Raw genomic sequence first — 56,645 nt, forward strand, 5'->3', positions numbered from 1 at the left:
GCATAATGTGGATAAATCGAGAACAAGCTGTGGGCAACGCTGACCGATTTCAGACCTAAAGCCGATGCCGGAACGGTTACACTATTCTGTAATGCCCCAGCCATGGATCTGCCCGATGCCTAATGCCCTGCACCGCAAATACGAACAACACTACGCCGACGGCAAGGCGCGCCGTCAGCAATGCTCCCGCACTCGCCAGGCGGAATGCACCCTGGCGCCGAACCGCGACGTGGTGGCGCTGGTGGAGTCGACATCCATCGGCCGCGTGCCGGCGCTGGCGCCCCTGCGCTACGCCCGCATGCATGCCTCGCCCTTCGCCTTTTTCCGCGGCATGGCGATGATCCAGGCCGCCGATCTCGCGGCCAGCCCGAATAGCGGCATCAGCCTGCAGATCTGCGGCGACGCGCATTTGATGAATTTCGGCTTCTTCGCCTCGCCGGAACGGCAGCTGGTCTTCGACATCAACGATTTCGACGAGACCCACCCCGGTCCGTGGGAATGGGATGTCAAACGGCTGGCGGTCAGCCTGGTGCTGGCCTCGCGCAGCCGCGGCTTCAGCGCCGCCACCGCGCGCGAAACCGTGCTGCGGCTGTGCGGCACCTATCGCCGCCGCCTGCACGCCTTCTCCCAGATGAGCCAGCTGGACCTGTGGTACTGCCGCGTCGGCTTCGAGCAATTGCTGGCGCAAGCATCCGACGAAGGCATGCGCCAGCAACTGATGAAAGTGGCCGACAAGGCGCGCAGCCAGACCCAGGAACGCCTGTTGCCCAAGATGACCGAGAACGAGGACGGCGTCTTGCGGCTGCGCGACAACCCGCCGGTGATCTTCCATCTGGACGACCACGACAGCCCGCTGGCCGCCTGCGACGACTGGCTGGGCGACAACAGCCTGGCCAAGGTGCAGGGCATGCTGAACCACTACATCGCCACCCTGAAGGAAGACCGCCGCGAACTGCTGCAACGCTTCCGCCTGGTGGACGTGGCATTCAAGGTCGTCGGCGTCGGCAGCGTCGGCACCCGTTGCCTGGCGCTGCTGCTGCAGGACGACTACGACCAGCCGCTGTTCCTGCAATTGAAGGAAGCGCGCGCCTCGGTGCTGGAGCCGTTCACCCAGCAATGCGTGCACGGCAACCAGGGCAAGCGCGTGGTGTTCGGTCAGCGCCTGATGCAGGCCACCAGCGATTTGTTCCTGGGCTGGACCCACAGCGCGGACGACCGCCACTTCTACATGCGCCAGCTGCGCGACATGAAGGGCGCGCCGGCGCTGGAAACCTTCGCCAACGGCGACGAACTGGCCAGCTACGGCCAAGCCTGCGCCTGGACGCTGGCGCGCGCCCATGCCAAGTCCGGCGGCTGCGCCGCCGAGATCGCCGGCTATCTGGGCGAATCCGACAAGTTCGATCAGGCCCTGGCCGACTACGCCTTGGCCTATGCCGATCAAGTGGAAAAGGACTACGCCCTGTTCGACGCCGCCATCAAGAGCGGCCGTCTGCCCTGCGCATCGGAAACGCGCTAGGCCATCGGGCCTTGGCTGCGAGGCCGTCTGCGCCGGCATCGCGGGCAGCTGGCGATGGCGCTTTGCCGCCGCCTATTTTGCGGCGGCGACATGGCTAACCATCAGGGAAAGTTCCAATGTTGATATTTGCGCTCTGAGCTAGACTGTAACAACGAAAAAGCATAATTCAGTCGCGTTCATCGCCGCCGTTTGGCGGTCGGTTCCTTTACATAGAGTATCGAATATGCAGCTGAATACCCGCCTGATCATCATCATCGTCGCCAGTCTGGTCGCGCTGCTGGGCCTTTCCACCGTCGCCCTGCTGTCTACCCGCGCCACCCTGCATCAGGAAAAGCGCGATCAGATCGTGCATCTCTTGAAAATGGCCGAAAACACCCTGAGCCATTTCCAACAGCTGGAAACCCAAGGCATGCCGCGCGCCGAGGCGCAAAAGCAGGCCATCGCCGCCCTTTCGGCGATGAAAGTCGATGACATCTATTTCTTTGGCCGCAACCAAGAACATACCGTGCTGTTCCACCCCAGCAAGGCGCGCGTCGGCAAGGTGGACATGGGCAGCAAGCTGCCGGATGGCCGCACCACGGTGCAAGCCTATGAAGACGCGATGCAGCAGGACCACTATGGCGTGCTGGTGATCCAGACCAAGCGCGGCGGCGGCAGCGAAGAGTTCCCCAAGCTGAACGGCGTGTTCCGCTTCGACCCCTGGGGCTGGACCGTCGGCACCGGCATCTTCATCGACGACATCGACCAGCTGTTCTGGAGCGAGGCGCGCCGCCTGCTGCTGGTGGCGGTGCTGTGCGTGGTGGTGCTAGGCGTGCTGGTGGGCTGGATGTCGCGCTCGATACTGCAGTCGCTGGGCGGCGAGCCGCGTTATGCCGCCGACGTGGTGAAGGCCATCTCCGACGGCGACCTCAGCGTGGACATCCAGGTCAAGGGCGATGGCGACAGCCTGCTCGGCGCCATGCGCGACATGCGCGGCAAGCTGCGCGGCATGATAGAGGAAATCGGCCGCGCCAGCGCCAGCATCAACCAGTCGTGTCACCAGCTGACGCGCGACATGGACAAGGTACATGAGGTATCCGGCATTGCCAGCTCCTCCACCACCTCCGCCGCCGCCGCCATCGAGCAGCTATCGGTCAGCATAGACCACGTCAGCGCCAGCACCCGCGACACCGAAACCGGCGCCCGCGACACCGCCGAGCTGGCGCGCCAGGGCCAGACCCTGGCCGGCGACGCCGCCGAAGGCATCCGCCGCATCGCCGACCAGGTGCATGGCGCCAGCGACATGGTGGCGCAGCTGGCCGAACGCAGCCGCAGCATCAGCAGCATCGCCGAGACCATACGCGACATCGCCAACCAGACCAATCTGCTGGCGCTGAACGCGGCCATCGAAGCGGCGCGCGCCGGCGAGATGGGACGCGGCTTCGCCGTGGTGGCCGACGAGGTGCGCAAGCTGGCCGAGCGCACCGCCAGCGCCACCGATGAGATCAGCAGCATCGTGCAGGCGGTCATCGACGAAACCGGCAATGTCTCCGGCCGCATGGACGAAATCCGCCCGGCGGTGCAGTCCGGCGTAGAGCAGGTCAAGCAGGCGGCCGACACGCTGCAAGCCATCAGCCAGCAGGCCAGCAGCGCGCTGGAAAATGTCCACAACGTGGTGGTGGCGATGGGCGAGCAGAGCCAGGCCGGCACCAATATCGCCGGCAATGTCGAGCAAGTGGCCGGCGTGGTGGAGGAAACGCAGAATTCGGTCAGCCACGCGGTGGAGGCGGTGCGCGCCATCGATCAGCAGGCCGCCAACCTGCAGCAGACCGTCGGCCGTTTCCGCCTGTAGGCAGCAAGACACTTGCCGCCGCCGTTGCGGCTGGCATAATGGTTGCGGGCAAACGCTCCATGACAGCTAGAAGAAAAACTGAGGACAGACAGGAACCCCAGCACGCTTCAGTGGAGAAAAGTATGTCTGATGCCCGCATGCCGGCAGGCCTCATCGAATGGCTGCAACAGAGCAAGGCGAGGGACGTCGAACTCGCCTTCGCCGACGTACACGGTTTCCCCCGTGGCAAGACGCTGCCCGCTCCCGCCTTCATCAAAGGGCAGCAGCTGCGCATCGCCCGCGCGGTGCCGCTGCAAAGCTGTGTCGGCGAATTCCCCGACTACAGCTTCTATGGCGAACACGATCCGGACGTCACCCTGCTGCCGGATTACGATACCCTGCGTCTGGTCCCCTGGGCCAAGACGCCGCGCGCCTTGGTGATCTGCGATTGCGTAGACCACGACGGCAGCCTGTCGCCGCTGGCGCCGCGCTCCGTGCTGAAACAGCTGCTGGCGCGCTACGCCGCCCGCGGCTGGACGCCCATCGTCGCCCCGGAGCTGGAGTTTTACCTGTTCGCCGCCCATGGCGATCCGGCCCAGCCGTTCCAGCCACCGGCGCTGCCCTGCGGCCGCCGCGAAACCGGCTTCGACGCCTTCGGCTTCTCCGCCCTGGGTGAACTGGAAGCGTTCTTCGACGACCTCTACCGCGCCTGCGAGGTATTGGGCATCGCCACCGATACCTGCGTCCACGAGATGGGCCCCAGCCAGTTCGAGATCAACCTCAAGCACGGCGACGCGCTGCAGCTGGCCGACCACACCTTCCTGTTCAAGACCGCGCTGAAGGAAACCGCCCATCGCCACGGCCTGAGCGCGGTATGCATGGCCAAACCCCTGTCCGGCCAGCCCGGCAGCTCCATGCACCTGCACCAGAGCGTGGTGGACCGCCGCGGCGCCAACGTATTCAGCCAGGCCGACGGCTCCGCCAGCACGGCCTTCTTCGGCTTCATCGCCGGCCTGCAGCGTTTCCTGCCCGAGCTGATGCCGATGTTCTGCCCCAATCCCAACTCCTACCGCCGCTTCGTCAAAGGCATGGCCGCGCCGGTCAATCTGAGCTGGGGCCTGGACAACCGCTCGGTCGGCCTGAGGGTGCCGGTATCGGGGCCGGAGGCGCGCCGGGTGGAGAACCGCCTGCCCGGCTGCGACGCCAACCCCTATCTGGCGCTGGCCGCCAGCCTGGGCGCCGGCCTGGCCGGCATCGAACAGGGTTTAACGCCGGACGAGGCGGCGCATGGCAATGTGTTCAAGCAGCAAGCCGCCAGCCTGCCGTCCACGCTGGACGCCGCCTGCGCCGCCATGGCGGCCGGCGATGCGGCCGAAGCCCTGTTCGGCCCCGATTTTTGCCGCGCCTATCTGGCGGTGAAGGAAGTGGAGCTGAACGACTACCAGCGCCAGATCACCAGCTGGGAGCGGCAGTACCTCGGCCTGCTGGCCTGATCCCCGCTTGTCCTGGATCAAAGCCGGCGCGCGCGCCGGCTGACGCGCCCTCGCCATCAGGTTATGCTGAAGGCATCCCACCAAGCAGGTGTTTGTCAAGGAGCCGCCGATGTACAGCCACATCATCGCCGCGATAGACGGCAGCAATAATTCCGACAAGGCCCTGAACGAGGCCATCCGCCTGGCGAAATTCGCCGATTCCCGCCTGACCCTGATCCATATCGCCAGCCTGCGCGACCTGGCCGTGGACAGCCTGGGCGTCTACGCCGGCGACCCGGGCTACGATCTGGTGCTGAAGCAAGGCGAGGAAGCGCTGGCGCGCGCGCAGCAGATCGCCCGCAACGCCGGCCTGACCAATGTGGTCAGCCATATGGAAAAGAGCTGGGAAGGCGGCCATGACCTGGCCGACCTGCTGCTGGGTTATGCCCGCTCGCAGCAAGCCAGCCTGATCGTGCTGGGCACGCATGGCCGCAGCGGCCTGGCCCACCTGTTCCTGGGCAGCTTCGCCGAGGACGTGCTGCGCCGCAGCCACTTGCCGCTCTTGGTGGTGCGCAGCCAGGACGACGACGACATCAGCGTCGATTAAGCCCGCCCACGGCCGACATGAAACAGCCCGCCTTGCGCGGGCCGTTTCTGGTTTCAGCGGCGGACGGCGTGGACGAAGAACTCGTGATTGCCGTCGCCGCCCTTGATCGGGCTGTCGAACCAGGCCAGCACCTGCATGTTCTGCTCGGCCAGCACCCGGTTGATCTTGTCCCGCACCAGCGGGTACAGGCTCTCGTCGCGGACGATGCCGCCCTTGGACAGGCCCTCGCGTCCCACCTCGAACTGCGGCTTGACCAGGCTGAGCAAGCGACCGCCCGGCTTCAGCAGCGGCAAGGCCGAGGGCAGCACCAGGCTCAGCGAGATGAAGGACACGTCGCACACCATCAGGTCGAAGCCGTCGCCGTCGTTGGCCGCCAACAGCGCCGCGTGATCCAGCGCGCGGGCGTTGACGCCCTCGAAATAGCGCACCCTGGCGTCCTCGCGCAGCCTGGCGTGCAGTTGCTCGTGCCCCACGTCCACGCCCACCACCCGGCCACGGCGAGGCCGGCCGCCGCCAAGGCGCCCTGCATCTTCAGGCCGCCGCGCGAGACAAACCGGTCGGCCTCGTCGGCCACGATGTCGAATGCCTCATGCGCCGGGAATTTCTGACTGGGCTTGCCGACCACCTGTCCCCGGCAACTGACGCGGCCGGCGGCGATCAGGTTCTGCGCCGCCGTGCGCGATGCGGCAAGCCCTTGTTCCACCAGCAAAACATCCACTCGAATCATGTCCACTCCCGGCCTGGCCCATCCCATAAACGCGACAGGTTGGCGAAGCCGGCGCGGCCTGTCAAGCCGCTCTGCGCCGCGCCGCCCGGCAGGTGAAATCGCGCCCGCAAGGTTTACAATGAAATGCTAATAGTGCTAGTCTAAAAATCAACAAATTGATTTCATTCATGAATTCCGCACGATAGCCGTCCAGCCGCGATCCGGCTTGCCGCCATAAACAGCAAGCTTATGAATCCGTGCTGACGCTATCCATCCCGCGCTCGCCAAGCGAGCGTCCATGGCGCTCCCTTGAGCCGCCCGTCTTTCCATCTTCAGCGGCGCGCGCCTCGCGCGAGGCCATGCCGCGCCGCCACGCATAGGAGTATTGATGGTCTTACGCCTGTCGCTATTGCTAACCGTATTATTCGCGCTGTGGGGCGTCGCCGCCCCGGAGCACATGACCCATACCGCCTCGCAGTGGTTGAGCTTCACCATTTCCCGCTTCGGCTGGTTCTACCTGATGTCGGTGTTCGGCTTCCTGGTGTTCGCGCTGTACCTGGCCTTCGGCCGCTTCGGCCACATCCGCCTGGGCAAGGAGGACGACGAACCGGAGTTCTCACGCATGAGCTGGTTCTCCATGCTGTTTTCCGCCGGCATGGGCATAGGCCTGGTGTTCTGGGGCGTAGCCGAGCCGCTGTCCCACTTCGCCACCCCGGCAAGCGCGTCCACCGCGCCGGAATCGGCCGAAGCCGCGCGCCTGGCAATGCGCCATGTGTTCTTCCACTGGGGCCTGCATCCATGGGCGGTATATAGCCTGACCGCGCTGGCCCTGGCCTACTTCAAGTTCAACCGCGGCCAGAAGGGGCTGATCAGTGCGGCCTTCCGTCCCTTGCTGGGAAACCGGGTCGATGGCCCCATCGGCACCGCCATCGATGTGCTGGCGGTGCTGGCCACCGTCTTCGGCGTCGCCACCACGCTGGGCTTCGGCGCGCTGCAGATCGAAAGCGGCATGCAGATGCTGTTCGGCATCGCGCCTTCGGACTGGCTGACCGTGGCCATCGTGGTCATCGCCACCGCGCTGTTCCTGCTGTCGTCGCTGACCGGCCTGTCGCGCGGCATCAAGTGGCTGTCCAATCTGAACATCGTGCTAGCCATCCTGCTGTTCCTGGCCGTGGTGCTGCTCGGCCCCACTGGCTTCATCTTCGATACCTTCACCACCACGCTGGGCGATTATCTGGGCAATCTGACCAGCAGCAGCCTGCGCATGTCGCCGTTCAGCCAGGGCACCTGGATGGCCAACTGGACACTGTTCTACTGGGCGTGGTGGGTGACCTGGGCGCCGTTCGTCGGCATGTTCATCGCCCGCGTCTCGCGCGGCCGCACCATACGCGAATTCATGGTCGGCGTGCTGCTGGTGCCGGCGCTGGCCAGCTTCGTCTGGTTCTCCGCCTTCGGCGGCACCGCGCTGGACATGCAATTGTTCGGCGGCGTCGACCTGGTCGGCGCGGTGAAACATGACGTCTCCACCGCCTTGTACGTGATGTTCGAGCATCTGCCCGGCGGCCATGTCCTGTCCTTGCTGGCCATGCTGCTGGTGATCATCTTCTTCATCACCTCGGCCGATTCGGCCACCTTCGTGCTGGGCATGTTCACCAGCGGCGGCAGCCTCAATCCCAGCCACCGCCTCAAGCTGATCTGGGGCGTGCTGCTGGCCGCCATCGCGCTGGTGCTGCTGCAAAGCGGCGGCCTGAAAGCGCTGCAGGCGGTGCTGATCGTCAGCGCGCTGCCCTTCATGCTGATCATGATAGGCATGGCGGTGTCGCTGTACCGCGCGCTGGATGAGGAGGAGCGTGACGGCCGCCGCCGCGAGATCCGTCGCCTGCGCCAGCTGGAAGCGCTGGAAAAACGGCAGCAGAATTGAGCGCATGGCGGGACGAACGGCCGATTTGCTGCCATCATCACGCTATCGTCTTGCCATGGAGAAGATATGGACACGCATCAACTAGACCCGGCGGAAGTGCGCGTGCTGGGCGCGCTGGCGGAAAAGCAGGCGCTGACGCCGGACGCCTACCCGATGACGCTGAACGGCCTGTCCAGCGCCTGCAACCAGCTGACCAGCCGCGAACCGGTGATGCAGCTGTCCGAGGCCGACATCAGCGCGGCGCTGGATGCGCTGATCGCCAAGAAGCTGGTGGCCGAGCGCATGCCGGCCGGCAGCCGGGTGGCCAAGTACGAGCATAGGCTCAACTACGAGTGGAATATCGAAGGCGCCAAGCTGGCCGCGCTGGCCATGCTGATGCTGCGCGGCACGCAGACCGCCGCCGAAATCCGCACCCGTTCCGGCCGCCTGTACGCCTTCTCCGGCGTGGAGGAAGTGGAAACCGCGCTGAACGCGCTGGCCGACAAGTATCCGCCGCTGGTGATGAAGCTGGAGCGCCAGCCCGGCGAGCGCGAGGCGCGCTGGTGCCATCTGCTGTCCGGCGAGCCCCAAGCCGCGCCGGCGCCGTCGTGCGAAGTGATAGACGTGGGCCTGACTGGCCGCGTGGCCGCGCTGGAGGCCGAAGTGGCGGCGCTGAAGGCCATGGTGCTGTCGCTGGAGCAGCGGCTGAACAGCTGAGCCGCGCCTCTGCAAGCGCCCTGCCCCCAAGCCCGGTTCTGCCGGGCTTTTCGTATTGCGCGGCCGTAACGGCCATGTCGTTCAATGAACTTGTTTTTTAGAAATCGGTCACTATCTGTTGCGTCTGAACCCAACAGGAAATACCGCATGAAGCATTACGCACTCGCGCTGGCCTTGGCTGGCCTGGCCGGCGGCGCCCACGCCGCCGATTACATCGCCGGTTTCGGCAACGGCACCCAGCAATTCCAACGCACGCCGGACGGCTTCGGCATCGGCCTGAATCTGGATTACCTGCGCGACGACCATAAAGGCAGCGCCGGCGGCGCCGGGCTGGAATTCGCGCTGCCGCTCGGCCCGCTGACGGTAGCCGCCGGCGGCAAGCTGATGGCGCTGTCGCCGGACAGCGGCTCCGCCACCGCCACGCTGATCGGCGGCCGCGCCAGCTTCAATGTCTCGCCCAAGATCAAGCTGTTCGGCCAGGCCTATTACGCGCCCAGCAGCTTCGCCAGCGGCAGCATCAACCGCGTCAACGACTACGCCGCCGGCGTGCGCTGGAACGCGTTCGGCCCGCTCAGCGTGGAGGCCGGCTACCGCTACTTCGACATCCGCCGCGACGACGACAGCCGCAGCCGCCGGCTGGCCGACGGCGTCTATCTGGGCGCGGGCTTGAGCTTCTGAGCCTAGGGGCTGTCGACGTTTGGTGAGCGGTCGCGCCGGGATGCGTTTTGCGACGAATCGAGGCGTTTCGCGCGCCGCATAGTCATTCTCTGCCAGCGCGGAACAACGAAGAATCGGCGCGAAAGGCGCCCGGCCCTGCGGGTTTGGCCGCTTTGGGCCGGAAGCCGCGTTGCCCAGCCCTTGCATAGAATGACTATGCGTCGGACTGCGCGCCTTGCTTCCGGCCCAAATCGGCTCAAACGCGATCCACTCACCAAACGTCAACAGCCCCTAGCGGCCAGTCATGAAAAACGGCAGCTCGCGCTGCCGTTTTTCATTGCCTCATCGACTCACCACCATAGATGGAAACGCTTCTCCGGCGGCAGATACATCTTGTCGCCCGGCTTCACGCCGAAAGCCTGGTAGAACGGGTCGAGATTGCTGACGGTGCCGATCGGCCGCCAGATATCCGGCGTATGCGGATCGGACACCAGCTGCTGCACCGTGGCCGCGTCGCGGCTCTTGCTGCGCCAGGACTGGGCGAAGGCGATGAAGAAGCGCTGGTCGCCGGTCATGCCGTCGATCACCGGCGCGTCCTTGCCGCCCAAGGCGATCTTGTAGGCCTTGTAGGCGATTTCCAGGCCGGCGTTGTCGGCGATGTTCTCGCCCAGGGTCAGCTCGCCGTTGACGCGGTGGCCCTTCACCGGCTCGAAAGCGCTGTACTGTTTGACCAGTCGAGCCGTCACTTCCTTGAAATGCTTCTCGTCGGCTGGCGTCCACCAATTGCGCATATTGCCGTCGCCGTCGAACTGGTGGCCCTGGTCGTCGAAACCGTGGCTGATCTCGTGGCCGATGGTGGCGCCGATGCTGCCGTAGTTGACCGCCAGATCGAAGCGGGGATCGAAGTAAGGCGATTGCAAAATGGCCGCCGGGAATACGATCTCGTTATTGGCGGCGTTGTAGTAGGCGTTGACCGTCTGCGGCGTCATGCCCCATTCGCTGCGGTCCACCGGCTGCCCCAGCCGCTTGGCGTCGCGCAGGTAATTGAACGCGCTGATCCTCGCCACATTGCCGGTCAGGTCGTCGGCCTTGATCTCCAGCGCGGAGTAGTCGCGCCACTTGTCCGGATAGCCTATCTTCAGCATGTACTTTGACAGCTTGGCGTGGGCTTCCTTCTTGGTGGCCGGCTCCATCCAGTCCAGCGTGTCTATGCTCTGGTCGTAGGCCTTCAGCAGGTTGTGCACCAGCTCATCGGCCTGGCGCTTGGCCTCGGGCGTGAAGTATTTGGCGACATACAGCTTGCCCACCGCCTCGCCCAAGCCATCGTTGACCAGGGTCACCGCTTTCTTCCAGCGCGGCCGGTCCACGCCGCGGCCAGCCAGCGTCTTGCCGTAGAAGTCGAAATGCGCGGCCACCCACGGCTGGTCCAGATAGGGCGAATACACATCCAGCGTGCGCAGCGTCAGGTAGTCGCGCAGCACCGCCGGCGGCGTATGCGCCAGCAAGCCGGACAGCTTGGCCAGATAGCTCGGCTGGTCCAAATTGACATGCGTGGCGGCGGACAACTGCGCGCCGGCCATTAGCCGCGGCCAGTCATAACCGGGCAGAGTCTTGGGCAGATCGGCGACGGCCACCTTGTTATAGGTCTTTTGGATGTCGCGGTTCTCGACATTGCTCCACTGGATGCGCGCCAGCTTGTCTTCCAGCGCGTAGACCGCCTTGGCGCGCCGTTCGGCATGCTTTTCGCCAGCCAAAGTCAGCAGCTTGCCCAGATAACGCTGATACGCCTGGCGCGCCTTGGCGAAGTCTGCCGATTTGCTGAGGTAGTAATCCCGCTCCATCCCCAGGCCGGACTGGTTCACCCCCGCCAGATAGACCGAAGAGTTCTTCGGGTCTTGCCCCACATAGAAGCGGAACGGCGTATCCACCGGTTGCGCCTGCAAGCCGGCCATATAGGCCACGATCTGCTGCGTCGACCCCAGGCCGGCGATGGCGTCCAGCTGGGGGCGCAAGGCGCTCAGCCCCCGCTTGGCGATGGCGGCCTCGTCCATGAAGCTGCGATACAGGTCCGCGACCTTGCGGCCTTCGGCCGTGGCGGCATCGGCGTGTTCGATGATGTCGCGCACGCGCTGCTGGTTCAGGTCGTACAGATATTCGGCTACGCCGGTAGAAGAGCGCTCGGCCGGAATTTCTGCCTGTTTCATCCAGGCGCCGTTGGCATACAGCGAGATGTTGTCCTGGATGCGCAGCGAGTGGTCGATGCCCTTCAGGTCTATGCCATAGGCGCCATAATCGAGTTCTTGAGCCGATCCGGCCCAGGCCGCCTGCAGGCTCAAAGCTAGAACGAGCGGCAGCAATGTCTTCAAACGCATGGTTTTCCTCTTTTTCTCATGGCCTGCGCCAGCCATTAGCCGGCGCAATGCATGACAATAACGTGAAACCTTGCGTTTGTCCGCTCTACATAAGCCGCTGATACAGATACACCAGCACCCGCGCCAGTTCGGTGGCGGTGTCTTCCTGTCCGGCGTTGCCGGCATGGCCGCCACCGTCGGTTTCATAAAAGAGGGCGTCGTGGCCCAGCTCCAAGAGCCGCGCCACCATTTTGCGGGCGTGGCCTGGGTGCACCCGGTCGTCGCTGCCGCTGGTGGTGAACAAGGCCAGCGGGTAGCGCGCGTCGGCGCGCAGGTTGTGGTACGGCGAATAGGCGGCCAGCGCGGCGCGCTCGGCCTCGTCGTCCGGATCGCCGTATTCGTCTATCCAGCTGGCGCCGGCCAAGAGCTGGGTGTAGCGCAGCATGTCCAGCAAGGGCACCTCGCACACCACGGCCCGGAACAATTCCGGCCGCTGCGCCATGGCCGCGCCCACCAGCAGGCCGCCGTTGCTGCCGCCTTCTATCGCCAGCTTGGCCGGCGAGGTCAAGCGGCGGTCTATCAAATCCTCCGCCACCGCGATGAAGTCGTCGAAACTGATCTGGCGCTTGCTGCCTTGCGCCGCCTGGTGCCAGTGCGGGCCGAACTCGCCGCCGCCGCGGATGCAGGCCAGCACGAAGGCGCCGCCCTTGGCCAGCCAGTGCGGGCCAAAGTTTTCAATGTAGTACGGCAGCATCGGTACCTCGAAGCCGCCGTAGCCGTACAGCAGCGTCGGCGTCGCGCCATCGAAAGGCGCGTCGCGCCGCCGCACCACGAAGTACGGAATTCGCTCCCCGTCCGGCGCGGTGGCCTGCCACTGCTCGGCCACATAGGGCGCGGAATCGAAGGCGGCCGGCTGGCGGCGCAGGCATTCCTGCTCCCCGCTGGCCACGTCCAGCCGGTACAGGCCGCTAGGCGTCAGGAAATCGCTGTAGGTGTAATACAGCACCTCGCTCTGCCAGGGCTGGTCGGCGATTTCGATCACGCCATCCACCGGAAGAGTCAGCGGCTGCTGGACCCAAACGCCATCCTGCTTGGCAAAGCACAGCATGCGGCTCTTCACATTGTCCAGCAGGTTGACCAGCAAGCGGCTGCGCGTGGTTTCCACCATCGCCACCGCCAGCCGCGGCTCGGGTGCCTGCAGCAATTGCGGCGCCGGGCCGTCACCCAGCAGGCCCGCCAGGCCGACCGCCAGCAGGCTGCCACTGGGGTAAGTCTCGCCGCGCCAAGCCCAGTCCTCGGCCAGCTTGACGATGAAATCGCCGCCGATGTAGGCCTCGATCTCGGCCTTGGGCGGCAGCGGCAGGGCATGCGCGTCCAAGCCGCCGTCCAGCAGGTAATAGGTTTTGCGGTAGAAGCCGTCGGAAGCCTCGATCAGGTCGATGGCGCTGCCGTCGCTGTCGAGAAAGCGCCAGGCCGCCGTCATCATGGCGTCTTCCGGCGCGGCGAATAGTTGGGTCCAGCCATGCTGGCCATCCTCTGCGCGCTCCACCAGCCACACTTCGCGCGGGTAGCCGGCGCGGGTCAAGGGCGCGCCCTTCCAGCCGGGGCAGACGAAGACGCTGTCCGGATCGCGCCAGGCGATGTGGTTCTTGCCCTCCGGGAAGCTGAAGCCCTGCTCGACCCAGCGCCGCGCCTCGACGTCGTACTCGCGCGCCACGGTGGCGTCGCCGCCGCCGTCGGTCAGGTGGACCAGCGCCCGCTCCGGCATCACCGTGCAATGCGACACCCCATCCAGATACCAGTCGCGCTCGTCGGCGTCGGCCAGCGCGTCGATGTCCAGCACCGTCTGCCAGTCCTGGCTGCCGGCGCGGTAGGCGTCCAGCGTGGTGCGGCGGTAAATGCCGCGCGGATGCGCCTCGTCCTGATGAAAGTTGTACAGCCTGCCAGCATGTTCGGAAAAATACGGAATCTGCCGCGTGTCGCGCAGATCGGCCAGGATGTCTGCCTTCAGTCCGGCGAAGCGCGGATCGGCGTCCAGCACGCTCTCGGTGCGGGCGTTCTGCTCCGCCACCCAATCGGCGGCTTGGTCGGAATCCAGGCTTTCCAGCCAGGCGTGGGGGTCTTGGGACGGGTTCATGGCGATGGACATCTAGAATCTGTGAATGGCGGCGAGGGTAGCATCTGCGGACCGGGCTGCCAAATCAGGGCCTGCCATGCGCCAGCATCCAGGCGCCGGCCAGGCTCAGCACCCGGCTCTCGATGCCGTTGTAGCCATGCCAGGCCCAGGGCTGGCATGGGTCGCCCTCGTTGGCGCCGCCATCCAGCAGCATCAGCTCCCGCGGCGCGTCGGCGCGCAGCCGGTCTATCACCGGCCCCAGGTTGTAGGCATGGCTGGCGCGGCAGTCGTCGCGGCGGTGCTGGATCATCAGCACCGGGATGGTCAGCCGCTCCAGCGGCAGTTGGGCCAGACTGCCGCGGCCGGCGTCTATGCTGGAGGTCAGCAGCAGGCCGTCCGCCTTGTCCGGCCGCAGCAGCGCGACCGCCGCCGCCGAGGTGGTGCCGCGGCTGGTGCCGGCCAGCCAGACCGGCAGCGCCGCGCCCCGGCGCAGATAATCGACCACGGCGGCGATGTCGGTCGCATGCTCCGGGCTTTCGCGGAAATCGCCGAGCAGGCCGCGCGGCATGTCGGACGGCCCGTCAACGACCGCCACGCGGAAGCCCATATCGGACCAGCCTTGGCGGGTGCGGACCAGGAAGTTGCCGCGGCCCGCGCCCAGCTCGCCCGCCGCCGACAACTTGAGCAGCCCCTCGCCTCCTGTGAACAGAATCAGATTGGCGCGCGGCGGCCCCGGCGGCTCCAGCAGCAGGAAACGCAAGCTAACGCCGGGCCGGGTAGGCAATTCAATCATCCTCTCGGCCCAAGCAGGCAAAGACAGCAGGCAACACAGCAATATGGCGGGACCTCGCATGGCGCATCCTTTCCGCGACTTACGGCACCTCGGCCGCGGCCGCCTTGAACCGGGCGATCACTTCGGGCGGGGTGTCCTTATTGAAGGCGGCGTACAGCGCGCTGTCCAGCTTGTCCAGCTTGATGCCGCGCACCACCCGCTCGCGCGGCAAGCCCAAGGCCTTCAGCTTGCTGGCCAGGCCGGTCTCGGTGGACGGCAGCAGGTCGCAGCGGCCGTTGACGAACTTCTTGGCGTTGAGCGTGGAGTCCGACGACACCTCCAGCCGCAGAAAGCCCTCGGTCTCCAGATACTCATGCCGATAGTCGTTCAGCACCACGCACACGCTGTACTTGCGGGCATCGTCGAAGGCATGTACCTGGATGTCGCCGCGCGCGGCCAGTCGATAGAAATAGACGTCGGTATCCAGAATCTTGAAGGTGAAATCGAGAAACTGCATGCGCTCGCGCGTCTTGGCGATGGGGAACACCATCGCATACGGATGGCTCTTGGCTTCCTGGTAGGCGCGCGCCCACGGCGCGGCCTGCAGGACGCTGGGCGGCACCCCTACCTTGCGCATCACCCGCGTCACTTTCTCCACCGTGGTGCCGCCCATCACTTGCCCGTCCGGGCTGACCATCACATACGGCGGATCGTCGTCGGTGTAAATGCGCACCAGGTCCAGGCCGGCGGCGGCGGCCGGACACACGCGACACAGCGCCGCCAGCAGCGCGACTGCAATCAAGCGCATGCGGCCATGCTCCCATCGGTTTCCACCTCATGGTTATAGCCGCTGCGGCGCCGCTCAGTCGCTGAGTACGCGCTGCATCACCTCCAGCAAGCGGTCGATGTCGGCCCGGCTGACCTGCCAGTGGGTGACCAGCCGCATCGCGCCCTGGTGCGGCGGATTGGCCAGGAAGCCGGCCTGCTTCAGCGCCGACATCAGCTCGCTGGCGTCGATTTCGGCATTGAAGCGGAACCACACCAGATTGATGTGGACGTCGGCCGGGTCCAGATCGATGCACGGCAGCTTGGCCAAGCCTTCTGCCAGATAACGGGCGTTCTGGTGGTCCTCATCCAGCCGGGCCGCCATCTCGGTCAAGGCCACGATGCCGGGCGCGGCGATCACGCCGGCCTGGCGCATGCCGCCGCCCAGCAGCTTGCGCTTGCGGCGCGCCCGGGCGATGAAGTCGGCGCGGCCGGCCAGTATCGAGCCGACCGGCGCGGCCAGGCCCTTGGACAGGCAGAACATCACGCTGTCCGCATGGCGGGCGATTTCGCTCGCCTCGCAGCCCAGATGCGCCGCGGCATTGAACAAGCGCGCGCCGTCCAGGTGCACCGGCACGTCGTATGCGCGCGCCAGCGCGGCGGTGTCCGCCATCGCCGACAGCGGCAGCACGCGGCCGTTGCTGTGGGCGTTTTCCAGACAGATCAGGCCGGTGCGCGGCTCGTGGATGTCGTCGCCGACGCGGATGCGGCGCTCTATCGCCTCCACCGCCATCACGCCGCCCTCGCCCTCTATGGTGCGCATATGGGCGCCGGCGATCACCGCCGCCGCGCCGGCCTCATGCCAGACCAGGTGGCTATTGTCCTCGGCGATCACCTCGTCGCCGCGGCGGCAATGGGTGTACAGCGCCAGCTGGTTGCCGAAGGTGCCGCTGGGCACGAACAGCGCGGCCTCTTTGCCCAACGTGTCGGCGGCCAGCGCCTCCAGCTTCTGCACGGTGGGGTCGTCGCCATAGACGTCGTCCCCCACCGGGGCGTCGAACATGGCCTGGCGCATGGCCGGCGTCGGTTGGGTCACGGTATCGCTGCGAAGGTCTATCCACTGCATGTGTCGCTTCTCCTCAAGGGTGTGGCTGCGCCGGCAAGCCCAAAAAGCCAGCCAACGCGTCGGTAATCAGTTGTTCCAGCCCGGCAGGCGGCGCGCCGGCATCCAGCAGCAGGCCATGGACCAGGCTATCCGCCATGCGCAGCAGCACCTCGGCGCGCCCGGCCTCCAGGCCGCATGCCTGCAGCCAGACAGCCACGCGCTGCAATAACGCCGCGTCCTGCGGATTGCTGGCGGGCGGCTCGTCGAACGCCGGCCATTCGCGCTCCAGCACTCGGTGCAGGCCCAGCTCGCGCCGATGCAGGTCCAGCGCCGCGGCCACCATCGCCGCCAGTTGCTCCCGCGGCGGACGCCCGTCGCTCGCCACCAAGGCGGCATCCAGCGCGGCCAGCGTCTCTTCGCCATGGCGGCGATGCAACGCCGCCACCAGCGCCTGCTTGTTGGGAAAGTACTGGTATAGCGAACCGATGCCGACGCCGGCCAGCTCAGCCACGCGGTTGGTGTTGAACGCGGCATAGCCCTCGCTCGCCAGAATGCGAGCCGCCGCCTCAAGAATGGCGGCGACGGCATGGCGGGAACGGTTCTGGCGCGGCGTTTTGCGCGGTTGCGGGATGTCGTGCATCGAACTAGCTAAACACGAGTTTTCGCCTATCGCAAGCCAGCTTACATTTTATGCAGCGCGGCGCCGGCCCGCCCTTCCCTATCCCGCTCTGGAGAATCACCATGTCGCAACCCATGACTTTCTTCGCGTTGATGCGCGTCCATCCCAACTGGCTGCGCCTGAGCCGGCCGGAACGCCGCCGCTTCGAGCAGGAAACGCTGCAGCCGATTTATGCGCGCTTCCCCGGCGTAAAAATGCGCTGGTTCGACGCGGAAGCGTTCACCACGCGCTGCAGCGACGTCGCCATGTTCGAAGCCGAATCGGCCAAGGCGTTCTATTTTCTGATCGACGCGCTGCGCGACAGCCCGCTGATGACCGAACCGTACTTCGAATTCGTGGACATCATCCCGGCCGTGGAGGACGGCTTCCGCGACTACGACGCGCAGCTGGCGCGATAAAAGCCGACGGCGGCCGCTGGGGCCGCCGTAATCGGTTGCGCTTGCGCGCCACAGGCAAGGAACCTGTTGGAGCCGGCCCGAGGCCGGCGCGGGAGTCAACGGATTGTCAGCAAATCTTGCCTAGTGAATGCGATACGATTGTCGAATGGCGTCAGCCTGGCGTTCAGCTTTCTGGATTTCGGGAGCGCCCATGCTGATGTCGGCGCCGCAGCGGCAGCGCAAGGCATGGTCGGGTAGCAGGGACTTCAGGTGCATCCGGGTTTCGCGCCCGCACTCCTCGCAGGCGATCACCACCGTGGCGTTGTAATGCTTGTCCAAATCGATATCGAATCTTTGCTGCTTCATCGGAATCTCCCTAGTACTGAGAGTTGGCCGGCAGAGGAATCGCCGCAAGCCATTCGTGCCGGTCCCGCAACACATGCCCGGAAAAGCCGGGCACGTAATAGACAAGATACGGCTGATCCAAAAAGGTTCCAATCAATCAAGCAGTTGGATTGTAAAAAAATCTTCACGCCGGCCAGAAACGCCACAACGCGGCGGCAAAACCGCGCGCGAACTGGCACTGCGACGGCGGCTTGGTTATCCTTGGCCGTTTTTCGCAAGCCAGGTAATGCCAGATGGACCACACAGCCGATCTCGACCGCCGCTTCGGCGGCATTGCCCGCCTCTATGGCGACGACGCGCTGGCGCGCTTTCGCCGCGCCCATGTCTGCGTGGTGGGCGTCGGCGGCGTCGGCTCCTGGGCCGTCGAGGCGCTGGCGCGCAGCGCCATCGGCAAACTGACGCTGATCGACCTGGACAATGTGGCGGAATCGAACACCAACCGCCAGCTGCCGGCGCTGGACCCGCTGTACGGCATGGCCAAGGTGACGGCGCTGGCCGAGCGGGTGAAGGCCATCAACCCGGCCTGCGAGGTGACGGAGATAGAGGACTTCGTCACCGAAGAGAATATGGACGAGCTGCTGGGCCGCGGTTACGACTACATCGTCGACTGCATCGACAGCCTGAAAGTGAAGACGGCGATGGCCGCCTGGTGCGCCAGGAAGCGCCAGCGCTTCATCGTGTCCGGCGGCGCCGGCGGCCAGATGGACCCGAGCCGGATCAAGCTGGCCGACCTGTCCGAGGTGACGCAGGACCCGCTGCTGTCCAAGCTGCGCTACAACCTGCGCCGCCATCACGGCTTCGCCCGCGACGGCAAGAAGATGGGCGTGCCCTGCGTCTACTCCACCGAGCAGCTGGTCTACCCGCAAGCCCAGGCCTGCGACGCTGGAGAGGCGCGCGGGCCTCAAGGCTTATCCTGCGCCGGCTTCGGCGCCGGCATGGTGGTGACGGCCAGCTTCGGCCTGTTCGCCGCATCGCGGGTGCTGACCGATCTGGCCAAGACTAAGAAGTAAGCAGGCCCCAGTTGCTTACAAAAACACACGGTTTTGCATCCGCTACGCGGATGATGATTTCCATTGCCGGGGCTGCCCTCCACCCCTAAAGGCCACCCTGCAAGCCTGGCCTTCGCCTCCCCGCTGGGTCCCGCCAGGCCCGAGGCGCGGCTGAACTCTCTGCGTGCGAATCTCTCACGAGGCGAGGCAAAGCCTCGCACGTAGAGATTCGCTCAGCGATGCGCGCTAACGTCGCTGGGCTCAAACAAACAGCCGCTTAAAACCTCGGGCCTGCCACCCAGCGGCAGGCTTAAAGGGACCGGGGCACATCGAAAACGTCATGTATCCGCAACAACAAGCGCAAATGCTGCGCCAAGAATAGCCAATCGATGCTCAGCCCTTGCGCTGAATCAGATCCCACTGATTGCCGCACAAGTCGCGGAACACCGCCACCGTGCCGTAGTCCTGCACCATAGGCTCGCGGGTGAACTCCACGCCCGCCGCGCGGTAGCGCTCGTAATCGCGCCAGAAATCGTCGGTGTTCAGGAACAGCCACACCCGGCCGCCGGCCTGATTGCCGATGGCGGCGCGCTGAACGTCGTTGCTGGCCTTGGCCAATAGCAGGCTGGCCGCCGAACCGGGCGGCGTCACCACCACCCAGCGTTTGTCCTGCTCCGGCTGGTAGCTATCCTCGGTCAGCTCGAAACCCAGCTTGCCGACAAAGAAATCGATGGCCTCGTCGTAGTCGGCCACCACCAGCGACACCAGCGCCAAACTCTGCTTCATGTTCTTGCTCCACAGCCAGGCGCCGCCGGCGGGACATCCGCCAGCCTGCGCCGCGCCTCGGCAAAAGCTCGATGATACAGCGGGCCGCTGCCCTCAGGCGCGGTGGATGGTATGACAACTTGCCGTTTTGCTGCAGCAAGGGACAGCCCTTGTTCGCGCTCACGGCTGCAGAATCTTGCAGTCGTGGTCCTGCAGCTCCTCGGCTGACGCTCGGTTAACGCTAAGCAGGTCGGCGCGCGTAGCCAGCAGCACAAACCCGGGGCCATCGGCAAAGCCCGCCGGCAGCAAGGCCAAACCATAGCGGCCCATTTCCTCTCGCGCGCCGGGGAGGCCGTCGGCCAGCATGCGGAACGGATCGGCTGCTGGATCGCCATTGGCGTCGGCATCGACGCGGCGCGCCCAATATGAGTGCCCCTCCAGCTCCACCGGCAACTGCCGCCAGCCGGCATTCAGGCTGTCATTCAGATCATCCACCTGCTGCCTCACCTTGCGGTCGACGCAGGATATGTGGATGTGCAGCTGGTTCTGGCTGCGCCCGTACTGCGAATTGATCGCCAGCGACACCGCCTGCCGCGGCAGCGGCTGGCCGCGCTTGGTATCCATGAAACGGCGCGCCTGCCAGGCCTCGCGCCAATAGGCCGGCGCGTCGTTCTGCAGCAGCCGCGGGCTTTCGATGCCGCTGACCCGCTCCGTGGGAATCAACAGGTACTGCAGCGCGCCGTTGCGGTCCTTCAGCACCGCCACGCCTTGTTGCAGCTTGACCTCCGCGCACGGCTCGGGGGCACCCTTGGCCTGCATGTCCGGCACGCACTGCTCGCCGACGATGCGCCACAGCGCGTCGCTGTCCGCCAAGGCACGATAGGACACGCCGGCCGCCAGCAAGGCGCATAGGCTGAGGCCGACAAAGATTCTTTTTTTCATGGGAATCCGGGAAGAAAATGGGAAGGCGACTGAAAAATTTCCGCGCATGGCGGCCCTGATCGGTAGCTCAATTACATCAAACATGTGGTTAAAACCACAAAAATGTTTCGATAAATTTTCGTGTTTCGACCTTATCTTTCGTAAATGTGACAAACAATAGAACAAAAGAATAAGTTCAATACTTAAGGACAGGTTTTTATCTGCTCATATGGCATATCTTTGCCCCGCCGCGCAGATCCCGCCGCGGCCAAGCAATCCTAATGTTATCGATGCAGAAACCGCAACAACCATGTCCGAAGAATCATTCCGTCCGCTGCTGTACCTTTCCCGCCGCCAGGCCTTGCTGTTCTGCCTGCTGCTTACTGCCTTTGAGCTATTGACCTATCTGGCCAGCGATATGGTGATGCCCGCCATGCTGCAGGTCACACGGGATCTCTCCGCCGCCAGCCACCACGTCCCCACTGCGCTGAACGCCTTCCTGCTGGGCGGCATCGCCTTCCAGTGGCTGATCGGCCCATTGTCCGACCGCTTCGGCCGCCGTCCGACGCTGCTGGCCGGCACGCTGATCTTCGCCCTCGCCTGCCTCGCCGCCGCCGGCAGCCAGCACATAGGCTGGTTCAACCTGCTGCGCTTCGTCCAGGGCATCGCGCTGGGCTTCATCGTGGTGGTCAGCTATCCCGCGCTGCAGGAGATCTTCAACGAGCGCGACGCGGTGCGGCTGATGGCCTTGCTGGCCAATATCGCCTTGCTGTCGCCGCTGGCCGGCCCTTTGCTGGGCAGCCTGCTGCTGGAAGTCCTGTCTTGGCGCCAGCTGTTCGCCGCGCTCGGCGCAGCCACCGTGCTGGTGACGCTGGGCCTGTGGCGCTGGATGCCGGAAACGCTGGGCGCGCCGCGGCGCGACGGCCCGGCGCAGCAGCCGGTGCCGCTGCGCCTGGGCGTGGCGCTGGCCAATTACCTGGCGCTGCTCAAACACCGCGACTTCGTCTGCGGCAGCCTGGCGCTGGGCCTGCTGACTCTGCCGCTGATCGCCTGGATCGGCCTGTCGCCGCTGCTGCTGATCCGCCAGCTGGGTTACAGCAGCCTGCAATACGGCCTGTGGCAGCTGCCGGTGTTCGCCGCGATGATAGGCGGCAATCTGCTCTTGAACCGGATGGCCGGGCGGATGGAATTGTCCAGCCTGCTGCGGCTGGCGCTGTGGCCGATGGCCGGCGGCCTGCTGCTGACCGGACTCGCCGCCCCGCTGTCGCCGTCGCTGCCGGCCTTGGTCGCCTGCTTCTGCGTCTACGCCTTCGGCCTGGGGCTGGGCAACGCCACCCTGTATCGGCTGACGCTGTATTGCAGCGACAACGCCAAAGGCAGCGTCGCCGCGATGCTGGGCATGTTGTCCACCGCCATGCTGGGCGGCGGCAGCGCCATGCTCGCCCTTCTGGACGCCGGCGACAGCCCGTCCCGCTTCGCCGCCGGCGTCAGCTTGGCCTCGCTGCTGGCCTTGCCGCCCTTGTGGCTGCTGCTGCGCCGCCCGCAGCTCGAGCCCGTCTCCGCCTGACTTCCGATTTCTTCATCACGGGAACCGTCATGATCACACTCCCCCATGTCGAGGCCTTGTGCGCGTTGGAACACCCCTACCGCGCCGACGCCGAATGCGACCGTCTGTTCGACGCCGCGATGCGCCAACTGGTCGACTACCACTGCGAACACAGCCCCGGCTACCGCAGCTGGCTGGAACAGAACGGCTTCACGCCGCAGCGGCTGGCCAGCCTGACCGACTGGTCCGAATTGCCGCCCATCTTCGCCAATTACTTCAAACGCCGGCTGCTGCTGAGCAAAACCGGCGAAGACGCGCTGGAGCTGACCTCGTCCGGCACCACCGGCCAGAAGAGCCGCATGCGCTATGACGAACGCAGCATCCACGCCGCCCAGCGCATGGTGGACCGCATCTTCGACCACTACGGCTGGAATACGCCGGAGCAACCGTGCAACTACCTGCTGCTCAGCTACGAGCCGGCCGGCGCCATCACCCTGGGCACCGCCTACACCGACCAGTTCCTGTGCAAATACGCGCCGATCAACCGCGCCCTCTACGCGCTGCGCCACAACGGCAAGGGCAATGAGTTCGACCCTTTCGGGACGATACGCGCGCTGCAGGAATTCGCCGAGGAAGGCCTGCCGGTGCGCATCTTCGGCTTCCCCGCCTTCCTGTGGTTCACGCTGCAACGGATGCGCGACATGGGTCTGCCCCCGCTGGCCCTGCATCCGGAATCGCTGGTTCTGCTCGGCGGCGGCTGGAAAACCCATGCCGACCAAGCGATACCGAAGATCGAACTGTACCGCCGGCTGGGCGAGCAACTGGGCCTGCCCGACGAACGCTGCCGCGACGGCTACGGTTCGGTCGAGCACCCGGTGCCTTATAACGAATGCCCGCGCCACCGCCTGCACGTGCCCAGCTGGGCGCGCGCCTGGATCCGCGACACCGCCACCCTGGCACGCCTGCCTTACGGCCAGCCCGGCTTCCTGCACTTGGCTTCGCCCTACATCACGTCCAGCCCGGCGCACAGCATGCTGCTGAGCGATCTGGCCGTGCTGCAGCCGGCCGAGCGCTGCGGCTGCGGCCTGGCCACCGACTGGTTCGAACTGCTGGGCCGCGCCGGCACCAGCAAGAGCCGCAGCTGCGCCATGGCGGCGTCTGAACTGATCAAGGAGTCCTGATATGTATCTGATCCATGGAGAATTGCGCAGCGACCTCACGCTCGCTGCCGCGCTGGACGCGCTGCGCCCGCGCCTGGCCGATACCCTGGCCGCGCCGCTGGACGCGGAGACGGTGCTGGCCTGCGCCGAACGCTTCGCGCTGGCCCTTATCGCGGCCGAGCACCACCCCTTGCTGGACGCGGCCTCGCGCGCGCAACTGGCCGCCCTTTGCCGCCGCGAGGCGCTGCAAGCCAAACGGGAGCGGGAACTGGGCGAGCGGCCATTTTCCCTGCGCCGCCGCGACTACCGCGAACCGCGCTTCGAAGCCTGGCAGCCGCTGGGCCTGGTGCTGCACGTCACGCCCGCCAACGCCGCGCTGTTGCCCTTCCTGGCCGCGCTGGAAGGCTTGCTGGCGGGCAATGTCAACTGGCTGCGCCCCAGCAGCAGCGATCAGGGGCGCAGCGCGCGCTTGCTGGCCGAGCTGCTGCATCACGACGCCAGCGGCCGCTTGGCCGAGCATATCGCCGTGCTGCCGGCAGCGAACACCGAGCTCTCGCAGCTGCTGGCCGACGCGGACGGAGTATCCGCCTGGGGCGGCGACGCCGCGCTCGCGGCCATCCGCGCCCAGCTGCCGCCCGGCTGCCGCTGGATAGACTGGGGACACCGCATCAGCTTCGCCTATCTCGATCCCGCCGCCGCCAGCGACGAGCAGCTGGACGCGCTGGCCGACGATGTCTGCCGCCATGACCAGCAAGCCTGCTCCAGCCCGCAAGCGCTGCTGGTGGACAGCGACGATCCGGCCGTGATCCGCGACATGGCGAGCCGGCTCTCCGCCGCGCTGCAGCGGCGCGCGCCGCTATGGCCGGCCTTGACGCCGGACTTGCAGGAAGCCGCCGAGATCAGCACCCGCATGGCTTTTCACCGCCTGGACCAGGCTTTTGCCGATAGCCAGGGGCAATTGCTGACCGGCGACGGCTGGCGGCTGGCCTGGAATATGGATCAGGAACTGGCGCCGTCGCCTTTATTCCGCAGCGTGGAACTGAGGCCGGCTCCGCGCGCTGCGCTGGCCCGCATCCTGCGCCCCTGGCGCACCCATCTGCAAAGCAGCGGCCTGATCGCGCCGCCCGCGCGCTTGCCGGAGCTGAGCCGCATGCTGCTGGCGGCCGGCGTCAGCCGCGTTGCCCCGGCCGGCCGCATGCACGACGGCTACCACGGCGAGCCGCACGACGGCGTCTACGCGCTGCAGCGGCTGTCGCGCCGGGTGTCGGTCAGCCTGGACGACGCCGCGCTACCCGGCCACGCCACGCTGGACGAGCCGCCGGCCGAGCCGGAAGGCCTGGCCCAGCTGCCGATCATGGACAAGACCGACTTCCAGAACCAGCCGCCCAACGACAAGGCCCAGCTATTCTTCCGCAGCGGCGGCAGCAGCGGCGCGCCCAAACTGGCCGGCGTCAGCTACCGCGACTATCACCACCATATGCGCGCCGCGGCCGACGGCATGCTGGCCGCCGGCCTGAACCCGGCCACCGACCGCGCGATGAACCTGCTCTACGGCGGCAAGATGTACGGCGGCATGCTGAGCTTCTTCACGATATTGGACTACCTGGGCGTGGCCCAATACCCGATGGGCGGCCCGTCCGACGACGACTTCAGCGAAATCGCCCACTTCATCGTCGAGCAGAAGATCAACACCCTGATCGGTATGCCCGGCACCGTGCATAGGCTGTTCGAATGCGAAAGCGCAGTGCTGCGCCGCTACGGCGGCGTGCGCAAGGTGTTCTGCGGCGGCGAGCACATCAGCGACGGCCAACGCGCCTACATCGGCAGCTTCGGCGTGGAGCGGATACGCTCGGCGATGTATGGCTCGGTCGACGCCGGCCCGCTGGGCCACGCCTGCGCGCACGGCGGCGACGGCGAATTTCACCTGCTGGCCGCAGCGCAGTGGCTGGAGATACTGGAAACCGACAGCGACCAGGCCGCCGCGCCCGGCGCAATCGGCCGCCTGGTGTTCACCTCGCGCGAACGCGAGGCGCAGCGCGTGGAGCGCTACGACCTGGGCGATTTGGGACAATGGCTGCCAGGCCCCTGCCCCTGCGGCCTGGCCACGCCGCGTTTCCGCCTGGCCGGCCGCCACGGCGCGCTGCTGCGGGCGGGCACCATCTTCCTCAACCCGGCCGCGCTGAGCGAGCAGCTGGGCCTGCCGCTGCAATGGCTGGTCGACCGCGGCGACAACGGCGGCGACCGCATCCGGCTGCTGGCCGACGGCGATACGCGGCCCCTGCGCCAACGCCTGCTGCAAGACCCCATGCTGCACGAGGTGGTCAGCGGCGGGCTGCTCCAGCTGGACATCATCGCCACGCCAGCCGCCGAATTCCGCCGCCATCCGCATAGCGGCAAGACCCCCCTGGTACTGGACCTTAGACGCTGAAACCCGGCCGGCGCTTCGCCGCCGGCATCTACACACATAATCATGAATCCGAAACTGATCTCGCTGGTCAAACACGCCCGCAACCATTCGCCATACTACCGCTCGCTCTACCATGGCCTGCCCGCCGCAGGCTGGCGCTTGTCCGACCTGCCCCCGGTCGACCCCTCCGCCTACTGGCGCGACTCTCAAGACCTGTCGCGCTGGCCGGCGCTGACCGCCTCCGCGCTCGACGGCCATGTTTTCAAGACCGGCGGCTCCACCGGCGACGGCAAATTGTCCGTATTCAGCCGCGACGAATGGCAGGCTTTCGTCCGCGCCTTCGGCGCCGGCCTCGCTCGCCAGCTGCGGCCAGGCGACCGCGTCGCCAATCTGTTCTTCGCCGGCGACCTCTACACCAGCCTGCTGTTCACCCATGGCGCGCTGTCTCACACGCCGGTGCCGGTGCTGGAATACCCGTTCAGCTGCACTGTCGATCACGACGCGCTCATCGACGCCATCCGCCGCCACCGCATCAATGTGCTGGCCGGCGTGCCGGCCCAGTTGCTGCGCCTTGTCCATCATCTGGAACAGCTCTCGCTGACGCTGCCTGGCGTCGAAACGGTGCTGTATGCCGGCGAAAGCCTGTTCGGCGAGCAGATCGCTCTGTTGAAGCAGGTGTTCCCGCAGGCCCGCATCGGTTCGATAGGCTGCGCCAGCGTCGACGCCGGCCTGATCGGCTTTGCCGACCCGGACTGCGACCATGGCGAACACCGGGTGTTCGACGCCGACAGCATCATCGAAATCATCGACGAAGACAGCGGAGAAGCGATAGACGAGCCCGGCCGCCGCGGCCTGCTGCTGGTGACCAATCTGCAGCGCCGGCTGATGCCGGTGATCCGCTACCCCAGCGGCGACCTGGCCTGCTGGCGCGAGCCGCCCGGTCCGCAGCGCAAGTTCGCGCTGCTGGGCCGCGCCGGCAACGGCCACCGCGTGCGCGTCGGCACCCTGTCGCTGTTCCCGGACGAGCTGGGCCGCGCGCTGGGCGAACAGCAAGACTTGCTGGCATGGCAGCTGGAAATCTCGCGCCGGGACGGGCGCAACTGTCTGGAATTGTTGCTGGCGGCGCGCGCGCCATTGGATTTGCCGCGGCTGCGCCAGGCCCTGCTGGCCAGCCAGCCGGCCATCGCCGAGCAATGCGGAAAACAACAGCTGAGCCTGGCGCTGCGGCAGGCCTCCCCGGAAGCGATGCGGACCCATCCGCGCTCCGGCAAGCTGCTGCGCGTGGTGGACCGCCGCGATTATCAACTGGCGGAGGCGCAGCCATGAGCGTCCGCCATCCTGAAACCGCCTGGGTCCGCGACTACCAGCCAGCCGACGCCGCCGGCATCAGCGCGCTGTTCCGCGCCATCTACGACGACCGCTATTTCTACGCCGATGTCTATCTGCCCAGCCAGATCCAGCAACGCAACGCCAGCGGCCAGTGGCGCTCGGCGGTGGCAATGCAAGGCGACAGGCTGGTCGGCCACGCGGCGCTGTGGCTGAATCCGGCCTATCCGGGCCAGGCCGAACTGGCGATGAACGTGGTGGACCCCGATGCGCGCGGCCAAGGCATCGCCAGCCTGCTGGGCCGGCACCTGCGCGCCGCGGCCGCCGATCTGGGCGTCGCGCTGCTGACCATCAAGCAAGTATGCTCGCATCCGCGCAGCCAGTACGTGGCGCAGGCACTGGGCTTTCACAACACGGCGCTGCTGCCGGACTACATCGACACGCCATTTGCCGGTCCGGTGCCGGAAAGCATCCTCTTGGGCTGCCTGCCGCTGCAAGCTCGGCCGCTGCCGAAGCTGGCGTGGCCGACAGAGTGGGAAAGCTGGCTGGCGCCGCTGCGCCAGGCTTTCGGAGAGGGAGAGAACGCGCCCGCCGGCGCGGCACTGCCGGGCTTGGCGCTGGCGCGCCACGGCCGGCGGCTGGAGCTGACCGCGTCACGGCCGACGCCGGCGCGGCTGGCGGAAATCGCCAAGCTGCCCGGCAGCCAGCTGATCTATCTGAAATTGCCGGCCAGCGCGGAAACGCTGGCCTTGCGGACGCAGCTGCGAGACGCCGGATTTCGCTTCGGCGGCCTGCTGCCGGCGGCGGCCGGAGGCTGGCAACTGCTATGGCTGCGTGGCGTCTCCGAACAAGATATCCACTTCAGCGACGAACAGGCCGCGCGTCTGTACCGGCTGTGCCGTTACAGCGGCTCTACCCGCACGGCCGTGCCGTAGCACAGCACCTCGGTCAGGCCGGCCATCACGTCGGTGGCGTCGTAGCGCATGCCGATCACGGCATTGGCGCCGAGCATCGTCGCGTGGTCGCACATCAGCGCGTAGGTTTCCGAGCGCGCCTGCTCGCACAGGCTGGTATAGATGGTGATGTTGCCGCCAAACAGCGACTGCAAGCCGCCGAAAAAATTGCCGATGACCGAGCGCGAACGCACGGTGATGCCGCGCACGACGCCGAGGTTGGCGGTGATCCGGTAGCCCGGCAGTTCGAAAGCGGTGGTGACCATTCTGGCTGGCAACATGGAAATCTCCTGGTGATGAAACCCGTCCCGAACAGGATGGGCCCCATCATGATATCTGGGAAGCTCAGACCGGACGATATTCGCCGTCGCGCAACAGCGGCACGCAGCGGCTGACATCGTGCTGCGCCGCCAGCGTCACGTCCTCCGGAAAGCCGCGCTCGACCAGTTCGCAGGCCGACAGGCCCTGGCTCAGCTGGCGCTCCAGATCGTTGCGCGCCAGCACAAAGGCCGCTTCCGCCGCCAGCGCCTCCGGCGACTTGGTGCCGGCGAGATTGTGAATGATGGCGCCGGCGCCGATGAAATCTTCGTAGGCGAAACGCAGGCTGCCATCCGGATTCAGCTCGCCCGCCGCGATCAGCAGCACCGAACCGTCCTGATCATTCAGATAGTTGGCCACCACCGAGGCGTTGCGCAGGCAGCCGGCGATGGTGCGCGACGACTCGCTGGCCAGGCTGACGGCCGCGCCATTTGGCGACGGCAACACCAGCCGGGTGCCGAAGGCCAGCCGCTGCATCGAAGACGGCGACAGCGACGGCTGCGTGCGGCTGCGCTTGCCAGCCAGCAGCGCCTGCCGGCTGGCGGCGAAGTCCTGCGCGCTGTCGTCCTTGACCCGATACGGCAACACCACCACGCCGTTGCCGCAGGCGACATCGACACAGGTACTGAAGGACAACACATCGACGACAACGCAACTGTCCGCCTGCCGGCTCAACTGCCTCGCCGCTTCCACTCCCCACTGCAGCCGAACTGAAAATTCCTGTTGCGTATGTGGCATTCTTCGTCCCTGAAAAATGGCAAGCCGCCGGTTTGCCGGCGGCGGTTCAATGTCCGACACGGCGCGCCCTGCCCTTCCAGCCCCTTGGCGATGCGCGCCGCGCGATCCGCCCAGGCCTGCGGCCTGTTATCGGATCGAAATAATTATTATTGGAAAGGTCGAAAGCTTAACCATTGGCCATCAAAAACTCAAAGAAATCATATGAAAACGCCCCCGGATGCGACTCCGGAGGCGTTTTCGCTGCGCGATTTCCAACAATGCGCCATCGCGCCTAGCGATTCTATTAAGCGTCAGCAGATATTCTCCGCCATGCTCGCCTGGACGCGCGACAATCGCAGCCCGCTCATGGATCAACCATCAGCGCAATCCTGGACTTCGGAAAAGAAAAACGCCGCCGGTGCCAAGAACCGGCGGCGTGGATCAAACCGGCGACAAGCGCGTCAAGCCAGCAGGCAGGAGGACTGCGTGTTTTCGCTCAATTTGCGCAGCTTGGGCGCCTCTTGCGCGCAACGCGCCTCCGCCTGCGGGCAGCGGGTGCGGAACACGCAGCCGGACGGCGGGTTAATCGGGCTGGGCAGGTCGCCCTGCAGGATCTGGATGGTCTTGTTCTTCTCCAGCTTGGGGTCCGGAATGGGAATCGCCGACAGCAGCGCGCGGGTGTACGGGTGCGAGGGCACGTCGTACAGAGCGTGCTTGTTGGCCAGCTCCATCTCGCGGCCCAGGTACATCACCAGGATGCGGTCGGAGATATGCTTGACCACGGCCAGATCGTGGGCGATGAAGATCAGCGCCAGGCCCATCTCGCGCTGCAGTTCCTTCAGCAGATTGATGATCTGCGCCTGGATCGACACGTCCAGCGCCGACACCGGCTCGTCGCAGATGATCAGCTTGGGCTCCAGGATCAGCGCGCGGGCGATGCCGATGCGCTGGCACTGGCCGCCGGAGAACTCGTGCGGATAGCGGTTGATCATCTGCTCGCGCAGGCCGACGCGCTTCATCATCGCCTTGACGCGCTTCATGACTTCTTCCGCCGACAGCTCAGGCTTGTGCACGCGCAAGGGCTCGCCGATGATCTGGGCGATGGTCATGCGCGGGTTCAGCGACGCCAGCGGATCCTGGAAGATCATCTGGATATCCTTGCGCACATTCAGCCAATCCTTCTGGCTCCCCTTGCGCAAGTCCTTGCCCATCCACACGATCTCGCCGTCGGTGGCCGGGATCAGGTTCAGAATGGCGCGGGACAGCGTGGACTTGCCGCAGCCGGATTCGCCGACCACGCCCAGCGTCTCGCCGGCGCGCAGATCGAAGCTGACGCCGTCGACGGCCTTCAGCGTCTTCTTCGGGCTCCACGGCCAGGCGTCGCCGCCCTTGACCTGGAAGTGCACTTTGACGTTGCGCACCGACAGAATGATTGGCTTGTTCTCAGACATGGGTCACCTCCGCGGCGGCTTGCACCAGTTCTTCCGCCGGCTTGTGACAGGCGCGCAGAATCTGCGGGTTGAGCGTGCTGGCCGCCAGTTGCGGCAGCTCGGTGGCGCAACGGGGGCTGGCATGGACGCAGCGCTCGCTGAACGGGCAGCCTTTGGGCATATGCGCCATATTCGGCGGGTTGCCCGGGATGCTGACCAGGTCGCTGCCGTCGTGGTCCAGGCGCGGCAGGGCGCCCAAGAGGCCGATGGTGTAGGGATGGGTCGGATGGTAGAAGATGTCGTCGGCGCGGCCGTATTCCATCGCGCGGCCGCCGTACATCACCAGCACGTTTTCGCACAGGCCGGCCACCACGCCCAGATCATGGGTGATCATGATGATGGAAGTGCCGAAATCGCGCTGCAGGTCTTTCAGCAAGGTCAGGATCTGCGCCTGCACCGTCACGTCCAGCGCGGTGGTCGGCTCGTCGGCGATCAGCACTTCCGGCTCGCACAGCAGCGCCATGGCGATCATCACGCGCTGGCGCATGCCGCCGGAGAATTCGTGCGGATACATGTCCACCCGGCGCGCCGCTTCGGGAATGCGCACCGCGTCCAACAGCTCGATCGCGCGCTTTTTGGCGTCGCGCCGGCTCATGCCCTTGTGCAGTTCCAGCACCTCGGTCATCTGCCGCTCCACCGTCAGATACGGGTTCAGCGAGGTCATCGGGTCCTGGAAGATCATCGAGATCCGATCGCCGCGAATCTTGTTCAGCTGCGCCGCGCTCATGGTCAGGATGTTCTGGCCATGGAACAGCGCCTCGCCGCTGGCTTGGCCGTTCTTGGCCAACAAGCCCATCATCGCCAGCACGGTCTGGCTCTTGCCGGAACCGGATTCGCCGACGATGCCCAGGGTCTGGCCCTTGTTCAACTCGAAGCTCACGCCATTGACCGCGTTGACCACGCCGTCATTGGTCTGGAACTGCACCCCGAGATTGTTGACTTTCAAAATGCTCATGTCTTGCCTCGTCTATCCTGGGGTCAGCGGTCTTTCGGGTCCAGCGCGTCGCGCAGGCCGTCGCCGATATAGTTGGCGCAGTAAAGCGTCAAGGACAGCATGCCGGCCGGAAACAGCAACATCCACGGCTGGCTCTCCATGGCCTTGGTGCCGTCGCCGATCAGCACGCCCCAGCTGGTCATCGGCTCCTGCACGCCCAGGCCGAGGAAGGACAGCACCGATTCGGTCAGGATCACCCCCGGCACCGTCACCGTGGTGTAGATCACCACGATGCCCAAGAGGTTGGGCACGATATGGCGGAAAATGATGGTGGGGGTGGACACGCCGATGGCATGCGCGGCTTCGATGTATTCCTTGGAGCGGATGGCCAGCGTCTGGCCGCGCACCACGCGCGCCATGTCCATCCAGCCCAGGATGGTGATGGTCAACACCACCAAGTAGAACTCGCGGCCCAGCAGCGTCACCATCAGGATGGCGATCAACAGGTAGGGCACGGCATACATCATGTCGACGATGCGCATCATCACATTGTCTACCTTGCCGCCGAGGAAGCCCGCGGTGGCGCCCCACAGCACGCCGATGATCACCGCGGCGATGGTGGCCAGCAGGCCGACCATCAGCGAGATGCGGCCGCCGATCAGGGTGCGCACCAGCAAGTCGCGGCCCAGTTCATCGGTGCCGAACAGGTGCAGGTTGTGGAAGGTCGGCGCCAGGCTGATCGCATCCCAGTCAGTGTCGGCGTAGCCATGCGGCAGCAGCCAGGGGCCGACGATACAGGACAGGGTGATCAGGGTCAGGATCACCAGGCTCACCACGGCGGCCTTGTTGCGGAAAAAACGGATGCGGGCGTCGCGCCAGGGGCTGCGGCCCTCGGTCGCGGCCTCGACCAGACCGGTTTCCAGCGCCGCGGCAACCGCGGCTTGTTTGCTTTTCATCATTGCGAAATCCCCCTCAGTAGCGGATCTTCGGATCGAGCAGGGCGTATGCCAGGTCGACGAGGAGGTTGAACACCACGGTGATCACCGTCACCAGCACCACCAGGCCCAGCACCAGCGTGTAATCGCGGTTGGACGCGCCGTTGACGATCAGCTTGCCCAGGCCAGGCAGCGAGAAGATGGACTCGGTCACCACGGCGGAGGTGACGGAGGAGATGGCCAGCGGCCCCAGCAGCGTCACCACCGGCATCAGCGCCGGCTTCAGCGCGTGGCGCAGCACGATGGTGCGCAGCGGCAGGCCCTTGGCGCGGGCGGTGCGGATGAAGTTGCTGTTCATCACCTCGATCAGGCTGCCGCGCATCACGCGGCCGATGGTGGCCACGTTGATGAACACCAGCAAGGCCACCGGCAACACCATGTAGGAAATGGCGAAATCATCCCAGCCGCCGGACGGCAGCCAGTGCAGCAGCATCGAGAAGATCAGCACCAGCACCGGGCCGATGATGAAAGACGGGAAGGCGCTGCCCATATTGCCGACCAGCATCACCAGATAGTCAATGACGCTGTTCTGGCGCAAGGCGGCGATGGTGCCGAGCAGCACGCCTATCACCAGCGAAATCAGGATGGCGCTGCCGCCGATGGCGGCGGAAACCGGCAGCGCGTGCGCCACCAGATCGTTGACGCTCCAGTCCGCATAGCGGAAGGACGCGCCCAGATCGCCATGCAGCAGGCTGTTCAGGTAATACAGATATTGCTTCCACAAGGGCAAGTCCAGATGGTACTTGGCCTGCAGATTGGCCAGCACTTCCGGCGACACCTTGCGTTCGCCGTCGAAAGGACCGCCAGGGGTCAAGTGCAGCAACAGGTAACAGACCGTCGTAACGGCCCAGACGGTTGGTATCGTCACCAACACGCGGCGAAGAGTGTAAGACCACATCGCATGAAACTCCCGTTCGCCCCGCTTCGGCGGCAGGCGGGCGCCGGCCGCTCGCCCGGGGCGAGAACACCACAATCATCGGCCGGTTGCCCTTGCGGGACAACCGGCCTCGTCACGCGGAACTTCCCGCGCGGAATCGCTTAGTGCTGAATGATGTACAGGTACTTGCTGCGATAGCGGTCAGCCGTGTTCTTCAGCGAGTAGCCACCGACATAAGGCTTGACCAGACGCGGCAAGGTGTACTGCAGCACCGGGATCATCGGGTAGTCTTCCATCACCAGCTTGGTGGCTTGGGTCAACAACTCGGTGCGCTTGGCGGCATCGGTGGTCTCGTTGCCCTGCTGGATCAGCGCGTCAGCCTTCTTGTTGCAGTTGAAGTTGTCGTTCTGGGTGTTGCCGCACTGGATCAGCGCCAGGAAAGTGGTGGCGTCGTTGTAGTCGGCCAGCCAGCCGTTGCGGGCGATCTGGTAATCGCCGTCATGGCGCTTCTTCAGGAATACCTTGAACTCGGTGTTGTCCATAGCGGTATTCAGGCCCAGCTTGGTCTTCCACTCCGAAGCCACAAAGATGGCCATCTTCTTGTGGTAGTCGCTGGTATTGTAAGAGAGCTTGATGGTGGTGCCCGGCTTCACGCCGGCCTGGGCCAGCAGCTTCTTGGCCTCTTCCACGCGCTTGGCCATCGGCCATTTCACCCAATCGTAGGTGGACGGCTTGGCGCCGTGCACGCCGTTGACCATCACGCTATAGGCCGGCACCTGGCCGTCGGCAGTGATCTTGGCGGCCAAGAGGTCGCGGTCCAGCACCATGGACAGCGCCTTGCGCACGCGCACGTCCTTCATCAGCGGGTCTTTATGGTTCAGGCTGTAGTAGCGCAGGCCCAGAATGGTGTTGTTCTTCAGATCCTTGGGCATTTCGCTCTTCAGCTTGGCGAAGGAGCCGGGCGGAATCTCATAAGTCATGTCGGTCTGGCCGGACAGATACAGCTTGTTGTCGGCGTTCTGGTCTTCGATCGGCAGGAAGCTGACCTTGGTCAGCTGGACGTTCTTGGCGTCCCAGTACTGCGTGTTCTTCTCGATCACGACTTTGCTGTTGACCTGCCAGTCTTTCAGCACGAACGGGCCGTTGGACACCATCTTGCCCGGCTTGGTCCAGTCCTTGCCATACTTGTCGATCACGGCCTTGGGTGCCGGGCCGAGCTGGGCGTTGGACATCAGTTCCGGCAGGTAGGACACCGGGAAGGCGGTCTTCACTTCCAGCGTGTACTTGTCCAAGGCCTTGACGCCGATGGCGGTATTCGGCTTCTTGCCGGCCACGATATCCGGGCCGTTTTCAAAGAAAATGCCGAAGGTGCCGGCATACGGGGCGGCCAGCTTGGGGTCGACCAGGCGGCGGATGCCGTAGACGAAGTCGTCTGCGGTCACGGGGCTGCCGTCGGACCACTTGGCGGTTTTGCGCAGGTGGAATACCCAGGTGGTCGGGTTGGTCTGTTTCCAGGATTCGGCCACGCCCGGCAGCAGCTTGCCTTCGTTGTCGGTGGCGGTCAGGCCTTCGAACAGGTCATGGGTAATGATGTTGGCGGGCACGCCTTCCACCACCATAGGGTCCAGCGATTCCGGCTCGGAACCGTTGGAGCGCACCAGCTCCTGTTTAGCGGCCAGTTTGACGCCGGCCGGCACATTGGCGGCCAGCACGGAACTGGAAACCAGGGCCAGCGCGACAGCGGCGGCGATCCCCTGCAGCGATTGCTTGTTAGTCATTTTCTACTCTCCTTGTTCTGTCTCGACACGTGAGCAACGGGTCGCGATTCTTTTTCACTCGATTGTATCCAGAGTGGATGGCTGATTATGCGCCGAGGGTTTTGAATACTTCAAGCCCTAAAGCGCGCGCAATTCCATTCATTTTCCTCAACATGCAAGATTTGTCCGACAATGGACTATTAGCGCAAATCAATGGCTTGCTCATTTACTATTTTTTATACCCATCGCATTTTTGCATGCCAAATTCTGTGGCCTCAAATCAGCCAAACTCATGCCTGTCATGCCTCGCGCCAGGATGGCGCAGGCTTGGATCGACGTATGCTAATGCGCTTGAATCATCGAAAGAAGCATTTTCCGCAGCCGCTTCGCCTGAAATGAAAAAAGCCGCTGAAAAGCGGCTTTACCATCAATTTTTCTCAACACTGACGGTGTTTTACAGTTTCATGCGCCAGCCCACGCTGTCGCCGGCCCGCAGCGGCACGAGGACATCGCCGGGATACGGCAGTTCGGCCGGCACCGTCCAGCTTTCCTTGACCAGCATGATGCGGTCCGCGTTGGCGGACAGGCCGTAGAATGCCGGGCCATTCAGACTGGCGAAGGCCTCCAGCTTGTCCAGCGCGCCGGCGGCCTCGAAGGCCTCGGCGTACAGCTCGATCGCGGCATGGGCGGTATACATGCCGGCGCAGCCGCAAGCGGACTCCTTGGCGCCCTTGGCGTGCGGCGCGCTGTCGGTGCCGAGGAAGAACTTGGCCGAGCCGGACGTGGCCGCCTTAACCAGCGCCTGGCGGTGCAATTCGCGCTTGAGCACCGGCAGGCAGTAATGATGCGGCCGGATGCCGCCGACGAACAGCGCGTTGCGGTTCATCAGCAGATGGTGGGCGGTGATGGTGGCGGCGATGTTGTCCGGCGCGGCGGCGACGAACTCGGCGGCCTCGCGCGTGGTGATGTGCTCGAACACCACCTTCAAATTCGGCAGCTTGGCCAGCAGCGGTTTCATCACCCTTTCGATGAACACCGCCTCGCGGTCGAACACGTCAATGTCGGCGTCGGTGACTTCGCCGTGCACCAAGAGCGGCATGCCCATTTCCGCCATCGCCTGCAGCGCCGGCATGGCATGGGCGATGTCGGTAACGCCATGATCGGAGTTGGTGGTGGCGCCGGCCGGGTACAGCTTGACGCCGTGGACGAAACCGCTGGCCTTGGCCTTGCGGATCTCCTCGGCGCGGGTCTTGTCGGTCAGGTACAGCGTCATCAGCGGCTCGAAGGCGCTGCCGGCCGGACGCGCGGCCAAAATCCGCTCGCGGTAGGCCGCGGCGGCTTCGACAGTGGTGACCGGCGGCTTCAGATTAGGCATCACGATGGCGCGGCCCATCTGGCGACAGGTATCGGGCAACACGGCGGCCAGCGCGGCGTCGTCGCGCAGGTGCAGGTGCCAGTCGTCGGGGCGGATCAGGGTCAGTGTCTGCATGGTGGATCGCTTGCGTAACGGTGGATGAAACGATGGCGACGGAAAACCGTCGCCATGGGCTTATTTGCGGCGCAGCACCATTCGGAACTTGCCTTCTGCTGTCGTGGTCGACTCCATCAGGCCATTGCCGGTCTGGCGGCAGAAGGCCTCGAAATCCTTGGGCGCGCCCGGATCGGTGGCGATCACCTCCAGCACCGCGCCGCTGGCCATGTCCGCCAACGCCTTTTTGGCGCGCAAAATCGGCAAGGGGCAGTTCAAGCCGGAGAGGTCGATGTGTTTGTCGGGTGTCATGGGCCGGTGTCCTCAGCCATATCGGGTTACAATGAGGGGAACATGGCGCGGCCGCGATGCGCGGCAAGCCGTGGCCGTATAGTTTACGCCAGTCGTCAAGCCTTACCCAAATCGGTCCGTATCATGTGCATCATCGCCTTCGCCTATAAAACGCCGGGCTTGGGCCAGCTGGTCTTGCTGGCCAACCGCGACGAATACTACGCCCGCCCCGCCGCGCCGCTGGATTGGTGGCCGGAATACCCCAACACGCTGGGCGGCCGCGACTTGCAGTCCGGCGGCAGCTGGCTGATGGTGGACGGCCGCAACCGCATCGCCGCCATCACCAACTTCCGCGACGGCTTCCCGCCCAAGGCGGAGCGTTCGCGCGGCGAGCTGGTGGAGCGCTTCGTCAGCGGCGACGACGATCCTTTCGCCTTCGCCGACTGGCTGCGGGCCGAGAGCCATCATTACGCGCCGTTCAATCTGCTGTTCGGCAGCAGCGCCGACCTGTTCTTCTTCCACAGCCCCAACAAGCAGATCGCCCGCGTCACGCCCGGCATCCACACGCTGTCCAACGCCACGCTGGACACGCCATGGTTCAAATGCCGACGGCTGGCGGAGTACCTGACCGAATTCGGCCGGCCGCCGACCGAAGACCAGGCCTATGCCGCGCTGGCCGATCCGACGCCGGGCGGGCCGGGTGAGTTGCCCAACACCCGCATCGGCATGGCGCTGGAAAAAACGCTGTCGCCCATCTTCATCCAGGGCCGCGACTACGGCACCCGCAGCTCCATGCTGCTGACCGTGAGCAACCGCGGCGATATCGGATTTTCCGAACGCAGCTGGGGCCTGGCCGGGCGCGAAACCGGCCGCCGCCACTACAACCTGCGCGCCGGCACGGCGCGCTGATCCGGAGCATTGCATTGAAATTCCGTCATACCCTGCCGGCGCTGCTGGCGCTGTGCCTGAGCCTGACGGCGCAAGCCGAAGGCAAGCTGATCAAGAACAACAACTACGCCCTCGATGTGGACAAGCCGTGGGAGGAGCAAGCCTACTCGCTGCCGGCCTACCCGCAGGCGGCCGACTGGATAGAGGTGAAGCCAGACTGGCTGCAGAGCAACCGCTTCTTTGTCGACGGCAATACCTTGAGCGTGGGCCAGGACGGCGTGGTGCGCTTCATCAGCCGCGTCCTCAGCGGCAAGGTGGAGAACCTCAGCGTCGAGGGCATCCAGTGCAAGAGCAATCAATACCGTGCCTATGGCTTCGGCGACAGCGTCAACCAGCGCTGGATCGAGCCGATGCGCCCGCTGTGGCAGGACATCGTCTACAGCGACAAGCTGCGCCGCGAGCTGCGCACGCTGCTGTGCCCGTTTGGCAGCGCGCCGCGCGACGCCGCGCAGGCGGTGGAGTCGCTGCGCAAAGGCGGCTGAAGGCGGCTGCGGATAGCCGGATGGATGTTCTAAGATAAAGCATCTGTCTTGCATTCGCGTAGGCGCCGATGGATCAGCAAACTCTGCAGGAAAATCGCGAAAGGGAATGGGTCAGGCGGCTGTTTGAGCAGAAAGGCATCGCGCCCATTGATGTCAGATCGCTGAAGTGCCCGGCGCCCGATGTCGGCGTGGCGCTGTCAGACGGCCGCTTTCTGGCCATCGAGGTGACCGAGGTGCTGGCCGGCGAGCACGCCCGCCGCAATGCCCGCAAGAAGGAAGTTCAGCAGGCCCAGCAGGCCGCCGGCGGCATAGGCTCGATGTTCACCCGGCCGGCCAGCGCGCTGGACGTCGCCTGCCGCATAGAGGCCAAGGTGGGCAAGGACTACCATGTGCCGAACGGCCATCAGCTGCATCTGCTGCTGGCGGCCGGCACCTTCGAACACGGCGCGATGGCGTCCACCCTGCTGCTATACATCTCGATTCCGGAGTTGAACCAGCTGACCCACAGCATGCTGGCCCATTCGCGCTACCAGCACGTCTATTTGCATCTGCAGCGCGGCTGCGGCCTGTACGAATGGAACCGCCACGACCGCTGGCATGAGATCCACCCGCCCACGGCGCATCAGGACGCTTACCTCAGCACGCAGCTATTGGGCCAGGAGGCTGGCAAATAGCCTACCCGCCCAGCCGGTGCGCAGGCGCGGCCTCCGATTAAAGAAACAGCCCCTAGCCCTCCGCCCGCCAGCTGCCGCTCTTGCCGCCGTCTTTTTCCAGCAAGCGGATGCCGCTGATTTCCATGCCGCGGTCCACCGCCTTGCACATGTCGTAGATGGTCAAGAGGCCTATATTGACGGCCGTAAGCGCCTCCATCTCCACCCCGGTCTGGCCATGGCATTCCGCCGTGACTTCGATGCGCACGGCCGACTCGCCGTCCAGCAGCTCGAACTCCACCGCCAGCCGCGTCAAGGCGATGGGGTGGCACAGCGGGATCAGGTCCCAGGTCTTCTTGGCCGCCATGATGGCGGCGACGCGGGCGATGCCGAGCACGTCTCCCTTCTTGTGGCCGCCGCTTTTCACCAGCGAGAACGTGGACGGCAACATGCGGATCATGCCCTCGGCCACGGCGCGGCGCGCTGTGGCAGCCTTGCCGCCGACATCGACCATATGGGCCTGGCCGGCGGCGTCGAAATGGGTCAGTCGGGTCATGGCGAACCTTTCGGGTAATACGTGATTAGCCACGGAAGCGCACGGAAAGACACGGACAAAATCTGCCAAGGCTTTTTTAACAAGGCACGAGCCCGGTCGTCCAAGCGTCTAAGTTCCGTGTTCTTCCGTGGCAATGGCTAATTTGTTCAGGACTGCATTCAACGCAGCAGGCGGAATATCAGCCAGAAACAGGCGACGATAAGCAGCAGGCCGGCGCTCCAGCGGACGATGGCCAGCACGCGGCGCAGATAGCGGCGGTCATGGGTCAGCGCGAAGCACAGCAGCGCCCAGCCTATCGCCAGTATCGTCGCCAGCAGCCACAGCCGCCAGAAGCCGAACACGGCTTAATCCTGCTGTGGCAGCTGGTGGAAGCTGGACGGCGCGTCCAGCGGATCGTCGAAGCTGACGAACTCCCAGGCCTCCGGCGTTTCCAGCAGCTTGCGCAGCAGTTTGTTGTTCATCGCATGGCCGGACTTGTGGCCGGAGAAGGCCGCGATCAGCGGATGGCCGACGATGTAGAGGTCGCCGATCGCATCCAGGATCTTGTGGCGGACGAACTCGTCCGGAAAACGCAGGCCCTCCGGATTCAGCACGTATTCGTCGTCGATCACGATGGCGTTGTCCAGGCTGCCGCCGCGGCCCAGGCCGTGGTTGCGCATGTATTCCACCTCGTGCATGAAGCCGAAAGTGCGGGCGCGGCTGATTTCGTCGCTATACGAGTGACGGGCGAAATCCACCACCACGGTCTGCGGCGCGCGATTGAACGCCGGATGGTTGAACTCGATGGACAGGGTGATCTTGAAGCCGTCGTATGGGTCCAGACGGACCCATACGCCGCGGTCTTCCACCATCACGGTCTGTTTGACGCGGATGAAACGCTTTTTCTTGGGCTGCTCGACAATCCCGGCCGTCTGCAACAGATACAGGAACGGCGCGGCGGAACCATCCATGATGGGAATTTCCGCCGCCGTCACTTCGACGACCAGGTTGTCGATGCCGAAACCCGCGAAGGCCGACATCAGATGCTCGATCGTGCCGACACGCACGCCGGTGTCCGTCACCAGCGTGGAGGAGAGGCGCGTGTCGTTGACGAGCAATGGGTCCACCTTCACATCTACCGGCTCGGGCAAGTCGGTGCGACGGAAGAGGATGCCGGTATCGGGCGGCGCCGGCAGCAGGGTGAGCTTCACCCGCTCGCCGGAATGCAGACCGACGCCCGTGGCGCTGATCGCTTGCTTCAGCGTGCGCTGCAAGATCATTTCAGGCTACTCAATCCAGACGGGAAAACCCGATTCTAGCATAGCGACTGCCTATGCTTTATTGATTGATTCGCTAGCATGAATAGCGTTTATCTATCCGCATCCCTCGCTCAGTCGGCCTGCTTGCGCAGGAAGGCCGGAATATCGTAGCTCTCGCTGACTTCCGGATTGGAAAAGTCCAAGGACTGCGCGGCGCGGCGACGGCCTGTGCGCATGATGGCCGGCGCGTCCAGGTCCTCGTAGTTCACCATTTCCACTGCGCGGTCGTCGGTGCCGGTCTTGACGATCTTGATGTACTCCGGACGATCCTCGTTGCGGGCAGCCTTCTTCTGGCCCAGGCCGGTGGCGATCAGCGTCACGCGGATGGTGTCTTCCGGCATGTCTTCCACTTCGGCAGTGCCGAACTTGATCTGCGCGTCTTCGTCCGCGTACTGGCGGATGATGCCCATGATCTCGCGGTACTCGCTCATCTTCAGGCAGCCCGGGGCGGTGGAGATGTTCACCAGCACGCCGCGCGCGCCTTCCAAGGTGATGTTGTCCAAGAGCGGGCTGGCCACGGCCTGCTCGGCGGCCACGCGGGCGCGGTCGATGCCGGAGGCGTAGGCGGAACCCATCATCGCCAGGCCCATTTCGCTCATCACGGTGCGCACGTCGGCGAAGTCGACGTTGATCAGGCCCGGGCAGGTAATCACTTCGGCGATGCCGGCCACGGCGCCTTTCAATACATCGTCGGCGGCGCGGAAGGCTTCGCGCATGGTGACGTCGTCGCCCAGCACTTCCATCAGCTTCTCGTTGGGGATCACGATCAGCGAGTCCACATGCTTCTTCAGGTCCTCGATGCCGTTCTGCGCCACTTTCATGCGCTTGCCTTCATGGTCGAACGGACGCGTGACCACGCCCACGGTCAGGATGCCCATTTCCTTGGCCACTTCCGCCACTACCGGGGCGGCGCCGGTGCCGGTGCCGCCGCCCATGCCGGCGGTGACGAACACCATATTGGCGCCGCGCAGGGTTTCCGCGATGCGTTCGCGGTCTTCCAGCGCCGCGCTGCGGCCCACTTCCGGATTGGCGCCGGCGCCCAGGCCGCGCGTCAGGTTGGTGCCCAGCTGCAGCTTCTGCGGCGCGCGATTGCGCTGCAGCGACTGCGCGTCGGTGTTGGCGCAAATGAATTCCACGCCGTGCACGTTGCCGGAGATCATGTTGTCGATGGCATTGCAACCGCCGCCGCCCACGCCGATTACCTTGATCACGGCCGAGTTGGCCGTCTCTTGCATCACTTCGAATACCATTCCGCTCATTTCCCTCTCCTCACATAAAAGATGAGCCAATCAAACTGCTTTGTACTGCGCCCGAACAACATTGGATGCGCCGCCAGCCCTCGCCGGCGGCCCGAATCCCATCAGAAATTGCTGCCAAACCAAGCCTTCATCCGCGAGAACATCTGGCCGACGCCGGCCGACTCGGCCTTCACCGGGCCGGCATAGCCCTGGATCTGCTCCTTGCCGTACAGCAGCAAGCCTACGCCGGTGGAGAAGCGCGGCGTCTTCACCACTTCCGCCAGGCCGCCGACATACTTGGGCACGCCCACGCGCACCGGAAGGTGGAACACTTCCTCGGCCAGCTCCACCATGCCCGGCATCAGGCTTGCGCCGCCGGTCAGCACCATGCCGGATGACAACATCTCTTCAAAACCGCTGCGGCGCAGCTCCTGCTGCACCAGCTGGAACAGCTCTTCCACCCGCGGCTCGATCACCTCGGCCAGGGTGGCGCGCGACATCTGGCGCGGACCGCGCTCGCCCACGCCCGGCACTTCTATCATCTGGGCCGGATCGGCCATGCCCACCAGGGCCACGCCATGCTGGATCTTGATGTCCTCGGCTTCCTTGGTCGGGGTGCGCAAGGCCATGGCGATGTCGTTGGTGATCTGGTCGCCGGCGATCGGAATCACCGCGGTGTGGCGGATCGCGCCACCCACGTACACGGCGATGTCAGTGGTGCCGCCGCCGATGTCGATCAGGCACACGCCCAGGTCCTTCTCATCCTCGGACAGCACGGCGATGGCCGAGGCCATCGGCTGCAGCACCAGGTCGGACACTTCCAGGCCGCAGCGGCGCACGCACTTGGTCACGTTCTGGGCGGCGGACACCGCGCCGGTGACGATGTGCACCTTGGCTTCCAGCCGCACGCCGCTCATGCCCAGCGGCTCGCGCACGCCTTCCTGGCCGTCGATGCTGTATTCCTGGGTCAGGATGTGCAATACCTGGTGGTCCGGCGGAATGGTCACGGCGCGCGCGGTCTCGATCACGCGATCGATGTCCATCTTGGTGACTTCGCGGTCCTTGATCGCCACCATGCCGTGCGAGTTCACGCTCTTGATGTGGCTGCCGGCGATGCCGACGAACACCTCGTGAATCTTGCAGTCGGCCATCAGCTCGGCCTCCTCCAGCGCGCGCTGGATCGCCTGCACGGTGGATTCGATGTTCACCACCATGCCGCGCTTCAAGCCGCGCGAAGGCGTATGGCCCATGCCGACGATGTTCAGCTGGCCGTCTTCCAGCACCTCGGCCACGATCGCCACGATCTTGGAGGTGCCGATGTCCAGGCCGACCAGCATGTTCTTGCTTTCCTTTGGTTTGCTCACCTGTCGCTCCAACGCCTAATCACTTGTTTCCCTTGGCCGGCGGCGCCTTGTAGTCGGGCATCCGCACGGCGAATCCATTTGGATAGCGCAGGTCGACGTATTCGATGTGATACGGCAACCGCGCCAACTCGCTCTTCCAGTAGGTGGCGAAGCGCTCCGCCCTCGCCACCGCGTCATTCCGTCCCAGCTCCAGCTGCAGCTGGTTGTCCAGCCCCACTTTCCATGCCCGCCGCGACGACAGCCACAGCTCGCGCGGGACCAGGCCTGACGGCTGCAATGCCTGGCGCAGTTGCGTCAGCATCGCCGTCATGTCCTTCTCCGTCCCGGCCGGGCCGTAAAACACTGGCAGTTTGGCGTCGCTGGCGGCGTCGAAACGCTCGCCGCGCGTATTGACCAGACCGTTTTCTCCCCAGCGCGCCAGCGCCACATGCTCCTCCACGGTGATATCCAGCGCGTCCGGCCAGCGCCGTCTCACCTGCGCGTCGCGCACCCACGGCAGCTTGCCGAAGGCGGCGCGCGTCTTGTCGATATCCAAGGTGAAGAAGGTGCCGGCCAGCTCATGCTCCGCGATGAACCTCAACTGCTCTGCCGTCACCCGATTCATGTCGCCCTGAATCCGTATCTTCTTCACCGGGAACACCGGCTCGTGCGTCAGCCAGAATCCCCCCGCGTACAGCAACATCAGCGCTGCCGCGCCCAGCATCCAATTAGCCAGGCCCCGGAGCAGCCGATGGTTATCCCACATGCACCGTATCCAATACCTTCAGACACAGGTCCTCGTATGCGATCCCTTCGGCCTTGGCCGCCATCGGCACCAGGCTATGGCTGGTCATCCCCGGGTTGGTGTTGGCTTCCAGCAAATAGATGCCGCCGGCCTCGTCCATCAGGAAATCCACCCGGCCCCAGCCCTGGCAACCCAGCACCTTGAACGCCGTCAGACACAGTTCGCGCGCACGGCGTTCCGCCTCGCCGGCCAGGCCAGGACAGCGGTACACCGTGTCGTCGCGGAAATACTTGGCGTCATAGTCGTAGTACTCGGTCGCCGGTTCGATCTTCACCGTCGGGTAGGCGGCCTCGCCTATCACCGCGCAGGTGTATTCGCCGCCGCCGATGAACTGCTCTGCGATCACCACGCGGTCGTACTTGCGCGCTTCCTCATACGCCGCCTTCAGGCCGCCCGCTTGCTTGACCTTGGTCACGCCGATGCTGGAACCCTCGGTCGACGGCTTGACGAAGATGGGCAAGCCCAGCTTCCGCTCGATCGCGTCGAAATCGCTGTCGTCGGACAGCAGCTCGAAGGCCGGAATCGGCAAACCGGCGCCCTTCCACAACAGCTTGGTGCGCCACTTGTCCATGCTGATGGCCGAAGCCATCACGCCGCAGCCGGTATACGGCACGCCCAAGGCTTCCAAGGCGCCCTGCAGGGTGCCGTCTTCGCCGAACGGGCCGTGCAGCACGTTGAACACGCGGTCGAATCCTTCTTCCTTCAGCGCCGCAAGCGGTTTTTCCGACGGGTCGAACTTGTGCGCGTCCACGCCTTTGCTCAGCAAGGCAGTCAATACGCCGTTGCCGCTCATCAGCGACACCTCGCGCTCCGCCGAGCTTCCGCCCATCAACACCGCTACCTTGCCGTACTGCTTCATCTGTCTATCCTCAACACGCCCGCGCCGCGCGCGGGCAAAAATCCATTCAAACGGCCTGCGCCACCACTTTGGCCGGCACCGCGCCGATCGAGCCGGCGCCCATCGTCACCACCACGTCGCCGTCCTGCGCCGCATCCAGAATGGCCTGCGGCATGTCGGCGATGGCTTCGACGAACAGCGGCTCCACTTTGCCGCCCACGCGCACCGCGCGGGACAGGGCGCGGCCGTCGGCCGCCACGATGGGCGTTTCGCCGGCGGCGTACACCTCGGACAGCAGCAGCGCGTCGACGCCGGACAGCACTTTCACGAAGTCTTCGAACAAATCGCGGGTGCGGGTGTAACGATGCGGCTGAAAGGCCAGCAGCAGCCGGCGGTCCGGGAAGGCGCCGCGCACCGCCGCCAGCGTGGCGGCCATCTCCACCGGGTGGTGGCCGTAGTCGTCGATCAGCGTGAAGCTGCCGCCATCCTTGGCTTTCACCTCGCCATAGCGCTGGAAACGGCGGCCCACGCCGGCGAACTCGGCCAGCCCCTGTTGAATGGCCTCGATGCTGGCGCCGCACTCCAGGCCGATGGCGATCGCCGACAACGCGTTCAACACGTTGTGGCGGCCCGGGAAATTCAATACCACAGGGAAGCGGGTGATGGCGCCGTTCTTCACCACCACGTCGAAATGCATCTGGCCGGCGGCCGCGCGCACGTTCTCGGCATAGATGTCGGCCGAATCGTCCAGCCCGTAGGTGGTCACCGGCTTGGTGATGCGGTCCTTGATTTCGCGCACATTGGGATCATCGACGCACAACACGGCGCGGCCGTAGAACGGCATGCGCTGCAGGAAATCGACGAAGGCCTGCTTCAGCTTGTCGAAGCTGTGGTCGTAAGTGTCCATGTGGTCGGCGTCGATATTGGTCACCACCGCCATCACCGGGGTCAGGTGCAGGAAGGACGCGTCCGATTCGTCGGCTTCCGCCACCAGGAACTCGCCGGAACCGAGCTTGGCATTGGTGCCGGCTGCGGTCAGCTTGCCGCCGATGACGAAGGTCGGGTCCAGGCCCGCGGCGCCCAGCACCGACGCCGTCAGGCTGGTGGTGGTGGTCTTGCCGTGGGTGCCGGCGATGGCGATGCCCTGCTTGAAGCGCATCAGCTCGGCCAGCATCATCGCGCGCGGGATCACCGGGATGCGCTTGTCGCGCGCCGCCAGCACCTCCGGGTTGTCCGCCTTCACCGCGGTGGAGGTCACCACCACGTCGGCGCCTTGGATATAAGTGGCGTCGTGGCCGAAGAATACGCGCACGCCCTCCGCCGCCAGCCGCTTAGTGGCGGCGCCGTCGGCCATGTCCGAGCCGGACACGGTATAGCCGAGGCCGTGCAGCACCTCGGCGATGCCGCACATGCCGACGCCGCCTATGCCCACGAAATGTATATGTTTGACCCTGTGTTTCATGTCTGTATGTCTCTACTGGGACGCTTCTGCGGCGTCCGGTCTATCCCCGGCCAACTGCTGGCACAGCGCGGCCACCCGGCCGGCCGCGCCGGAACGGGCCAGCGCGCGCGCGCGCTCGGCCTTGTCCAGCAATTGGTCTCTGTCCAGCTGCGCCAACAGGCTGGCAAGCTTGTCGGCATTCAATTCTGTTTGCGGCAAATGCCAGGCCGCGCCCGCTTGGGCCATCCACTCGGCGTTGTCGCGCTGATGGCTGGTGGTGGACACCACCAGCGGCACCAGCACGCTGGGCACGCCGGCGGCGCACAGCTCGCTGACCGTGATGGCGCCGGCGCGGCAGATCACCAGATCGCACTCGGCCAGGCGCCCCGGCATGTCGTCGACGAAAGGCAGCAGCTCTACCTGATCCCGTAGGCCTGCGTCCTGATAGGCGGCTTCGACGGCGGCGAAATTGGCCTCGCCGGTTTGATGCGTCAGCTGCGGCCGCCGCTCCGCCGGCAGCATGGCCATCGCCTGCGGCAAGGTTTCATTCAAAATCCGGGCGCCCAGGCTGCCGCCCACCACCAGCACCTTCAAAGGGCCGCCGCGGCCGGCGAAGCGCTCGGCCGGCGAAGCGATGGCCTCGATCTCGCGCCGCACCGGATTGCCGGTGACCAGCGCCTTGGCGTCGCGCGCCGCGCTGCCGTCGAAGCCGCACACCAGCTTCTTGGCAAACGGCAGCAGGGCCCGATTGCTGAGCAGCAGGCTGGCGTCGGCATTGACCAGCACCAGCGGCTTCCACAGCAGACCGGTCATCACGCCGCCGGGCAGGCAGACATAACCGCCCATGCCCAGCACCACGTCCGGGCGGTGCCGGAAGATCAGCGCGCCGCTTTTGAAAAACGCGCCCACCAGCTGCAAGGCGCCTTTCAGCGAGCCCAATAAACCTTTGCCGCGAACGCCATGGAAATTCAGCCGCTCCAGCGGGATGCCGGTGGGCGGCACCAGCTTGTTTTCCATGCCGCGGCGCGTGCCCAGCCATACCACTTTCCAGCCGCGCTGTTGCAGTTCCTTGGCCACGGCGATGCCGGGGACGATGTGTCCACCCGTGCCTGCCGCCATCACCATGACCGTTCGATTCGCCATCTTCGTCAAACCTTGTACCCGCGCATGATGCGCCGGTTCTCATAGTCAACCCGCAACAGCACCGCCATCGCGATCAAATTCATCAACATCGCCGAACCGCCGAATGACATCAGCGGCAGCGTCAAACCCTTGGTCGGCAGCAAACCCATGTTCACGCCGATATTGAAAAACACCTGGATGCCCAGCCAGATGCCCATGCCCTGCGCCACCAGCGCCTGGTAGTAGCGCTCCAGCTTTTTCGACTCCACGCCGATGTGAAAAGCGCGGCGCACGATCCAGGCATACAGGCCGATCAGGACGCAGATGCCGGCGAAGCCGAACTCCTCGGCGATCACCGCCAGGATGAAGTCGGTATGCGCCTCCGGCAGGTAGAACAGCTTCTCGATGCTGCCGCCCAGGCCAACGCCGAACCATTCGCCGCGGCCGATGGCGATCAGCGAGTGAGACAGCTGATAACCCTTGCCATACGGGTCATCCCACGGGTCCATGAAGCCCAGCACCCGCTTCAAGCGGTACGGCGACGACACGATCAGCAGCACGATGGCCACGATGGCCATGGCCGCCAGCCCGCTGAAGATGCGCATATTGATGCCGCCAAGGAATAACAGGCCCATGGCGATGGACATCACCACCATCAAGGCGCCGAAGTCCGGCTCGCGCAGCAGCAGGAAGGCCACCACCACCATGGCGGCGAACATCGGCGCGAAACCCTCCTTCAGGCTGTGCATCAGGTGCGTCTTGCGCACCGTGTAATCGGCCGCGTACAACACGGTGGCGAACTTCATCACCTCCGACGGCTGCAGGTTCAGCACAAACAGATTGATCCAGCGCCGCGACCCATTGACCACCTTGCCGATGCCGGGGATCAGCACCAGCACCAGCATCACCAGGCCGATCAGGAAAATCTTTCCCGAATACTTCTGCCAAAACGCGGTCGGCACCTGGAACGCGGCGTAGGCAACAGACAGCCCGATCACCATGAACACGATGTGGCGGATCAGGTAGAAGTGCCGGTTCTGCGTCGCCGCATCGGCCTCCGCGTAGGCGATGGACGCCGAATACACCATCACCAGGCTGATCGACAACAACAGCGCCAGCGCCCAGGCCAAAGCCTCGTCCAGCGGGGTGATCGCCGTGTAGCGGCGCGCCGGGTTGCGGATCATGGCCGTTCCGCCTTCAGCGCCGCCACGGTGTCGATGAACACCTGGGCGCGGTGCGCGTAGTTCTTGAACATGTCCAGGCTGGCGCAAGCCGGCGACAGCAGCACCGCATCGCCCGGCTGCGCCAGGTCCGCCGCGCGGCGCGTCGCCGCCTCCAGCGTATCGAAGCGCTCCAGCGCGATGCCGCTGCCGGCCAGCGCGGCCTCGATCTTGCCGGCGTCGCGGCCGATCAGCAGCACGGCGCGCGCGATGCGCTGGCAGGCCGGCTTCAGCGGCGCGAAGTCCTGGCCCTTGCCGTCGCCGCCGGCGATCAGCACCACCGGCCGCGTCATGCCGGACAGCGCCGCCTCGGTGGCGCCGACATTCGTCCCCTTGGAATCATCGATAAACGCGACGCCGCCGAATTCGTCTACCAGCTCGACGCGATGGGCCAGCCCGCGGAAGGTTTTCAGCCCGTCCAGCAGTTTGTCTAGCGGCAGGCCTATGCCCTGGCACAGCGCCAGCGCGGCCAGCGCGTTGGCGGCATTGTGCAGGCCTTGCAGCTGCATGTCGGCGCAGTCGAATACTTTTTCGCCGGCAACGCTGAGCCAATGGCGGCCGCCTTCATGCAGCAGGGCGTAATCGGCGTCGCCCGCGCGCGAAAACCACTTCACCGGGCGGCCCGGGCGCGCCATGGCGCGCACCAGCGCGTCGTCGCGGTTCAGCACCTGCAAACCCTGGCCGTGGAACACCTGGGTCTTGGCATGGGCGTAGTCCAGCAAATCGTGGTAGCGGTCGAGGTGGTCCTCGGAAATGTTCAGCACGGTGGCGGCGTCGGCTTGCAGGCTCCGGGTCGATTCAAGCTGGAAGCTGGACAGTTCCAGCACCCACACATCCGGACGTTTGCCGCTCCGCTCCCGCTCCAGTTGCGCCTCCAGCACCGCCAGGCCGATATTGCCGGCGACGACGGTGTCGAGACCTGCCGTCTGGCACAGATGGCCCACCAGGCTGGTGACCGTGGTCTTGCCGTTGGAGCCGGTGATGGCGATCACCCTGCTGCCGTCGCCCTGGATCGCGCGCGCCAGGATCTCGATATCGCCCACCACCTCGCCGCCGTCGAGGCGGAAGGCGGCGATGGCCGGATTGGCCAGCGGCACGCCGGGGCTGACCACCAGCAGGTCGGCGCCAGCGAAAGTGCGCTCGTCGAATACGCCGCTGATCACCTCGGTGCCGGGCAGATGGCGCTCCAGCTCGGCCAGCCGCTCGGCGGACGGCTTAGCGTCCGCCACGCGCACGCGCGCGCCGTGGGCAGCCAGGTAGCGCGCGGCCGCCAGGCCCGAGCCTCCCAGTCCCACTACCGTCGCTTGTCGATTGGCGTAATCCATTCCCATATCCTCAGCGCAGCTTCAGCGTCGACAGGCCGATCAGCACCAGCATCATGGTGATGATCCAGAAGCGCACCACCACCTGCGTTTCCTTCCAGCCCTTCAATTCGTAGTGGTGGTGCAGCGGCGCCATGCGGAACACGCGCTTGCCGGTCAGCTTGAACGAGCCGACCTGTATCATCACCGACAGCGCCTCCATCACGAACAGGCCGCCCATGATGAACAGCACCACTTCCTGCCGCACGATCACGGCCACGGTGCCCAAGGCGGCGCCCAGCGCCAGCGCGCCGACATCACCCATGAACACCTGGGCCGGGTAGGCGTTGAACCACAAGAAGCCGAGACAGGCGCCGCACATCGCCGCGCAGAACACCACGACCTCATGCGCGCCGGGAATGAAGGGCACGCCCAGATACTTGGAGAACACCGCGTGGCCGGCGACATAGGCGAAAATCGACAAGCCGGCCGCCACCAGCACGGTAGGCAGCGCCGCCAGGCCGTCCAGGCCGTCGGTCAGGTTCACCGCGTTGGAGGTGCCGACAATCACCAGATAGGTCAGCACGCAGAAACCCACCGCGCCCAGCGGATAGGAGATGGTCTTGACGAAGGGCACGATGAACTCGGTGGACGCCGGCAGCTTGGCGGTGGCGATCAGGAACACGCCGGCGCCGATGGCGATGGCGGACTGCCACGCCATCTTGAACTTGGCGGACACGCCTTTCGGGTCCTTGTACACCACCTTGCGCCAATCGTCGTAAAAGCCCAGCGCGCCGGTGCCCAGCATCACCGCCAGCAGCAGCCACACGTATTTGTTGGACAGGTCCGACCACAGCAGCGTGGTCAGGGTGATGGACAGCAGGATCAGCGACCCGCCCATGGTCGGCGTGCCGGCCTTGACCAGGTGCGACTGCGGGCCGTCGTTGCGCACCGCCTGGCCGACTTTCAGCTCGGTCAGTTTGCGGATCACCCACGGCCCCATCAGCAGGGAAATCGTCAACGAAGTCAGCGCCGCCATCACCGCGCGCAGCGTGATGTAGTTGAAGACATTGAAGGCCCGGATATGCGAGCCCAACAGATCAGCCAGCCAAAGCAGCACCTTATACTCCTTCTTTCTTTGCTTGCATCAGGTGTTCCACCACCCGTTCCATGCGCATGAAGCGCGAACCTTTGACCAGAACGGCGGTACCCGACGCCAGCTGGCTATCCAGGCACTCCAACAACTCGTCAATCGAATCAAATCCTCGCCCCGCGCCGCCAAACGCGGCCACGGCGCGGCGAGACATCTCGCCCAGCGCGAACAGTTGCTCGATGCCGCGCGCGCGGGCGTGGGCGCCGACCTCGGCGTGCAGCTCGGGAGCGGCCTCGCCCAGTTCGCCGATATCGCCCATCACGAAGCAGCGCGGACCAGGCAAGCCGGCCAGCACGTCGATGCCGGCCTTCATCGAGTCCGGATTGGCGTTGTAGCTGTCGTCGATCACGGTCAGGCCGCGCGGGCTGCGCTTGATCTGCAGCCGGCCCTTGGCGCCGCCGAACGCGGCCAGGCCGCGGGCGATGGCTGCCAGCGGCACCTCCAGCGCCAAGGCCACGGCCGCCGCGGCCAGGGCGTTGCGCACGTTGTGCTCGCCCGGCGCCGGCAGCGCGATCTGGGTCTCGCCCGCGGGCGAAACCAATGTGAATCGGCTCTCCAGCGCGGAGCACTGCGCATCGCGCGCCGTCACGTCGGCCCCGGCCGTCAGGCCGAAACTCAGCTGACGATGGCCATCGGCTGCGCGGCGGAACAGCGCCAGATTGGCGTCGTCGGCGTTGACCACGGCCACGCCGTCGTCGGCCAGCCCTTCAAAAATTTCCGCCTTGGCGCGGGCCACTTCTTCGGTGGAGCCGAAATGGCCGAAGTGCGCGCGCATGGCGTTGTTGACCAGCGCCACCCGCGGCCGGGTCAACCCGGTCAGGTAGCGCAGCTCGCCGTGATGGTTCATGCCCATCTCGATCACCGCGTAGCGATGCTGCGGCTTCAGCTGCAGCAAGGTCAGCGGCAGGCCGATGTCGTTATTGAAATTGCCGGCGGTGGCCAGCACGGCGTCGTCGCCGGCATGGGCGCGCAGAATGCCGGCCAGCATTTCCTTGACCGTGGTCTTGCCGTTGGAGCCGGTGACACCGATGCGCACGGCCGGCTGCGTCTCGCGCCAGCCGGCTGCCAGGCGGCCCAGCGCCAGGCGGGTGTCGTCTCCGGCCAGGATCAGGCTGGCGCCCGGCAGCTCGAAGCCGTCGCGCACCAGCGCGGCGGCGCCCTTGGCCGTCACCTCGGCGACGAAATCATGCGCGTCGAAGCGCTCGCCCTTCAGCGCGACGAACAGATCGCCCGGCTGCGCCTGGCGGCTGTCGGTGATCACGCGGCGCACTTCGCCATCGGCGCCGACAAGGCGGCCTTGGGCGAAACGGGCGGCTTGGCTCAGCGTCATCATGCTTGGGCTCCCCAGGCGGTCAACGCCTCTTCCGCGACGCGGAAGTCGGAGAACGGCCGCTTGACGCCGGCGATGTCCTGGTATTCCTCATGGCCCTTGCCGGCCACCAGCACCACGTCGCCGACCTGGGCCTGCGCCACGGCCCAATGGATGGCTGCCTCGCGGTCGGCTTCGATATGGGCCTTGCCTGCCGCCATGCCTGCCAGCACATCGCGGATGATGGCCTGCGGATCCTCGCTGCGCGGGTTGTCGCTGGTGACCACGGCGACATCGGCGTATTGCTCGGCGATGGCGCCCATCATCGGGCGCTTGCCCGGGTCGCGGTCGCCGCCGCAGCCGAACACGCAGAACAAGCGGCCGCCGGCCGGGCGGATCTCCGACAGCGTGGTCAGCGCCTTCTCAAGCGCGTCCGGCGTGTGCGCGTAATCGATCACCACCAGCGGCTCATGCGTGCCGCCTATGCTCTGCATGCGGCCGCGCGCCGGCTGGATGCGCGCCATCACGGCGGCGGCATCCTGCAGGCTGACGCCGTTGACGCACAGCGTGGCCAGACAGGCCAGCAGATTGGCGGCGTTGAAACGGCCCACCAGGCCGGTGCGCACGTCCACCACGCCCCACGGCGTGGCGACGGTCAGCTGCAGGCCTTCCAGCGTGGCGGCCAGCGCCAGCGGACGCACATCGCCCTGCTCCAGGCCGTAAGTCACCACTTGGGTTGTTTCCGGATCGATCGCGGCGGCAAGCTCGCGGCCGAAAGCGTCGTCGGCGTTGATTACCGCGTGCTTCAGACCCTCCCAGAAGAACAGCTTTTTCTTGGAGGCGCCGTAAGCCTCCATCGAACCGTGGTAGTCCAGATGATCGCGCGTCAGATTGGTGAACACCGCGGTGGCGAACTCGACGCCGTTGACGCGGCACTGGTCCAGGCCATGGCTGGACACTTCCATGGTCACCACATGCGCGCCCTGGCGGCGGTATTCGGCCAGCTTCTGCTGCACCGTCACCGGGTCCGGCGTGGTGTGGGTGGTTTCGGTCAATTGGCCGTAGAAGCCGTTGCCTACGGTGCCGATCAGCGCGGCCTTCTGGCCCAGCAGCGAAAACGCCTGCGCCAGCCAGTGCGAAATGGAGGTCTTGCCGTTGGTGCCGGTGATGCCGACCACGGTCAGGTCGCGCGAGGGCTGGCCCAGCACGTGGGCGGCGACGATGCCGGCGCGCTCGCGCAGATTCGGCACGGCCAGGTTGGGCACCTGCCACTCGGCCTTCCAGGCGAAGCCGTCGGCGTCGTCCCACAGCACCGCGGCCGCGCCCTTTTCCAAGGCGGCGGCGATGAAATCGCGGCCGTCGGTATACTCGCCGCGGCAGGCGAGAAAGACATCGCCCGGCAACACGCGGCGGCTGTCGGCCTCCACCCGTTTGATCGGGAGGCTCAGCTGTTGCAACAAGGCCGGATTCCAATCCGGCAGCGGAGTCAAACGGCTCTTCATGATCTTAGAAGTCCACCGGAACCGGCGTCGATTCCGGCAATAAAGTATTGTTGGATGGCTCGTCCGGCGCGATATTCAATACCCGCAACGCGCCGCCCGCCACCTTGGAGAACACCGGCGCCGAGACAGCGCCGCCGTAGTATTTGCCTGCTGACGGCTCGTCTATCATCACCGCCACGATCACCTTGGGCGCATGCCCTGGCGCGAATCCCATGAACAGCGCGCGGTGCTTGTTGGCCACATAGCTGCGGCCCTCCAGCTTGCGCGCGGTGCCGCTCTTGCCGCCTATGCTGTAGCCGATGATGCGGCCGCCGACGGCGCCGCCGCCGGGCTGGCTGTTGGCGATCAACAAGTCGCGCATTTCGTGCGCGATTTTCTCGCTGATCACTCGCTTGCCCGGCATCGGCGCCGCCGTCCGGTACAAGGAGATCGGCAACATCACGCCGTCGTTGGCGAAAATGGTGTAGGCGCGCGCCATCTGAATCAGGCTGACCGACACGCCATAGCCGAAGGACATGGTGGCCTGTTCGATCGGCCGCCACTTGTGCCAGTCGCGCAGGCGGCCGGCGGCCTCGCCGGGAAAGCCGGTATTCGGCGCGCGGCCAAAACCCAGCGCGTCGTAGTGCTTCCAAAACTCTTCCGGGCTGTTCATCAGCGCCAGCTTGCTGGTGCCGACGTTGGACGATTTCTGAATGATGCCCAGGATGTCCAGGCTGGACTGCGGCGACACGTCGCGGATGACAGCCGGGCCAATCATATAGCTATGGGTATCCAGCACCGTGTTGATCCTGGCTTTGCCATGCTCCAGCGCCAGCGCGATCGACAATGGCTTCATGGTGGAACCCGGCTCGAACAGATCGATCACGCCGCGGTTGCGCATCATTTCCGGCGTCACCCCAGTGCGGTTATTCGGGTTGAACGACGGGTAATTGGCCAACGCCAGCAGCTCGCCGGTCTTGGCATCCAGCACCACCACGCTGCCCGCCTTGGCCTTGTTCTCCTCCACCGCGGCCTTGATCTCGCGGTAAGCCAGATACTGGATGCGGTGATCCACCGCCAAGGCCAGCTTCTGGCCGTCGCGCGGTGGCTCGATGGCGGCGATGTCTTCAATGATGTGGCCGCGCCTATCCTTCAGCACCACGCGGCGGCCGTCCTTGCCGGCCAGCATCTTCTCACGGGCCAGCTCCACGCCTTCCTGCCCTTTGCCGTCCACCCCGGTGAAGCCGATGATGTGCGACACCACTTCGCCGGCAGGATAGAAACGGCGGTATTCCTGCTGCTTGGCAACGCCGGGGATGCCCAGGGCAATCACCTTGTCGGCCAGCTCCGGACTGATCTGGCGCTTGATGTAGACGAATTCTTTCTTGCGGTCGGACAGCTTGGCCGCCAGCTCTTCCGGCGACAACTCCAGCAAAGCCGCCAGCTCGCGCAGCTTGGCAGGCGGCACCGGCTCCATGTCGGCCGGGCTGGCCCAGATGGTCTGCACCGGCGAGCTGATCGCCAACGGTTCGCCATTGCGGTCCGTGATCACGCCGCGATTGGCCTCCAGGGTCATCGCGCGGCGAAAGCGCGCCTCGCCCTGGCCCTGCAGAAAGTCCTGTTGCGCCACCTGCAGATACATGGCGCGGCCGATCAGCGCCAGGAACAGCAGGGCCAGCACCAGCAGCACGCAACGCACGCGCGTGCTCGTCATGCGCAAGGCCGGACTCGCCGACATCGGACGCTGGCGTATGCTGTAGCTGGACCCGGCGCGCATCAGACGCCTCCTCCGGACGAAATCACCTGGATCTGGCGCGGATCCGGCGTGTGCATGCCCAGGCGGGTGGATGCGGCCTTTTCGATCACGGCGTGCGCGCCCCAGGTGCTCTGCTCCAGCTGCAACTGGCCGAACTCCACCTCAAGCTGCTGCGCCGACTTGGTTTCCTTCTGCAAGTCGCTGTACAGCTTGCGCGAGACGTGGGTGGACGTGACCACCGACCAGGCGGAAAACACGGCCATCGCCAGCAGCACGCCGTTGAGCTTGTTCATGCGTCGCCCTCCCGCCACGGCGCGGCGGTGCGCTCGGCCACGCGCATGATGGCGCTGCGGGCGCGCGGGTTTTCCCGCACCTCCTCGTCGCCGGCGCGGATGGCCTTGCCGACCAGCGCGATCGGCGGCTTGGCCATATCGGCCGCGCGCACCATCGCCCACTGCGGCAGCTTTTCCTCGCTGCTGACGTCGCGCAGGTATTGCTTGACGATGCGGTCTTCCAGCGAATGGAAGCTGATGACCGCCAGCCGTCCGCCTTCGCCGAGCAGGCGCGCCGCCTGCGGCAGCACGGCCTTCAGCTCGTCCAGCTCGCGGTTCACAAAGATCCGGATCGCCTGGAAGGTGCGCGTAGCCGGGTCTTGACCCGGTTCGCGAGTACGGACGTTTTGCCCAACGAGCACAGCGAGCTCACGGGTCGTCGTGATGGGGCTTTCGTCCCGTTGCGCAACAATGGCTGCTGCGATCTTGCGAGCAAACCGCTCTTCACCATAAGTCTTGATGACCTCTCTGATATCGGCCTCATCGGCCGTTGCCAACCACTC

General features: G+C 65.4%; 53 protein-coding genes and 1 pseudogene (1 of these 54 only partly in view). 17 read left to right on the top strand and 37 right to left on the bottom strand.

Annotated features, from left to right (window positions below; translation table 11 throughout):
- Positions 1-115: 115 nt before the first annotated feature.
- The 4 genes from BI343_RS03390 to BI343_RS03405 all read left to right on the top strand — a co-directional run bounded on the left by BI343_RS03390 (position 116) and on the right by BI343_RS03405 (position 5,405).
- A complete protein-coding gene (locus BI343_RS03390; protein ID WP_071108665.1) occupies positions 116-1,516 on the top strand; it encodes a DUF2252 domain-containing protein in 1,401 nt (466 codons plus the stop codon).
- Between the two features lie 223 nt (positions 1,517-1,739).
- Positions 1,740-3,347: a methyl-accepting chemotaxis protein gene (locus BI343_RS03395; protein ID WP_071108666.1), complete on the top strand. Its 1,608-nt coding sequence runs from the start codon at positions 1,740-1,742 to the stop codon at positions 3,345-3,347.
- A gap of 122 nt (positions 3,348-3,469) precedes the next feature.
- Complete coding sequence (locus BI343_RS03400; RefSeq protein ID WP_083340777.1) at positions 3,470-4,819, top strand: glutamine synthetase family protein; 1,350 nt, start codon at positions 3,470-3,472, stop codon at positions 4,817-4,819.
- Between the two features lie 109 nt (positions 4,820-4,928).
- Positions 4,929-5,405, top strand: coding sequence for a universal stress protein (locus BI343_RS03405; RefSeq protein ID WP_071108667.1), 477 nt, complete (start codon positions 4,929-4,931; stop codon positions 5,403-5,405).
- A 53-nt stretch (positions 5,406-5,458) separates the two neighbouring features.
- Here BI343_RS03405 and BI343_RS20230 read toward each other — a convergent pair whose 3' ends face one another.
- Entirely contained in the window at positions 5,459-5,884 is a 426-nt protein-coding gene (locus BI343_RS20230; protein WP_244886558.1) for an SAM-dependent methyltransferase, read from the bottom strand.
- Positions 5,885-6,063: 179 nt separating this feature from the next.
- Positions 6,064-6,159, bottom strand: a pseudogene (locus BI343_RS20235) (hypothetical protein); the annotation flags it as partial.
- 340 nt (positions 6,160-6,499) lie between these two features.
- Here BI343_RS20235 and BI343_RS03415 point away from each other — a divergent pair.
- The 3 genes from BI343_RS03415 (at position 6,500) to BI343_RS03425 (ending at position 9,406) form a co-directional block, all read left to right on the top strand.
- On the top strand, positions 6,500-8,032 hold the full coding sequence (locus BI343_RS03415; protein WP_071108668.1) for a glycine betaine uptake BCCT transporter: 1,533 nt from the start codon (positions 6,500-6,502) through the stop codon (positions 8,030-8,032).
- 66 nt (positions 8,033-8,098) lie between these two features.
- On the top strand, positions 8,099-8,728 hold the full coding sequence (locus BI343_RS03420; protein WP_071108669.1) for a YceH family protein: 630 nt from the start codon (positions 8,099-8,101) through the stop codon (positions 8,726-8,728).
- A 147-nt stretch (positions 8,729-8,875) separates the two neighbouring features.
- Positions 8,876-9,406: a YfaZ family outer membrane protein gene (locus BI343_RS03425; RefSeq protein ID WP_071108670.1), complete on the top strand. Its 531-nt coding sequence runs from the start codon at positions 8,876-8,878 to the stop codon at positions 9,404-9,406.
- 329 nt (positions 9,407-9,735) lie between these two features.
- Here BI343_RS03425 and BI343_RS03430 read toward each other — a convergent pair whose 3' ends face one another.
- From BI343_RS03430 to BI343_RS03455, 6 genes are all read right to left on the bottom strand, one after another.
- A complete protein-coding gene (locus BI343_RS03430) occupies positions 9,736-11,757 on the bottom strand; it encodes a M13 family metallopeptidase (protein WP_071108671.1) in 2,022 nt (673 codons plus the stop codon).
- Positions 11,758-11,842: 85 nt separating this feature from the next.
- Positions 11,843-13,885: a prolyl oligopeptidase family serine peptidase gene (locus tag BI343_RS03435; protein WP_244886559.1), complete on the bottom strand. Its 2,043-nt coding sequence runs from the start codon at positions 13,883-13,885 to the stop codon at positions 11,843-11,845.
- Between the two features lie 52 nt (positions 13,886-13,937).
- The gene (locus BI343_RS03440; RefSeq protein WP_244886560.1) at positions 13,938-14,612 is read right to left on the bottom strand and encodes an alpha/beta hydrolase; all 675 of its coding nucleotides are present in this window, start codon (positions 14,610-14,612) and stop codon (positions 13,938-13,940) included.
- A gap of 112 nt (positions 14,613-14,724) precedes the next feature.
- Positions 14,725-15,432, bottom strand: a complete 708-nt coding sequence (locus BI343_RS03445) for a substrate-binding periplasmic protein (RefSeq protein WP_071108673.1) — start codon at positions 15,430-15,432, stop codon at positions 14,725-14,727.
- Positions 15,433-15,486: 54 nt separating this feature from the next.
- A complete protein-coding gene (gene ltaE / locus BI343_RS03450) occupies positions 15,487-16,515 on the bottom strand; it encodes a low-specificity L-threonine aldolase (RefSeq protein WP_071108674.1) in 1,029 nt (342 codons plus the stop codon).
- Between the two features lie 13 nt (positions 16,516-16,528).
- Positions 16,529-17,134, bottom strand: a complete 606-nt coding sequence (locus BI343_RS03455) for a TetR/AcrR family transcriptional regulator (RefSeq protein WP_071108675.1) — start codon at positions 17,132-17,134, stop codon at positions 16,529-16,531.
- Between the two features lie 101 nt (positions 17,135-17,235).
- On the opposite strand from BI343_RS03455, the gene BI343_RS03460 reads away from it, so the two are divergent.
- Positions 17,236-17,571: a darcynin family protein gene (locus BI343_RS03460; protein WP_043623883.1), complete on the top strand. Its 336-nt coding sequence runs from the start codon at positions 17,236-17,238 to the stop codon at positions 17,569-17,571.
- Positions 17,572-17,691: 120 nt separating this feature from the next.
- Here BI343_RS03460 and BI343_RS03465 read toward each other — a convergent pair whose 3' ends face one another.
- Positions 17,692-17,916: a hypothetical protein gene (locus BI343_RS03465; RefSeq protein ID WP_043623880.1), complete on the bottom strand. Its 225-nt coding sequence runs from the start codon at positions 17,914-17,916 to the stop codon at positions 17,692-17,694.
- A gap of 272 nt (positions 17,917-18,188) precedes the next feature.
- Here BI343_RS03465 and BI343_RS03470 point away from each other — a divergent pair, with 272 nt between their 5' ends.
- On the top strand, positions 18,189-18,965 hold the full coding sequence (locus tag BI343_RS03470; protein WP_071108676.1) for a tRNA threonylcarbamoyladenosine dehydratase: 777 nt from the start codon (positions 18,189-18,191) through the stop codon (positions 18,963-18,965).
- A 372-nt stretch (positions 18,966-19,337) separates the two neighbouring features.
- On the opposite strand, the gene BI343_RS03475 is transcribed toward BI343_RS03470, so the two are convergent.
- On the bottom strand, positions 19,338-19,730 hold the full coding sequence (locus BI343_RS03475) for a VOC family protein (RefSeq protein ID WP_071108677.1): 393 nt from the start codon (positions 19,728-19,730) through the stop codon (positions 19,338-19,340).
- A gap of 159 nt (positions 19,731-19,889) precedes the next feature.
- Positions 19,890-20,651, bottom strand: coding sequence for a CDP-diacylglycerol diphosphatase (locus tag BI343_RS03480; RefSeq protein ID WP_071108678.1), 762 nt, complete (start codon positions 20,649-20,651; stop codon positions 19,890-19,892).
- Between the two features lie 289 nt (positions 20,652-20,940).
- On the opposite strand from BI343_RS03480, the gene BI343_RS03485 reads away from it, so the two are divergent.
- From BI343_RS03485 to BI343_RS03505, 5 genes are read left to right on the top strand one after another with little or no spacing between them, the layout of a single operon-like run.
- Positions 20,941-22,197 (top strand): MdfA family multidrug efflux MFS transporter, encoded by a 1,257-nt coding sequence (locus tag BI343_RS03485; RefSeq protein WP_071108679.1) that lies wholly within the window; start codon positions 20,941-20,943, stop codon positions 22,195-22,197.
- Positions 22,198-22,226: 29 nt separating this feature from the next.
- Positions 22,227-23,357, top strand: coding sequence for a LuxE/PaaK family acyltransferase (locus BI343_RS03490; RefSeq protein ID WP_071108680.1), 1,131 nt, complete (start codon positions 22,227-22,229; stop codon positions 23,355-23,357).
- Position 23,358: 1 nt separating this feature from the next.
- Positions 23,359-25,764 carry an acyl-CoA reductase gene (locus BI343_RS03495; RefSeq protein ID WP_071108681.1) on the top strand — a complete coding sequence of 802 codons (2,406 nt, stop codon included), beginning with the start codon at positions 23,359-23,361 and terminating at the stop codon, positions 25,762-25,764.
- A 42-nt stretch (positions 25,765-25,806) separates the two neighbouring features.
- Positions 25,807-27,069 carry a phenylacetate--CoA ligase family protein gene (locus BI343_RS03500; RefSeq protein WP_071108682.1) on the top strand — a complete coding sequence of 421 codons (1,263 nt, stop codon included), beginning with the start codon at positions 25,807-25,809 and terminating at the stop codon, positions 27,067-27,069.
- Positions 27,066-28,004 (top strand): GNAT family N-acetyltransferase, encoded by a 939-nt coding sequence (locus tag BI343_RS03505; RefSeq protein WP_071108683.1) that lies wholly within the window; start codon positions 27,066-27,068, stop codon positions 28,002-28,004. The genes BI343_RS03500 and BI343_RS03505 overlap by 4 nt, the downstream gene beginning before the upstream one ends.
- On the opposite strand, the gene BI343_RS03510 is transcribed toward BI343_RS03505, so the two are convergent.
- The 9 genes from BI343_RS03510 to BI343_RS03550 all read right to left on the bottom strand — a co-directional run bounded on the left by BI343_RS03510 (position 27,971) and on the right by BI343_RS03550 (position 36,890).
- Entirely contained in the window at positions 27,971-28,303 is a 333-nt protein-coding gene (locus BI343_RS03510; RefSeq protein WP_071108684.1) for a YbjQ family protein, read from the bottom strand. The two genes, BI343_RS03505 and BI343_RS03510, sit on opposite strands and share 34 nt — an antisense overlap.
- Positions 28,304-28,367: 64 nt before the next feature.
- Positions 28,368-29,078 (bottom strand): 2-phosphosulfolactate phosphatase, encoded by a 711-nt coding sequence (locus tag BI343_RS03515; RefSeq protein WP_071108685.1) that lies wholly within the window; start codon positions 29,076-29,078, stop codon positions 28,368-28,370.
- A gap of 440 nt (positions 29,079-29,518) precedes the next feature.
- Positions 29,519-30,508 (bottom strand): murein tripeptide/oligopeptide ABC transporter ATP binding protein OppF, encoded by a 990-nt coding sequence (gene oppF, locus BI343_RS03520; RefSeq protein WP_043623845.1) that lies wholly within the window; start codon positions 30,506-30,508, stop codon positions 29,519-29,521.
- Positions 30,501-31,502: an oligopeptide/dipeptide ABC transporter ATP-binding protein gene (locus tag BI343_RS03525; protein ID WP_043623842.1), complete on the bottom strand. Its 1,002-nt coding sequence runs from the start codon at positions 31,500-31,502 to the stop codon at positions 30,501-30,503. Before BI343_RS03525 ends, oppF begins: the two co-directional genes overlap by 8 nt.
- 23 nt (positions 31,503-31,525) lie before the next feature.
- On the bottom strand, positions 31,526-32,440 hold the full coding sequence (locus tag BI343_RS03530) for an ABC transporter permease subunit (RefSeq protein ID WP_071108686.1): 915 nt from the start codon (positions 32,438-32,440) through the stop codon (positions 31,526-31,528).
- Between the two features lie 13 nt (positions 32,441-32,453).
- A complete protein-coding gene (gene oppB, locus BI343_RS03535) occupies positions 32,454-33,374 on the bottom strand; it encodes an oligopeptide ABC transporter permease OppB (RefSeq protein ID WP_071108687.1) in 921 nt (306 codons plus the stop codon).
- Between the two features lie 140 nt (positions 33,375-33,514).
- Complete coding sequence (locus BI343_RS03540; protein WP_071108688.1) at positions 33,515-35,131, bottom strand: peptide ABC transporter substrate-binding protein; 1,617 nt, start codon at positions 35,129-35,131, stop codon at positions 33,515-33,517.
- Between the two features lie 433 nt (positions 35,132-35,564).
- On the bottom strand, positions 35,565-36,599 hold the full coding sequence (gene pyrC / locus BI343_RS03545) for a dihydroorotase (protein WP_071108689.1): 1,035 nt from the start codon (positions 36,597-36,599) through the stop codon (positions 35,565-35,567).
- Between the two features lie 60 nt (positions 36,600-36,659).
- Positions 36,660-36,890, bottom strand: coding sequence for a sulfurtransferase TusA family protein (locus BI343_RS03550; RefSeq protein WP_043623827.1), 231 nt, complete (start codon positions 36,888-36,890; stop codon positions 36,660-36,662).
- Between the two features lie 123 nt (positions 36,891-37,013).
- On the opposite strand from BI343_RS03550, the gene BI343_RS03555 reads away from it, so the two are divergent.
- The 3 genes from BI343_RS03555 to BI343_RS03565 all read left to right on the top strand — a co-directional run bounded on the left by BI343_RS03555 (position 37,014) and on the right by BI343_RS03565 (position 38,973).
- Complete coding sequence (locus tag BI343_RS03555; protein WP_071108690.1) at positions 37,014-37,778, top strand: NRDE family protein; 765 nt, start codon at positions 37,014-37,016, stop codon at positions 37,776-37,778.
- A 14-nt stretch (positions 37,779-37,792) separates the two neighbouring features.
- Positions 37,793-38,299, top strand: coding sequence for a CNP1-like family protein (locus BI343_RS03560; RefSeq protein ID WP_043623824.1), 507 nt, complete (start codon positions 37,793-37,795; stop codon positions 38,297-38,299).
- A gap of 68 nt (positions 38,300-38,367) precedes the next feature.
- Entirely contained in the window at positions 38,368-38,973 is a 606-nt protein-coding gene (locus tag BI343_RS03565; RefSeq protein WP_071108691.1) for a PDDEXK family nuclease, read from the top strand.
- Positions 38,974-39,025: 52 nt separating this feature from the next.
- Here the strand turns inward: BI343_RS03565 and moaC are convergent, their stop codons facing one another.
- From moaC to rsmH, 17 genes are all read right to left on the bottom strand, one after another.
- Complete coding sequence (gene moaC, locus BI343_RS03570) at positions 39,026-39,505, bottom strand: cyclic pyranopterin monophosphate synthase MoaC (RefSeq protein WP_071108692.1); 480 nt, start codon at positions 39,503-39,505, stop codon at positions 39,026-39,028.
- A gap of 158 nt (positions 39,506-39,663) precedes the next feature.
- Positions 39,664-39,846, bottom strand: coding sequence for a hypothetical protein (locus BI343_RS03575; protein WP_071108693.1), 183 nt, complete (start codon positions 39,844-39,846; stop codon positions 39,664-39,666).
- Between the two features lie 3 nt (positions 39,847-39,849).
- Positions 39,850-40,761, bottom strand: a complete 912-nt coding sequence (gene lpxC, locus BI343_RS03580) for a UDP-3-O-acyl-N-acetylglucosamine deacetylase (protein ID WP_043624094.1) — start codon at positions 40,759-40,761, stop codon at positions 39,850-39,852.
- A 113-nt stretch (positions 40,762-40,874) separates the two neighbouring features.
- Positions 40,875-42,062 carry a cell division protein FtsZ gene (gene ftsZ, locus BI343_RS03585; protein WP_043623812.1) on the bottom strand — a complete coding sequence of 396 codons (1,188 nt, stop codon included), beginning with the start codon at positions 42,060-42,062 and terminating at the stop codon, positions 40,875-40,877.
- Positions 42,063-42,163: 101 nt separating this feature from the next.
- Positions 42,164-43,405, bottom strand: a complete 1,242-nt coding sequence (gene ftsA / locus BI343_RS03590) for a cell division protein FtsA (protein ID WP_043623809.1) — start codon at positions 43,403-43,405, stop codon at positions 42,164-42,166.
- A gap of 19 nt (positions 43,406-43,424) precedes the next feature.
- Entirely contained in the window at positions 43,425-44,150 is a 726-nt protein-coding gene (locus tag BI343_RS03595) for a cell division protein FtsQ/DivIB (RefSeq protein WP_043623806.1), read from the bottom strand.
- Positions 44,140-45,048, bottom strand: a complete 909-nt coding sequence (locus BI343_RS03600) for a D-alanine--D-alanine ligase (protein ID WP_071108694.1) — start codon at positions 45,046-45,048, stop codon at positions 44,140-44,142. The genes BI343_RS03595 and BI343_RS03600 overlap by 11 nt, the downstream gene beginning before the upstream one ends.
- 46 nt (positions 45,049-45,094) lie before the next feature.
- A complete protein-coding gene (gene murC / locus BI343_RS03605; protein ID WP_071108695.1) occupies positions 45,095-46,489 on the bottom strand; it encodes a UDP-N-acetylmuramate--L-alanine ligase in 1,395 nt (464 codons plus the stop codon).
- Positions 46,490-46,501: 12 nt separating this feature from the next.
- The gene (gene murG, locus BI343_RS03610; protein WP_043624092.1) at positions 46,502-47,611 is read right to left on the bottom strand and encodes an undecaprenyldiphospho-muramoylpentapeptide beta-N-acetylglucosaminyltransferase; all 1,110 of its coding nucleotides are present in this window, start codon (positions 47,609-47,611) and stop codon (positions 46,502-46,504) included.
- Positions 47,612-47,616: 5 nt separating this feature from the next.
- On the bottom strand, positions 47,617-48,774 hold the full coding sequence (gene ftsW / locus BI343_RS03615; protein ID WP_071108696.1) for a putative lipid II flippase FtsW: 1,158 nt from the start codon (positions 48,772-48,774) through the stop codon (positions 47,617-47,619).
- Entirely contained in the window at positions 48,771-50,135 is a 1,365-nt protein-coding gene (gene murD, locus BI343_RS03620) for a UDP-N-acetylmuramoyl-L-alanine--D-glutamate ligase (protein ID WP_071108697.1), read from the bottom strand. Before murD ends, ftsW begins: the two co-directional genes overlap by 4 nt.
- Positions 50,136-50,145: 10 nt before the next feature.
- Complete coding sequence (gene mraY, locus BI343_RS03625) at positions 50,146-51,231, bottom strand: phospho-N-acetylmuramoyl-pentapeptide-transferase (protein ID WP_071108698.1); 1,086 nt, start codon at positions 51,229-51,231, stop codon at positions 50,146-50,148.
- A gap of 1 nt (position 51,232) precedes the next feature.
- Positions 51,233-52,597 carry a UDP-N-acetylmuramoyl-tripeptide--D-alanyl-D-alanine ligase gene (locus tag BI343_RS03630; protein ID WP_071108699.1) on the bottom strand — a complete coding sequence of 455 codons (1,365 nt, stop codon included), beginning with the start codon at positions 52,595-52,597 and terminating at the stop codon, positions 51,233-51,235.
- The gene (locus BI343_RS03635; protein ID WP_071108700.1) at positions 52,594-54,075 is read right to left on the bottom strand and encodes a UDP-N-acetylmuramoyl-L-alanyl-D-glutamate--2,6-diaminopimelate ligase; all 1,482 of its coding nucleotides are present in this window, start codon (positions 54,073-54,075) and stop codon (positions 52,594-52,596) included. The genes BI343_RS03630 and BI343_RS03635 overlap by 4 nt, the downstream gene beginning before the upstream one ends.
- 4 nt (positions 54,076-54,079) lie before the next feature.
- A complete protein-coding gene (locus BI343_RS03640; protein WP_043623787.1) occupies positions 54,080-55,831 on the bottom strand; it encodes a peptidoglycan D,D-transpeptidase FtsI family protein in 1,752 nt (583 codons plus the stop codon).
- Positions 55,831-56,103 carry a cell division protein FtsL gene (gene ftsL / locus BI343_RS03645; protein WP_043623784.1) on the bottom strand — a complete coding sequence of 91 codons (273 nt, stop codon included), beginning with the start codon at positions 56,101-56,103 and terminating at the stop codon, positions 55,831-55,833. Before ftsL ends, BI343_RS03640 begins: the two co-directional genes overlap by 1 nt.
- A protein-coding gene (gene rsmH / locus BI343_RS03650) for a 16S rRNA (cytosine(1402)-N(4))-methyltransferase RsmH (RefSeq protein ID WP_071108701.1) crosses the window boundary here: on the bottom strand, positions 56,100-56,645 show its 3' portion. 417 nt of this gene lie beyond the right edge of the window; 546 of the gene's 963 nt are visible here — the last part of the coding sequence; its start codon lies off the right edge, out of view — the gene reads right to left on this strand; its stop codon occupies positions 56,100-56,102. The genes ftsL and rsmH overlap by 4 nt, the downstream gene beginning before the upstream one ends.

Origin of the sequence: Chromobacterium amazonense (assembly GCF_001855565.1) — a bacterium.
GTDB lineage: Bacteria > Pseudomonadota > Gammaproteobacteria > Burkholderiales > Chromobacteriaceae > Chromobacterium > Chromobacterium amazonense.

Bases quoted from the DNA above. Each gene is read 5' to 3' on its own strand.
- BI343_RS03550 (WP_043623827.1), bottom strand. From the start codon at position 36,890: ATGACACCCGACAAACACATCGACCTCTCCGGCTTGAACTGCCCCTTG.
- BI343_RS03400 (WP_083340777.1), top strand. From the start codon at position 3,470: ATGTCTGATGCCCGCATGCCGGCAGGCCTCATCGAATGGCTGCAACAG.
- ltaE (WP_071108674.1), bottom strand. From the start codon at position 16,515: ATGCAGTGGATAGACCTTCGCAGCGATACCGTGACCCAACCGACGCCG.
- BI343_RS03530 (WP_071108686.1), bottom strand. From the start codon at position 32,440: ATGATGAAAAGCAAACAAGCCGCGGTTGCCGCGGCGCTGGAAACCGGT.
- BI343_RS03430 (WP_071108671.1), bottom strand. From the start codon at position 11,757: ATGCGTTTGAAGACATTGCTGCCGCTCGTTCTAGCTTTGAGCCTGCAG.
- BI343_RS03425 (WP_071108670.1), top strand. From the start codon at position 8,876: ATGAAGCATTACGCACTCGCGCTGGCCTTGGCTGGCCTGGCCGGCGGC.
- BI343_RS03565 (WP_071108691.1), top strand. From the start codon at position 38,368: ATGGATCAGCAAACTCTGCAGGAAAATCGCGAAAGGGAATGGGTCAGG.
- oppF (WP_043623845.1), bottom strand. From the start codon at position 30,508: ATGTCTGAGAACAAGCCAATCATTCTGTCGGTGCGCAACGTCAAAGTG.
- ftsW (WP_071108696.1), bottom strand. From the start codon at position 48,774: ATGATCCGCAACCCGGCGCGCCGCTACACGGCGATCACCCCGCTGGAC.
- BI343_RS03405 (WP_071108667.1), top strand. From the start codon at position 4,929: ATGTACAGCCACATCATCGCCGCGATAGACGGCAGCAATAATTCCGAC.
- pyrC (WP_071108689.1), bottom strand. From the start codon at position 36,599: ATGCAGACACTGACCCTGATCCGCCCCGACGACTGGCACCTGCACCTG.
- murD (WP_071108697.1), bottom strand. From the start codon at position 50,135: ATGGATTACGCCAATCGACAAGCGACGGTAGTGGGACTGGGAGGCTCG.
- BI343_RS03510 (WP_071108684.1), bottom strand. From the start codon at position 28,303: ATGTTGCCAGCCAGAATGGTCACCACCGCTTTCGAACTGCCGGGCTAC.
- BI343_RS03480 (WP_071108678.1), bottom strand. From the start codon at position 20,651: ATGAAAAAAAGAATCTTTGTCGGCCTCAGCCTATGCGCCTTGCTGGCG.
- BI343_RS03640 (WP_043623787.1), bottom strand. From the start codon at position 55,831: ATGCGCGCCGGGTCCAGCTACAGCATACGCCAGCGTCCGATGTCGGCG.
- ftsZ (WP_043623812.1), bottom strand. From the start codon at position 42,062: ATGAGCGGAATGGTATTCGAAGTGATGCAAGAGACGGCCAACTCGGCC.
- BI343_RS03475 (WP_071108677.1), bottom strand. From the start codon at position 19,730: ATGAAGCAGAGTTTGGCGCTGGTGTCGCTGGTGGTGGCCGACTACGAC.
- moaC (WP_071108692.1), bottom strand. From the start codon at position 39,505: ATGACCCGACTGACCCATTTCGACGCCGCCGGCCAGGCCCATATGGTC.
- BI343_RS03490 (WP_071108680.1), top strand. From the start codon at position 22,227: ATGATCACACTCCCCCATGTCGAGGCCTTGTGCGCGTTGGAACACCCC.
- BI343_RS03455 (WP_071108675.1), bottom strand. From the start codon at position 17,134: ATGCACGACATCCCGCAACCGCGCAAAACGCCGCGCCAGAACCGTTCC.
- BI343_RS03460 (WP_043623883.1), top strand. From the start codon at position 17,236: ATGTCGCAACCCATGACTTTCTTCGCGTTGATGCGCGTCCATCCCAAC.
- BI343_RS03445 (WP_071108673.1), bottom strand. From the start codon at position 15,432: ATGCGCTTGATTGCAGTCGCGCTGCTGGCGGCGCTGTGTCGCGTGTGT.
- murG (WP_043624092.1), bottom strand. From the start codon at position 47,611: ATGGCGAATCGAACGGTCATGGTGATGGCGGCAGGCACGGGTGGACAC.
- BI343_RS03420 (WP_071108669.1), top strand. From the start codon at position 8,099: ATGGACACGCATCAACTAGACCCGGCGGAAGTGCGCGTGCTGGGCGCG.
- murC (WP_071108695.1), bottom strand. From the start codon at position 46,489: ATGAAACACAGGGTCAAACATATACATTTCGTGGGCATAGGCGGCGTC.
- BI343_RS03500 (WP_071108682.1), top strand. From the start codon at position 25,807: ATGAATCCGAAACTGATCTCGCTGGTCAAACACGCCCGCAACCATTCG.
- BI343_RS03600 (WP_071108694.1), bottom strand. From the start codon at position 45,048: ATGAAGCAGTACGGCAAGGTAGCGGTGTTGATGGGCGGAAGCTCGGCG.
- BI343_RS03630 (WP_071108699.1), bottom strand. From the start codon at position 52,597: ATGATGACGCTGAGCCAAGCCGCCCGTTTCGCCCAAGGCCGCCTTGTC.
- BI343_RS03540 (WP_071108688.1), bottom strand. From the start codon at position 35,131: ATGACTAACAAGCAATCGCTGCAGGGGATCGCCGCCGCTGTCGCGCTG.
- BI343_RS03495 (WP_071108681.1), top strand. From the start codon at position 23,359: ATGTATCTGATCCATGGAGAATTGCGCAGCGACCTCACGCTCGCTGCC.
- BI343_RS03395 (WP_071108666.1), top strand. From the start codon at position 1,740: ATGCAGCTGAATACCCGCCTGATCATCATCATCGTCGCCAGTCTGGTC.
- BI343_RS03470 (WP_071108676.1), top strand. From the start codon at position 18,189: ATGGACCACACAGCCGATCTCGACCGCCGCTTCGGCGGCATTGCCCGC.
- ftsL (WP_043623784.1), bottom strand. From the start codon at position 56,103: ATGAACAAGCTCAACGGCGTGCTGCTGGCGATGGCCGTGTTTTCCGCC.
- BI343_RS03595 (WP_043623806.1), bottom strand. From the start codon at position 44,150: ATGTGGGATAACCATCGGCTGCTCCGGGGCCTGGCTAATTGGATGCTG.
- BI343_RS03435 (WP_244886559.1), bottom strand. From the start codon at position 13,885: ATGTCCATCGCCATGAACCCGTCCCAAGACCCCCACGCCTGGCTGGAA.
- BI343_RS03555 (WP_071108690.1), top strand. From the start codon at position 37,014: ATGTGCATCATCGCCTTCGCCTATAAAACGCCGGGCTTGGGCCAGCTG.
- BI343_RS03635 (WP_071108700.1), bottom strand. From the start codon at position 54,075: ATGAAGAGCCGTTTGACTCCGCTGCCGGATTGGAATCCGGCCTTGTTG.
- BI343_RS03390 (WP_071108665.1), top strand. From the start codon at position 116: ATGCCTAATGCCCTGCACCGCAAATACGAACAACACTACGCCGACGGC.
- BI343_RS03465 (WP_043623880.1), bottom strand. From the start codon at position 17,916: ATGAAGCAGCAAAGATTCGATATCGATTTGGACAAGCATTACAACGCC.
- BI343_RS03485 (WP_071108679.1), top strand. From the start codon at position 20,941: ATGTCCGAAGAATCATTCCGTCCGCTGCTGTACCTTTCCCGCCGCCAG.
- BI343_RS03515 (WP_071108685.1), bottom strand. From the start codon at position 29,078: ATGCCACATACGCAACAGGAATTTTCAGTTCGGCTGCAGTGGGGAGTG.
- BI343_RS03525 (WP_043623842.1), bottom strand. From the start codon at position 31,502: ATGAGCATTTTGAAAGTCAACAATCTCGGGGTGCAGTTCCAGACCAAT.
- oppB (WP_071108687.1), bottom strand. From the start codon at position 33,374: ATGTGGTCTTACACTCTTCGCCGCGTGTTGGTGACGATACCAACCGTC.
- BI343_RS03415 (WP_071108668.1), top strand. From the start codon at position 6,500: ATGGTCTTACGCCTGTCGCTATTGCTAACCGTATTATTCGCGCTGTGG.
- BI343_RS03505 (WP_071108683.1), top strand. From the start codon at position 27,066: ATGAGCGTCCGCCATCCTGAAACCGCCTGGGTCCGCGACTACCAGCCA.